Annotated in this window: 44 protein-coding genes and 1 pseudogene (2 of these 45 only partly in view); 26 read left to right on the top strand and 19 right to left on the bottom strand. The window is 74.2% G+C overall.

Annotated elements, in window-relative coordinates; all coding sequences use genetic code 11:
• From AC0682_RS09865 to AC0682_RS09840, 6 genes are all read left to right on the top strand, one after another.
• On the top strand, window positions 1–6213 hold the 3' end of the coding sequence (locus AC0682_RS09865) for an amino acid adenylation domain-containing protein (RefSeq protein ID WP_478532025.1). It extends 6315 nt beyond the left edge of the window; only the last 6213 of its 12528 coding nucleotides appear in the window; its start codon lies off the left edge, out of view; the stop codon is at window positions 6211–6213.
• Window positions 6214–6551: 338 nt separating this feature from the next.
• The gene (locus tag AC0682_RS09860; RefSeq protein WP_478532024.1) at window positions 6552–6743 is read left to right on the top strand and encodes a thiazolylpeptide-type bacteriocin; all 192 of its coding nucleotides are present in this window, start codon (window positions 6552–6554) and stop codon (window positions 6741–6743) included.
• A gap of 146 nt (window positions 6744–6889) precedes the next feature.
• Window positions 6890–9772, top strand: coding sequence for a lantibiotic dehydratase (locus AC0682_RS09855; RefSeq protein ID WP_478532023.1), 2883 nt, complete (start codon window positions 6890–6892; stop codon window positions 9770–9772).
• Entirely contained in the window at window positions 9769–11709 is a 1941-nt protein-coding gene (locus AC0682_RS09850) for a hypothetical protein (RefSeq protein WP_478532022.1), read from the top strand. Before AC0682_RS09855 ends, AC0682_RS09850 begins: the two co-directional genes overlap by 4 nt.
• A complete protein-coding gene (locus tag AC0682_RS09845) occupies window positions 11706–13649 on the top strand; it encodes a TOMM precursor leader peptide-binding protein (RefSeq protein ID WP_478532021.1) in 1944 nt (647 codons plus the stop codon). Before AC0682_RS09850 ends, AC0682_RS09845 begins: the two co-directional genes overlap by 4 nt.
• Window positions 13650–13699: 50 nt before the next feature.
• Window positions 13700–15382 carry a thiopeptide-type bacteriocin biosynthesis protein gene (locus tag AC0682_RS09840; protein ID WP_478532019.1) on the top strand — a complete coding sequence of 561 codons (1683 nt, stop codon included), beginning with the start codon at window positions 13700–13702 and terminating at the stop codon, window positions 15380–15382.
• A 47-nt stretch (window positions 15383–15429) separates the two neighbouring features.
• On the opposite strand, the gene bla is transcribed toward AC0682_RS09840, so the two are convergent.
• Window positions 15430–16401: a class A beta-lactamase gene (gene bla / locus AC0682_RS09835; RefSeq protein ID WP_478532018.1), complete on the bottom strand. Its 972-nt coding sequence runs from the start codon at window positions 16399–16401 to the stop codon at window positions 15430–15432.
• A 212-nt stretch (window positions 16402–16613) separates the two neighbouring features.
• Here bla and AC0682_RS09830 point away from each other — a divergent pair, with 212 nt between their 5' ends.
• The 3 genes from AC0682_RS09830 (at window position 16614) to AC0682_RS09820 (ending at window position 18944) form a co-directional block, all read left to right on the top strand.
• Window positions 16614–17528, top strand: coding sequence for a LysR family transcriptional regulator (locus tag AC0682_RS09830; RefSeq protein ID WP_478532017.1), 915 nt, complete (start codon window positions 16614–16616; stop codon window positions 17526–17528).
• Window positions 17525–18442 carry a serine hydrolase gene (locus tag AC0682_RS09825; RefSeq protein ID WP_478532016.1) on the top strand — a complete coding sequence of 306 codons (918 nt, stop codon included), beginning with the start codon at window positions 17525–17527 and terminating at the stop codon, window positions 18440–18442. Before AC0682_RS09830 ends, AC0682_RS09825 begins: the two co-directional genes overlap by 4 nt.
• A 73-nt stretch (window positions 18443–18515) precedes the next feature.
• On the top strand, window positions 18516–18944 hold the full coding sequence (locus AC0682_RS09820) for a pyridoxamine 5'-phosphate oxidase family protein (RefSeq protein ID WP_478532015.1): 429 nt from the start codon (window positions 18516–18518) through the stop codon (window positions 18942–18944).
• Window positions 18945–19024: 80 nt separating this feature from the next.
• On the opposite strand, the gene AC0682_RS09815 is transcribed toward AC0682_RS09820, so the two are convergent.
• A complete protein-coding gene (locus AC0682_RS09815) occupies window positions 19025–19276 on the bottom strand; it encodes a hypothetical protein (protein ID WP_478532014.1) in 252 nt (83 codons plus the stop codon).
• A gap of 355 nt (window positions 19277–19631) precedes the next feature.
• Here AC0682_RS09815 and AC0682_RS09810 point away from each other — a divergent pair, with 355 nt between their 5' ends.
• The 3 genes from AC0682_RS09810 to AC0682_RS09800 all read left to right on the top strand — a co-directional run bounded on the left by AC0682_RS09810 (window position 19632) and on the right by AC0682_RS09800 (window position 23848).
• On the top strand, window positions 19632–21842 hold the full coding sequence (locus AC0682_RS09810; RefSeq protein WP_478532064.1) for a HelD family protein: 2211 nt from the start codon (window positions 19632–19634) through the stop codon (window positions 21840–21842).
• A gap of 193 nt (window positions 21843–22035) precedes the next feature.
• Window positions 22036–22920 (top strand): SIS domain-containing protein, encoded by an 885-nt coding sequence (locus AC0682_RS09805; protein WP_478532012.1) that lies wholly within the window; start codon window positions 22036–22038, stop codon window positions 22918–22920.
• Between the two features lie 58 nt (window positions 22921–22978).
• Window positions 22979–23848, top strand: a complete 870-nt coding sequence (locus AC0682_RS09800; protein WP_478532011.1) for a class II fructose-bisphosphate aldolase — start codon at window positions 22979–22981, stop codon at window positions 23846–23848.
• Between the two features lie 175 nt (window positions 23849–24023).
• Here AC0682_RS09800 and AC0682_RS09795 read toward each other — a convergent pair.
• From AC0682_RS09795 to AC0682_RS09770, 6 genes and pseudogenes are all read right to left on the bottom strand, one after another.
• Window positions 24024–24884 (bottom strand): annotated as a pseudogene (locus tag AC0682_RS09795) (alkaline phosphatase family protein); the annotation flags it as partial.
• Between the two features lie 25 nt (window positions 24885–24909).
• Entirely contained in the window at window positions 24910–25956 is a 1047-nt protein-coding gene (locus AC0682_RS09790) for a hydroxyacid dehydrogenase (protein ID WP_478532010.1), read from the bottom strand.
• Entirely contained in the window at window positions 25953–26894 is a 942-nt protein-coding gene (locus tag AC0682_RS09785; protein WP_478532009.1) for a carbohydrate ABC transporter permease, read from the bottom strand. The genes AC0682_RS09790 and AC0682_RS09785 overlap by 4 nt, the downstream gene beginning before the upstream one ends.
• Window positions 26891–27877, bottom strand: a complete 987-nt coding sequence (locus AC0682_RS09780) for a carbohydrate ABC transporter permease (protein ID WP_478532008.1) — start codon at window positions 27875–27877, stop codon at window positions 26891–26893. Before AC0682_RS09780 ends, AC0682_RS09785 begins: the two co-directional genes overlap by 4 nt.
• 119 nt (window positions 27878–27996) lie before the next feature.
• Complete coding sequence (locus tag AC0682_RS09775; protein ID WP_478532007.1) at window positions 27997–29307, bottom strand: ABC transporter substrate-binding protein; 1311 nt, start codon at window positions 29305–29307, stop codon at window positions 27997–27999.
• 243 nt (window positions 29308–29550) lie between these two features.
• On the bottom strand, window positions 29551–30654 hold the full coding sequence (locus tag AC0682_RS09770; protein WP_478532006.1) for a substrate-binding domain-containing protein: 1104 nt from the start codon (window positions 30652–30654) through the stop codon (window positions 29551–29553).
• A 411-nt stretch (window positions 30655–31065) separates the two neighbouring features.
• Here AC0682_RS09770 and AC0682_RS09765 point away from each other — a divergent pair, with 411 nt between their 5' ends.
• Together AC0682_RS09765 and AC0682_RS09760 are read left to right on the top strand one after the other, a co-directional pair.
• On the top strand, window positions 31066–33483 hold the full coding sequence (locus AC0682_RS09765; RefSeq protein WP_478532005.1) for a polysaccharide lyase 8 family protein: 2418 nt from the start codon (window positions 31066–31068) through the stop codon (window positions 33481–33483).
• Window positions 33484–33526: 43 nt separating this feature from the next.
• Window positions 33527–34282 carry a transporter substrate-binding domain-containing protein gene (locus tag AC0682_RS09760; RefSeq protein WP_478532004.1) on the top strand — a complete coding sequence of 252 codons (756 nt, stop codon included), beginning with the start codon at window positions 33527–33529 and terminating at the stop codon, window positions 34280–34282.
• A 32-nt stretch (window positions 34283–34314) separates the two neighbouring features.
• Here the strand turns inward: AC0682_RS09760 and AC0682_RS09755 are convergent, their stop codons facing one another.
• From AC0682_RS09755 to AC0682_RS09740, 4 genes are all read right to left on the bottom strand, one after another.
• Window positions 34315–34482, bottom strand: coding sequence for a DUF6381 family protein (locus AC0682_RS09755; protein WP_478532003.1), 168 nt, complete (start codon window positions 34480–34482; stop codon window positions 34315–34317).
• Between the two features lie 181 nt (window positions 34483–34663).
• Window positions 34664–35674 (bottom strand): iron-containing redox enzyme family protein, encoded by a 1011-nt coding sequence (locus tag AC0682_RS09750; RefSeq protein WP_478532001.1) that lies wholly within the window; start codon window positions 35672–35674, stop codon window positions 34664–34666.
• The gene (locus AC0682_RS09745) at window positions 35674–35922 is read right to left on the bottom strand and encodes a CDGSH iron-sulfur domain-containing protein (RefSeq protein WP_478532000.1); all 249 of its coding nucleotides are present in this window, start codon (window positions 35920–35922) and stop codon (window positions 35674–35676) included. Before AC0682_RS09745 ends, AC0682_RS09750 begins: the two co-directional genes overlap by 1 nt.
• Window positions 35906–36628, bottom strand: coding sequence for a HemK2/MTQ2 family protein methyltransferase (locus AC0682_RS09740; RefSeq protein WP_478531999.1), 723 nt, complete (start codon window positions 36626–36628; stop codon window positions 35906–35908). The genes AC0682_RS09745 and AC0682_RS09740 overlap by 17 nt, the downstream gene beginning before the upstream one ends.
• Window positions 36629–36922: 294 nt before the next feature.
• On the opposite strand from AC0682_RS09740, the gene AC0682_RS09735 reads away from it, so the two are divergent.
• The 4 genes from AC0682_RS09735 to AC0682_RS09720 all read left to right on the top strand — a co-directional run bounded on the left by AC0682_RS09735 (window position 36923) and on the right by AC0682_RS09720 (window position 41250).
• Window positions 36923–37675, top strand: coding sequence for a (5-formylfuran-3-yl)methyl phosphate synthase (locus tag AC0682_RS09735; protein WP_478531998.1), 753 nt, complete (start codon window positions 36923–36925; stop codon window positions 37673–37675).
• 8 nt (window positions 37676–37683) lie between these two features.
• Window positions 37684–39126 carry an aldehyde dehydrogenase family protein gene (locus tag AC0682_RS09730; RefSeq protein WP_478531997.1) on the top strand — a complete coding sequence of 481 codons (1443 nt, stop codon included), beginning with the start codon at window positions 37684–37686 and terminating at the stop codon, window positions 39124–39126.
• Window positions 39123–40211, top strand: coding sequence for an NAD(P)-dependent alcohol dehydrogenase (locus tag AC0682_RS09725; protein ID WP_478531996.1), 1089 nt, complete (start codon window positions 39123–39125; stop codon window positions 40209–40211). Before AC0682_RS09730 ends, AC0682_RS09725 begins: the two co-directional genes overlap by 4 nt.
• Window positions 40212–40338: 127 nt before the next feature.
• Window positions 40339–41250, top strand: coding sequence for a class I SAM-dependent methyltransferase (locus AC0682_RS09720; RefSeq protein WP_478531995.1), 912 nt, complete (start codon window positions 40339–40341; stop codon window positions 41248–41250).
• Window positions 41251–41275: 25 nt separating this feature from the next.
• On the opposite strand, the gene AC0682_RS09715 is transcribed toward AC0682_RS09720, so the two are convergent.
• Window positions 41276–42280 (bottom strand): MerR family transcriptional regulator, encoded by a 1005-nt coding sequence (locus AC0682_RS09715; RefSeq protein WP_478531994.1) that lies wholly within the window; start codon window positions 42278–42280, stop codon window positions 41276–41278.
• 19 nt (window positions 42281–42299) lie between these two features.
• Window positions 42300–43010 (bottom strand): HEAT repeat domain-containing protein, encoded by a 711-nt coding sequence (locus AC0682_RS09710; protein ID WP_478532063.1) that lies wholly within the window; start codon window positions 43008–43010, stop codon window positions 42300–42302.
• 337 nt (window positions 43011–43347) lie between these two features.
• Here AC0682_RS09710 and AC0682_RS09705 point away from each other — a divergent pair, with 337 nt between their 5' ends.
• The 4 genes from AC0682_RS09705 to AC0682_RS09690 are packed head-to-tail and all read left to right on the top strand — an operon-like array spanning window position 43348 to window position 48147.
• Window positions 43348–44616, top strand: coding sequence for a polyprenyl synthetase family protein (locus AC0682_RS09705; RefSeq protein WP_478531993.1), 1269 nt, complete (start codon window positions 43348–43350; stop codon window positions 44614–44616).
• Window positions 44613–46130 carry a phytoene desaturase gene (locus AC0682_RS09700; RefSeq protein WP_478531992.1) on the top strand — a complete coding sequence of 506 codons (1518 nt, stop codon included), beginning with the start codon at window positions 44613–44615 and terminating at the stop codon, window positions 46128–46130. Before AC0682_RS09705 ends, AC0682_RS09700 begins: the two co-directional genes overlap by 4 nt.
• Window positions 46127–47140 (top strand): phytoene/squalene synthase family protein, encoded by a 1014-nt coding sequence (locus AC0682_RS09695; RefSeq protein WP_478531991.1) that lies wholly within the window; start codon window positions 46127–46129, stop codon window positions 47138–47140. The genes AC0682_RS09700 and AC0682_RS09695 overlap by 4 nt, the downstream gene beginning before the upstream one ends.
• Entirely contained in the window at window positions 47137–48147 is a 1011-nt protein-coding gene (locus AC0682_RS09690; RefSeq protein WP_478531990.1) for a Rieske (2Fe-2S) protein, read from the top strand. Before AC0682_RS09695 ends, AC0682_RS09690 begins: the two co-directional genes overlap by 4 nt.
• A gap of 133 nt (window positions 48148–48280) precedes the next feature.
• Here the strand turns inward: AC0682_RS09690 and AC0682_RS09685 are convergent, their stop codons facing one another.
• From AC0682_RS09685 to AC0682_RS09665, 5 genes are all read right to left on the bottom strand, one after another.
• Window positions 48281–49843 (bottom strand): FAD-dependent oxidoreductase, encoded by a 1563-nt coding sequence (locus AC0682_RS09685; protein WP_478531989.1) that lies wholly within the window; start codon window positions 49841–49843, stop codon window positions 48281–48283.
• Window positions 49840–50556: a class I SAM-dependent methyltransferase gene (locus AC0682_RS09680; RefSeq protein WP_478531988.1), complete on the bottom strand. Its 717-nt coding sequence runs from the start codon at window positions 50554–50556 to the stop codon at window positions 49840–49842. The genes AC0682_RS09685 and AC0682_RS09680 overlap by 4 nt, the downstream gene beginning before the upstream one ends.
• Window positions 50553–51779 carry a lycopene cyclase family protein gene (locus AC0682_RS09675; protein ID WP_478531987.1) on the bottom strand — a complete coding sequence of 409 codons (1227 nt, stop codon included), beginning with the start codon at window positions 51777–51779 and terminating at the stop codon, window positions 50553–50555. Before AC0682_RS09675 ends, AC0682_RS09680 begins: the two co-directional genes overlap by 4 nt.
• A gap of 240 nt (window positions 51780–52019) precedes the next feature.
• Entirely contained in the window at window positions 52020–52454 is a 435-nt protein-coding gene (locus AC0682_RS09670) for a hypothetical protein (RefSeq protein WP_478531986.1), read from the bottom strand.
• 410 nt (window positions 52455–52864) lie between these two features.
• Window positions 52865–53854 (bottom strand): sporulation protein, encoded by a 990-nt coding sequence (locus AC0682_RS09665; RefSeq protein ID WP_478532062.1) that lies wholly within the window; start codon window positions 53852–53854, stop codon window positions 52865–52867.
• A 263-nt stretch (window positions 53855–54117) separates the two neighbouring features.
• On the opposite strand from AC0682_RS09665, the gene AC0682_RS09660 reads away from it, so the two are divergent.
• The 4 genes from AC0682_RS09660 to AC0682_RS09645 form a co-directional block, all read left to right on the top strand.
• Window positions 54118–55455 (top strand): hemolysin family protein, encoded by a 1338-nt coding sequence (locus AC0682_RS09660; protein ID WP_478531984.1) that lies wholly within the window; start codon window positions 54118–54120, stop codon window positions 55453–55455.
• Window positions 55452–56468, top strand: a complete 1017-nt coding sequence (locus AC0682_RS09655; RefSeq protein WP_478531983.1) for a hemolysin family protein — start codon at window positions 55452–55454, stop codon at window positions 56466–56468. The genes AC0682_RS09660 and AC0682_RS09655 overlap by 4 nt, the downstream gene beginning before the upstream one ends.
• 252 nt (window positions 56469–56720) lie before the next feature.
• Entirely contained in the window at window positions 56721–57341 is a 621-nt protein-coding gene (locus AC0682_RS09650) for an L-threonylcarbamoyladenylate synthase (RefSeq protein ID WP_053557928.1), read from the top strand.
• A gap of 6 nt (window positions 57342–57347) precedes the next feature.
• Window positions 57348–57671, top strand: partial view of a hypothetical protein gene (locus AC0682_RS09645; RefSeq protein WP_478531982.1) — the 5' portion only. Its footprint extends 297 nt past the window's final position; only the first 324 of its 621 coding nucleotides appear in the window; the start codon lies at window positions 57348–57350; its stop codon lies beyond the right edge, outside the window.

The raw sequence follows: 57671 nt of genomic DNA, 5'->3' as shown, positions 1-57671 counted from the left end.
GCCGACGGCTCTGCGCGTACGGGTGCGGGTACCGCAGCGTTGCTGCGCCGGCTCCTGGGCGCGGCGTTGCGGCTGCCGCCCGCCGAGATCCCCGACGACGCCCCGTTCCTCTCCCTCGGCCTGGACTCCCTGGCCGCCGTCGACCTCGTACGGCAGCTCGAAGGGGAGTTGGGCACCGCCCTGCCCGCCACGCTCTTCTTCGAGTACCGGACCGTCCGCGAGCTGGCCGCTCATCTCGACGCCCCCGCCGGTCCGGCGCCGGTACCGTCCCCGGCCCCTTCCCCGGTCGCGGACGGGGTGCCCTTCCCGCTCACCCCGGTCCAGCTGGCCCTGCACACCGGCGGGCGGCTCCATCCGGACATCCCGGCCCACGGATATGTCCGCCAGACCATCCAGGGCCCTCTGGACACCGGACTCCTCGGCCGCGCCCTCACCGCGCTCGCCGACCGGCACTCCATGCTGCGGATCCGTGTCGAGAGCGGGGCGGGCGACGGGGTCGGCGGGGCGCCCCGGCAGTACGTCGCGCCCGCCACCCCCCTCTCCGACTGGTACGAGGTGCGCGAGCGGCCCGGTCCCGTCGAGGAGCTGGAGAACGCCCTGCGCAACCGGCCGTTCGACCTCTCCGCGGAGCCCCCCGTACGCGCGGTCCTCGCCCTCGAAGCCCCGGACCTGGCCCACCTTGTGCTGGTGATCCACCATGCGGCCGGTGACGGCTACAGCCTCAACGTCCTCTCCGGGGAGCTCTGGTCCCTCTACAGCGCCCTCGCTCGGGGGCAGGAGGCTCCTTCCGAACTGCCCGCCCTCTCCACCGACTTCGCGCGGTACTCCGCCGCTGCCGCCACGGAGCGGTCCTCCGCGGCCGGTGCCGAAGCCCTCGCGGCCGACCTCCGCTACTGGTCCGGGCGGCTGGCCCGCCGGGGCGAGGCGCTGCGGCTGCCGTACGACGGTGATCCGGGGGCCCTCCCGGCCGCCCCTCTGGCCACCCATCTCAGCGCCCTCGACGCGCCGTCGACGGCGGCGCTCAGGGAGCGGGCGGCCTCGCACGGGGTGAGCCTGTTCCAGCTGCTGCTCGCCGTCCATGTGCGGTGTCTGGGCCGGTGGAGCGGCGGGCAGCGCGAGATCGCGGTGAACGTCGCCCGTGCCCGGCGCGAGGCCCGGCTGCCGGGGGTGGACCGGCTGGTGGGGCCGCTGGCCGACACTCTCCCGCTGCTGTGCGAGAGCGATCCGGACGAGTCGGTGTGGGAGCTGGCCGAGCGGATCGGGCGGCTCTGGCTGGAGAGCGAGCGGCGTGCGACGCCCACCAGCCTCGACCTGGCCCGGCTGCTGGTGCCGGGGCGCCCGGCCGCGGCCGGGCCGGGGGCCGCCGGCCCGGCCGTCGGCGGGCCGAGGACGGTGAGCCCGGCCGGGTTCAGCTTCGCCCACTTCCCGGCCGCGCTCGACGCGCGGTGCCCGGTGACAGTGCGGCCGACCGCCGCCGGGACCGGGACGCCCGCGACCCGGCTCAGCCTGCTCTGCTGGCAGGACGACACGGTCCTGCGCTTCTCGTGGAACTTCCCCGTCCACCTCTTCGACCCGGCGACGGTGGCCCGCCTGGACCGCGACTTCCACGAGGAGCTGGCCGCCCTCGGCGGGGCGGACGGACCGACCGCCCCGGGCAGGGCCGAGGCCGCGCACCCGGCAGCCGGGTCCGCCACGATCGTGGAGCGGCTGCTCGCCCGGTTCCGGGCCGCTCCGGACGCGATCGCCGTCGACACGGGCGCCGGGCAGAGTGGCGACGGCGACCCCCAGGTCGGGCAGGTCACCGGCTCCACCCTCACGTACGCCGAACTCGACCGCGCCTCCTCTGCGCTCGCCGCCCGGCTGGTGGCCCACGGCGTCGCCCCGGGGAGCCTGGTCGGGCTGCTCACCGAGCCCGGGGCCGACGCCGTCGTCTCGGTCGTCGCCGTCCTGCGCGCGGGCGCCGGCTGGGTGCCACTGGACGCCGGCCATCCGACCGCGCGCCTCGCGGACCAGCTCCGCCGTTCAAACGCCCGTACGGTGCTCTGCCACGCCGCGACCCGTGCGGCTGCCGAGGCCCTCGGTGACGTCACCCTGGTCCCCGTCGACCTGCCGGAGCCCGCACCGCGGGAACACGGGAGCGTGCCGGAGGGTCCCGTCGACAGGGACGCCCCCGCCTATGTGATCTTCACCTCCGGGTCCACCGGGCGCCCCAAGGCCGTACCCATCACCTACCGTTCGATGGAGAACTACCTCTCCTGGGCCGTCCGCACCTTCGGCTACGACGAGCACGACCGCCTCGCCCAGACGGCTTCGCTCTGCTTCGACGCCTCCGTGCGCCAGCTCCTGGCCCCGCTGCTCGTCGGGGCGACCGTGGTGACGGTGGGCCGGGACCTCCTGCGCGATCCCGATCTCCTGCTCACCCACGTCGAACGCGCCCGGATCACCGTGTGGAGCTCCGTGCCGACTCTCTGGGAGCAGCTCCTGACCGCCTCGGAGGAGCGGGTACGGCGCGGAGGGCCGCGGCCCGGTCTCTCGGCCCTCCGCTGGATCCACGTCGGCGGCGAGGCCCTGCCGCCCGCCCACGTACGCCGCTGGTTCGATCTCTTCGGCGACGGCCAGCGCATCGCCAACCTGTACGGGCCGACGGAAGCGACCATCAACACGACCTGCCACATCATCCGCTCCCGGCCCGCCGATGAGGTGACGCAACTGCCCATCGGCCGTCCCGTGGCGGGTACGGAGGTGGCGGTCGTCGGCCCCGACGGGGAGGAGCGTCAGCCCGGCGAGGCCGGTGAACTCCTGATCTCCGGGGTCGGGTTGACGCCCGGCTACCTCGGTGAACCGGCTCTGACCGAGGCCGCCTTCACCACCCGGCGAGGGCGGCGCTGGTATCGCAGCGGCGACCGCGTGCGGGCGCGCGAGGACGGCACCCTGGACTTCCTCGGGCGCCTCGACGACCAGGTGAAGGTCCGCGGCAACCGGGTCGAGCCGGGCGAGATCGCAGCCGTGCTCCAGGCGCACCGGGACGTCGCCCAGGCCGTGGTCCTGCTCCGGGACGGCCGCCTCGTCGCGTTCGTGACGCCGAGGACGGGCGCATCGGGCGTGGACCCGGCGGCGCTGCGGGTCCATCTCGCGGCGACGCTGCCGCCGTACATGGTGCCGTCCCGCATCGTCCCGGTCGGCAGCATGCCGCTCACGGACAACGGGAAGATCGACCGGCGTCAGCTGCTCGCCCTGGGGACGGGGTCGGGAGCGGGGGCGGTCGCTGAGGATCGGACGGACGGCGCGGAAGGTGCGAACGCGCCGGTGCGGGCCGGGGATGTCCTCCGTACGCCGCCCTCGACGCCCACCGAAGTCCGGCTGGCGCGCATCTGGTCCGCACTGCTCCAGGCCGACGACGTCTGCCGTGAGGACGACTTCTTCGCCCTGGGCGGCGACTCCCTGCTCGTGCTGGAGGTGTTCGCCCGGCTGGAGAAACAGGGCGGTCCGCTCCCCCGGCCGACGGTGATCTACCGTCACCGGACCCTCGCCGCCCTGGCCACCGCCGTGGACACGGCCGCTCCGTCGGATGCTCCGATTCCCGCGGTCCAGGAGACCGGCGGGGAGGGGCCCACGCCTTTCCCGCTCACCCCCACGCAGCGGGGCTTCCTGCTGGCCGACGCCCTGGCGCCGGGTTCGACGTCGTCCTGGCTCACGCGGCTGCGCCTGCGCGGCCCGCTCGACACCGCCCGTTTCCAGGCTTCGGTGGACGCCCTCGTCGTGCGGCATCCCATGCTGCGTACGGTCTTCCCCGCCGGGGCGCGCCCGGCCGTCCAGCAGGAGCTGCCGCCGTCGCTGCGGCTGCCCGTCGACTTCGAGACCCTCACGGCCCCGCACCAGGTGGAGGACAGGGTCGCCGCCGAGCGGGAGCGCCGCTTCGAGCCCTGGGCGTGGCCGCTCCTGCGCCTGCGGGTGCTCACGGTGGCCCCCGACGACCACGTCCTCGTGGTACACGCGCACCACATCATCGGTGACGGCTACAGCGCGGCGCTCCTGATACGGGAGCTGACGACCGTGTACGACGCGCTGTCCAGTGGCGAGGAACCGGCCCTGGCCCCTCTGCGCGGCACCTTCCGCGACCACGCCGCCCGCCGCGCCGGCCGGGGCTCCGGCACAGCTGCCGTCACGTCGGCTCCCCCCTCGGCTCCGGCTCCGGCTCCGGCGCGGGACGAGGGCCGGTGGGCGCGGCTGAGCGCGCCCTACGATCCGCCGGTGCTCGGTGACGGCGAGGGCGGGGAGCGTCGTCAAGCGCCTTTTCTCACCCACTCGTTGACGATCGAGGCCGACCACGTGGAGAAGCTGCGCGACCTGGCCTCCCAGGTGGGCGCCACCCTCTACGCTCCCGTGCTCACCGCGTACTACCGGGCGCTCGTGGCGGAGACCGGGCGGGCGGACCTGGTGCTGGGTCTGGCCCTGAGCGGCCGGGACCACACGCTGGCCGACGCGCACCGGGTGTTCGGGCCGTACGCCACCGCCGTACCCCTGCGGCCGGTCCATCCGGGCGCCGGAGGGCCGTTCGACCACGCGGACTTCACCGGAGATCTCCGGCGTATCGTCGCGGAGTCCGTGGCGGCGCAGGTCCATGACGGTCCCGTGCCGTCGCTGCCCACCGGGCTGCCCCTGGCCTCCCAGTTCTTCTTCACCTTCCTGGACTTCTCCGCCCTCGGGCCGAAGAGCGGGCGCACCCTGGCGGTACACCGTGACGACAGCGGCGGCGAGAGCGGAAGCGGGTACACACCGCCTCCGGTCGGTACGGACGTGTTCCTGGCGGCGGGGTTGGACGCAGGGCGGCTGCGGCTCACCGTCCGCGCGTCGGCGGCGGCGTTCACCCCGGACGGCCTGGCCGTGTTCGGCCGCAGGATCCGGGACGGGCTGGCGCGCGCGGTGGCCGTGCCGCCGGTGCCGGAACAGCGGCATGGGGGGAGCCCGGTCGCACCGAGGGTGATCGCCGGTCCCGACCCGGTCGGGTCCGGGCCGAAGCCACGCATGGACGCGGCGCTGATCGGCTACCTGCCGTCCCCGGCCCACCTCGCGCGGCTGGCACGGCTGCCGCAGGCGGACCTGCCGCGCGAGCAGGTGCGCGCCCTGCTCTTCCCCGACGGGGGCCCCCGGCTCCTGGAGACGCTGGGCACGCCGCTGGGGCGGTCGGGCTTCGTCTGCGTCCCGCTCTTCGCGGACGAACTGGCGCCTGGCGACACGCTGCTCGGGCACACCGCACGCGGGGTGGACCTCGCCGCCTCCTTCGGCGCCCGGTCCGTCTCGCTCGCCGGGATGATCCCCTCGCTCACCGGATACGGATTCGACGTCGTGCGCGCCATCGGTGCGGGCGGGGGCGCCCCGGCCGTCACCACCGGCCATGCGGCGACCGTGGTCTCCGTCGTGAAGACCGTCCACGCCGCCCTCGAAGCCACCGGGCAGGAGTTGAGCACCCTCACCGTGGCGTTCGTAGGGCTCGGTTCCATCGGCTCCTCCTCCCTGGAGCTGCTCCTCGGCCGTGCCCCGGCCCCGCCCGCCCGGCTGCTGCTCTGCGACGCACCGGGGAGCGGTCCACGCCTCGACGAGTTCGCCGAACGGCTTCGCGCACGCCATCTCGCCGACGCCGTCGACGTCCTCGAATCGGACGGGGGGCTTCCCGATGCCGTGTACGGGGCGCACCTCATCGTCGCGGCGGTCAGCGGCGGCGGAACGCTGCTCGACGTGGACCGGCTCGAACCCGGGACGACGGTGGTCGACGACTCGTTCCCGCACTGCTTCGACACGGGGCGGGCCGTCAGCCGGATGGACCGGGCGAAGGACGTCCTGGTCGTCGGGGGCGGACTGCTGAGCGTCGGGACCGTCGAACGGCAGGTGGCCGAGGGGCTGCCGGCCGCCGCCGTGGCCGGCTATCTCGCGCAGCCCTCGATCCCGGACACCATCGCGTCCTGCCGGCTGGAGTCCCTGATCCACGCCTCCGGAACGACGGACCTCCCGCTGGTCCGGGGCCCGGTCGGCGCGGCCACCGGCCGCGCCTACTGGGCGGCGGCGGAAGCCACCGGAACGCGGGCAGCGCCGCTCCACCTGCTCATCCGCACCATCGACAGGGACATGGCCCGGCAGATCCCGAACCATCGGGGCCGACCGGAGCGCCCAGACCACCAGCGCCGCCCGGACCGGCGTTTCGGGAGCGAAACGTAAGAATTGTCTCTCCGTGCCCTCCGTCCCCTCCGTCCGGTCGGAAATCTTCCGGACGGACGGACTCCGGGAGGAGCGATTCACTTTCCGGTCGACCGTCTCCGGAGCGAAAGGCGACGGAGTCGCACATCCCGACCTCCGGATCTTCCCGGGAGCAAATGCGGGGGGATCGGGCGGGTCCCGGCCTCCGCATCGCCATCAGCCGGTCACCGCACTTTTTTGGACGCTCCCTTACCGTCGCCTTGGCCGGTTAAGGCGCTGCTCCAGGGGTCGTGGCGCGATCTACGCTGCCGAACCGGTGCACCGAAGCACCGGTCCCGCCCACGACTCCCGGAGCACACATGTCACGTCCCGAGATGTCCACCACCTTCGATCTCAGCACGCTGGATCTCGGCGAGATCACCGTCACCGCGATGCGCGACACGGCCGGAATAGGCGAGTCCACCTATTCGCTGTCGTCCTCCTCCTCGACGTCCTGTCAGGGCTGCAGCGGGTGCAGCGTCCAGCCGCCGCTGCCGCTCGACACCGCGTGACGCAGGAGCTGTGAGGGCTTCCGCGGCGCCGTCGGTCCCGTTCGCCGGGCCGACGCGGTGCCGCGGAGGCCCGTACGCGTGCGTACCCCGCGGCCCGCCCGAACCGTGTGTCGGCCCCTGTCCGACGCCCAGCCGACTGGATCGATGTGAACCCGCCCCTACCGGAACTCCGGCTGCCCGCGCCCTCCCCCCGCACGGGGCAGGCGGCGCCGCTCCCCCGGATCGCGCCCGGCGCGCTGGTCCGTACGACCCTGCTGAGCCTGCCCGCCGAACCCGGTCCCGTCGGCACGTTCCGGGTGGCGCTGGCCGAACTGGTGGCGCTGGAGGGGCGGCTCGCGGCCCTGGCCCCCGCCGTCGGTGACGCGCTGTACGCGAGCCGGGCGGGCCACACGGAGGACTTCCACCGCGAGGTGGTACTACCGCTGCGCCGCGCCGTGCACAACGGGCGCGATCCCCGGCCCGCCCTGCTCCACCGCCTGGACGACCTGCCCGACCGGGTGCCCGAACTGCGCGCCTGGCTCGCCGCGCGCGGGCGCAGGGAGGAATTGCTCACCGCCCTCCGGTCCGGGGCCGCCCCCGCCCTCACGGCCGGACGGTCGGTGCTCGCCGGCCTCTGCCGGGAGCCCGCGTTCCTGCGCGCGGTCTCGTTCACCAGCGCCGATCTGCTGCGGGCGGTGGTACGACTCGGCCAGGACGGGCCGGTGGACCGCAGGGCGCGGAAGGAGGAGGCGGGCGTCCTGCGTCATGTGACGCGGGCGGTCGCCCGGACGACGCCGCTGTCCGCGTTCACGGCCGTCGGCTGGGGGGTGCTGCCGGGGCTGCCGGGCGGGGAGGGAGCAGCGGCTGCGGGGGGCTGGAGCGGCGCGGAGCTGGGGGCCGCCCGGGCCGGGTGCGGGGCGGGTCCCGAAGCCGCCGGGGCCGGGGGCGTGGTGGATGCCGGGACCTCGGGGTCCAGGAGCGCGGTGGAGCCCGGAGCCTTCGAGGCCTGGAGTGCCGTGGATCTGCCGCTGCGGTCGGCCTCTGCCGTCGTCCGCGCCAACCGGACGCTGGTGGACACCCTGTTCGGGGCGCTCGCCGCCGACCCGCGCCGTCGCTCCACGCTGCCGCATCGCCTGTGCAGCAGTCCGCGTGTCTCCGACGGCCGTGTCTCCTTCGCCCGCTCCCGTACGGCCTTCACCGCCGCGCGCTTCCTCGCGGTGGAGGACGACGAGGTCACCCTCGGCGCGGTGGAGCCGCTGCTCCAGCTGGCCGAGCTGTGCGATCCCCCGGCCACGCCCGCCGCCCTGGCGGGCATGCTCGTCGCGGAAGGCGAGGACCGGCCGGGCGGGGCGGACACACCAGGAGCGCTCGACGCGGCCTCTGCCTTCATCCGACAGGTCTGTGACGCGGGGCTCCTCGTCCCCGTGGCGCCCTTCGGCCCGCAGGACCCGGACCCTCTCCCCGCGCTGGCCCGCTGGCTGCGGGACACCGGTGCGCCGCAGGACGGCGAACCGGCCCTCCGCATCGAGGAAATCACCTCCCTCACCGACGAGTTCGGCACCGCGGAACCCGGCCGTCGGGCCGCCCTCCTCGCCACCCTCAGGGACCGCTGGGCAACGCTCCTCGACGAAGTGGGCCGACCGGTGGGCGCTGCCGTCGGCCGCCTCACTGTGCTCAGCGAGGACGTCGTCCTGCGCAAGCCCGTACGGCTGGACGGTCTGCTCGGCGGCAGGGACCACCGGGCGATAGCCGAACTGGCCTCCCTGGCCGAGGTGTTCGACCTCGGTCCGGTGGTGCGCCGACAGGTGCGGGACAGCTTCGTCCAGCGGTACGGACCCGGCGGGGTCTGCCCGCACGTGTGGGACTTCGGCGCGGCTGCCGACGAGGCGTGGCAGCGGGCCGCACGGGCCGTCGACAGTGCTGACGGGGATACGGCGGGTACGGACGGGGGCGACGGGTCCACCGCCGCCGACGGCGTGCGCCGGCTCGCCGCACTCCGGGCCGAGCTGGTGGCGGCCGTGCACCGGGCCCATGCCGACAGCGGCGAGGGGCCCGACGACGACGTCGTCCTCCCGCCCGGCCTGGTGACCGGGCTCCGCACCCGGATGCCGTCGTGGGCGACGCGGCGCCCGGTCTCGTACACCGGGTTCCTCCAGCGGGCGCCCGGCGGGCTGTTGTGCGTGAACCACGTGTACGGGGGGTGGGGGCGCTTCATCAGCCGGTTCCTGGACTCCGTGGATCCCCGGGCCGTGCGCGAGACCGCCGCCGCCGTCTCCGGCGCGCTCGGGCCGGGTGCCGGAGCGGCCCAGGTGCGGCCGGTCAGCGGGTTCAACGCCAACCTGCACCCCCGGTTCGCGCGGGACGAGATCGGGGCGGACCGCTCGTACGCCTCACTCGGCATGGACGACGTCGAACTCGTCCACGACCTGGGCGGGGATGAGGTACGGGTCCGGGTCAAGGAGACGGGTGCGTGGGCCGATGTGCTCTACGCCGGGGTGTTCGCACCGCTCCTGCTGCAACCGCGGCTCGCACCCCTGCTGTTGGACCACCCGCACGGCATCACCGACTTCGGCCCGCTGGTGCCCCGTCACCTCACCGCTGTGCCCGGCGGGGACCTGGTGCGCACGCCCCGCCTGCGCCACCGCCACCTCGTTCTGCGCCGACGCCGGTGGGAGCTGGCGGGCGGCACGGTGGCCGCGCTGCTCGGGGAGCTGGCGGACGAGGGCGAGGTGCCGGTGGCGACGGTGGCACGGTGGCGGGCCCTGCTCGGCGTGCCCGACCAGCTCTATCTGCGTGCCGCGCCGCCGGGCCGGGGCGAGCGGGCGGACGAGGATCTGCTGCGCGCCCTCGACCGCCCCAAGCCGCAGTACGTCGACCTCGGTGACGCGCTGCATCTGCGCTGCCTGGGCAAGTGGCTGGCCCGCCATCCGGACGGGGTGGTCCTGGAGGAGGCGCTGCCCCCACCGGCCCGGGGCGAGCGGCACACGGCGGTGGAGCTGGTGGTGGAGACCTACCGGGCCGGGCAGACGCATCGAAGGAGCGAGCGGTGAGCGTCGACCGGGCCGCCGAGGGCGTCGCCCAGGCCACGCCGGACGCACAGGACGTCCTCGATGCGCTGGACTCGTTGGGACGGTGGAGGCTACGGCCCGGAGTATCGGTGACCGTGCTCCACAACGGCGTACATCTGCGGGGCTGGATCACCAGCCTCACGCTGGAGGGCGGGGACGGTCTGCCGGTGCTCTGGGGCCGTCTGGCCGGGGCGCTGGCAGCGGACGAGGAGCGGAGCCGGGCCGCCTGCGCGGAGCTGGCGCGCGCGGCTCCGGCGGAGTCGCCGCTCCGGGCCGCGCTGCTCACGGTCGTCGGCCGGTTGCTCGACCATGACCTGCTGATCGAGCGTTCGGGCGAAGAGGCCCGGGGCGATGCCGGGCAGTGGCTCGGGGCGGTGGCGGACCGGCCGGCCGCTGCGGGTGCCGCGCTCGCCCGCAGCCGGGCGCGGGTCCTCGGCGCGCACCCTGACGGCCCGCTCGCCCGTGCCGCCGCGCGGGCGTTGAACCGCGCCGGTCTCCGTGCAAAGACCGTGGAGGCGGCCGAACTGCCGGACGGACAGGTGCTGTTGGTCGCCTCCAACCCTGGCGGTCCCCCGGGTTCGGGCCGGGGGCGGGAGGCGGCGGAGCAGGCCGTGGCGGTCGGCGTGCGGGCGGGTCTCGGCTTCGTCACCCCCGTGGGCAGCACCGGGCAGGCTCGCGCCGACGCCTGGGCGCTGGCGGGCCGGCTGCGTCGGCGGGAAGCCCCCGCCACGGCTCCCGTGCATCCCGCGTTGCCCGTGCTCCTGGCCTCCTCCGCCGCGCAGCGGCTGATGTGCGTGGTGGCCGGGTTGCGCGATCCGTCCGCGGAGGCGGGCGACGCCCGGCTGCTCCCCGACCTGCCGACGGTGCTGATCGCGGAGCAGGGGCCCTCAGGGGCCTTGCGTGGCGAGTACCGGAGCTGGCCGGGCCCCGTGCTCGTGGACGCCGACCGGGTCCGCGCGCGTGCTGCCGTGCGTACGTTGTCCGAGGCCCTGGCCCGTATCCCGGTGCTCGGCGACCGCTGGACCGGGGTGCTGGACGAACCGGACCCCGGGTCGCTCCCCCAGCTGCCCGCGGCCCTGGTCCGCTGTGCGGTGACGGGCGGTGATCTGGTGTCCGGTGGCGCGCGGGCCGACCTGGCGCGGCTGGAGGCGGTCTGCCGTGCGGCCGAACTCGCCCTGGGAGGCGACGGATCGGGTCCGGTGGTGGTCGGGGCGGGCATGGAGCACGCGCGCGGGCTGGCGCTGCGGCGGGCGGCGGGCCGGAAGGCCGCAGGGCGGCGGGATGCCGTGGGCGGCGACACCTACCACCCCATGCCCTGGAGCCCGGAGATCGCACACCACCCGCAGGCGCTGCACTGGTGGTCCGTCCTGGTCGGGCGCCTGGGCGTCGACGCGGAGGTCGCCGTGGAGCGCCTGGGCACAGGCAGTACGGGCGTGTTCGGCGCCCGGGTCGTCCGCAGGCATCGCCGTACGACGGCGGGTACGCCACCCGAGCTGCTCGGCTCGGCCGTCGAGGCCACGGTCGACGACGCCGTCGCCTACGCCGCGCTCTGTGCCGTCGTCGGGGTCCAGGCCGCCGCCGACGCGCCGCACGCCCGGCAGTCGGCGCGCCCCAGTGGTGCCGCGGCGGCGCTCGCCCGGTCCGCGGAGGCGGCTCCCTGGGAGGACGCCGGGTGGACCACCGCATGGCTGGCGGAGTCGGCCGACCGGGAGCCCGGTCTTCAGGAGGCCCTGACCTCCCTGACCGGGTGGTCCCCGCGGCCGTGGGAGCCGTCGGCCGGTGCGGACGCCGACGTCCATGCGCTGTGGTCGGCTCTGCGGCAGTGCGGCTTCACCCTGCTGTCCGCCCGGGCCGACGCTCCGACCGCCCACCCCGGCCCCGGCAGGCACCCCACCACCCCCGCGGAAGGACCCCGGTGACCGTCACAGACCCGCTCCGGCACGCGCTGTCGCAGGAGACGCCCGCGGTCGCCGTCCTCGACACCGCCGACGCCCTGCGCCTCACCGAGGGCAGCGCGGTCGTGGTCCTGAACTCCTGGACCCTGGGGGAGGCCGAGGACCTGTCCCGGCATGCGCTGAACCATCCGGTGACGCTCGTCCCCGTCCGGGGCGACGGGGCGCTGACCGTCGTGGGGCCCGTGCTGCGGCCCGGCGCGCGGGGGTGTCTGGCGTGCGGCGAGTACCGACGGCTGGCGACGATCGGTGGCCGGGTGCCGTGGCACAGCCCCGGGCTGCGACTGGCGGGCCGCCCCTCCCCCGCGTTCGCCGACGCGATCGCCGTCCTGGCCGCAGCGCTCCCCGACGGCGACGGGGCACTCGTCCACGTGGTCCACAACGGCCGCGGCACCTGGTCGACCCACCGTCTGGAGCCCGTCGGCGGGTGCGCGGTCTGCCTGCCGCTGCCGCCGGACGGGCCCGGGGCCGCCGAGGCGGACTTCGGCCCGAGGACGCGTCGGCCACCGGGGGTTCCCTGCGACCCGGAGTCGCTGCGCGAGCCCAACTCCCGTACGGACGTGGCGGGTCTGCGGGAGGTGCTGTTCGACGAGCGGTTCGGGCCGGTCCACCGGATCCTGCGCACCGAGGAGTCCGTACACAGCCTGACCAGTGCGTACGTGACGTACGGCCGCCACCTCCGGGACGGCGGCTACGGCCGGTCCATCGACTTCCTGGGCAGCGAGCGGGTCGCGCTCTTCGAGGGAGCGGAGCGCCTGGCGTCGATGAGCCCCACCGGCCAACGGACGGTGCTGCGCGCCTCGTTCGCGGAGCTGGGCCCCGGGCGGGCAGTCGATCCGGCGCGGCTCGGGCTGCCCGACCCCGCCCACCACCATCACCCCGCCTCCGCGACCGTCCCCTACACACCGGATCTCGAACTCGACTGGGTGCACGGCTGGTCCCTCACCCGGGACCGTACGACGGCGGTGCCCGAGCATGTGGCGTACTGGGACGCGAGCCCGGGGCGGCCCCGCGTGGTGTACGAGTGCTCCAGCGGCTGCGGGCTGGGCAACAGCCCCGCCGAGGCGGCGTTGTACGGGCTGTTCGAGGTGGCCGAGCGGGACGCGTTTCTGATGGCCTGGTACGCGCGCACCCCGCTGCGGCGGGTCTCCGTTCCGGCGGACGACCCGGAGGTGGCGCATCTCGTGGACCGTGCGGCGCTCGCCGGATACCGGGTGTCCCTGTTCGACGCGACGAACGACTTCCGGGTGCCCGCCGTCATCGCCGTCGCCCGGCACCGGGGCGAGCCCGCTTCCGCGCCCCGGGCGTTCGTCGCCGCCGGGAGCCACCACCATCCGCGTACGGCGATCCGGTCGGCCGTCGCGGAGGTGGTGACCAATGTGGTCAACGCCGTCCACCGGCACCGGGCCGAACCGGACATGTTCGACCGGCGGCGGCTGCTGCCGATGCTGGAGCGGCCCGAGCTGGTGCGGACGCTCACGGACCATGTGGCCGTCAACACCCTCCCCGAGGCCCTCCCCCGGCTGGACTTCCTCCTCCCGGGCGGCCCGGACGGGCTCGACGGCCCGGACGGGCCGGGGGCGGACTGGCGGGACGTCTGGCCCGGGGCGTCCGCGCCGCGGCCCGTCACGGATGTGCGGACCGTGCTGGAGCAGACCGTGACCCGGCTGGCCGGTCTCGGCCTGGAGGTCGTCGCCGTACCTCTGAGCGAGTCCGTCGTACGGGACCGGCTGGGGCTGCACACGGCGAAGGTCGTGGTCCCCGGGTCGCTGCCGATGACCTTCGGGCACGTCAACCGGCGCACGCTCGGCCTCGACCGGCTGCTGGAGGTGCCGTTCCGGCTGGGGCGTGCGCCCCGCGTGGCGCGCCACGACGAACTCGCCCTCCACCCGCACCCTTTCCCGTGACTCCCGCCATGCCCGCCACCGACCACCTCACCGGAGCAGGAACTCATCCCGTGACCCACGGCCCCGACGACCACACCTGGCTCGGCCTCCACTGCTTTCTCCGCTCCGCACCCGAGGACGTCGACGCCTTCCTCACCGAGGAGGTGGCCCCGCTCCTGGACGGACTCGTCGCCGGGGGCGAGGCAGGCGGGTGGTTCTTCGTCCGGTACGACGAGGGCGGCCACCATCTGCGGATCCGGGTGCGCGGGGCGTCGAAGCCGACGGCCGTTCTTCTGGCGGACGCTCTCGCGGACGCGGCCGGGCAGCTGCCGGACGCCGGAACCGGGCAGGCGGAACACGCCGAGGTCCGCGTGGTGCCCTACGTCCCCGAGACCTCGCGCTACGGAGGGCCGGCGGCCCTGCCGGTGGCGGAGGAGGTGTTCCAGCGCTCCAGCCGGGTGGCCGTGCGGGCGGTCCGGGAGACCCCGCGCGGCAGCGCCCGGCTCGCCCTGGCCATCGACCTCGCGCACACCACCGCCCTCGCCTGCGGCATGGACCGACTGGCGGCGGCCCAGTGGCTGCGGCGCCACGCCGCGGGCTGGCGGTGGGCCGAGGACGTGCCGCTACTGAGCCCCCGGTACGTCCACGCGAAGGTCAACAGCGTCTACGCGCTCCAGCGGGACGGTCTCGTGAGTCGTGCGCGGGGCGTGCGGCGGGCGCTGAACGACGGTAGTGCCCCGGCTGTGCTCACCGACTGGTACGACGCCGTCCGCGAGGCCGACCTGGCGCTGCGCTCGGCCTGCCCGCAGCCAGGCCGCCCGCACGTCTGGGCGTCCCAACTGCACATGCTCTGCAACCGGCTGGGCCTGGCGCCCGACGAGGAGCGGGCGGTATGCCGGCTGGCCGCGCGGACACTGCTGGACCGGGGTGAGGATCCGTCGTACTTCCCGGACGATCACACCTCACCCGACCGGCACTATCTGGAGCGGAGCAAGTTCCACCTGGGGCGGGAGGAGGACTCGGCACCCCGTAACGTACCGGTCCATGAGCCGGACGGCGGGCCCGCCGTCCGGCGCGGTCTCGAACTTCCTCTGCCCGCAGGCCCGTTCCCGGCGGCGGAGCTGCGCAAGGTGATGAACAGCCGGGTCTCCCGGCGGGGTTCGCTTACCGGGCCGCTGGACGCGGCGACGCTCGGGACCCTGCTGTGGGGCGCGCACGCGTCCGGGCACGAATCGGTCCTCCGGTTCGCCGACGGCGGTGAACGGCTCATGCGCCACCGGCCGTATCCGAGCGCGGGCGCCCTCTACACCGCCGGCCTCCGGCTCATCGCGCTGGATGTGCGGGGGCTGGCCCCGGGCACCTACCAGTGCGTCCCGCACCGGCGCACACTGCGGTACGTCGGTCCGGCCCCCGCCATGGACGACATCGCGTCGCTCTCCTCGTACCTCTCGCGCTCCGAGGACGACCCCGACGGCATCGCCCCGGACGCGCTGCCGGTGGTGCTGGGCCTCTACGTCGACCTCGGGCGGCTCCGGGAGCGTTACGGTCTGCGAGCCCTGCGGCTGGGGCTCCTGGAGGCGGGCCATCTGGCGCAGTCGCTGCTGCTCACCGCCACGGCGCTCCGGCTGGGCAGCACACCGCTCGGCGGGTTCCGGGACGATCTGGCGCACGAGGTCTTCGGTCTCGACGACCTCGACCAGCCCCTCCAGTACCTGCTGCCGGTGGGCCGCCACCGGGAGTTGGCCGCCACCTAGAGCCGTCGCCCCGTGGAGTCCTCGGCACATGGAGAGCCGCCGGCCCGTCAGGCGAACGCTTCGAGGGCGGCCTTCGCCGCTCCGGCGATCAGGGCGTCGTCGCGTTCGGCGTCCTTGGTGGAGCGGCGGGAGAGGACGGCGATCGCGATCGGGGCGGCGCGCGGGGGCCAGACGACGGCGATGTCGTTACGGGTCCCGTAGCCGCCGGTGCCGGTCTTGTCACCGACCTCCCAGCCGCGGGGCGTGCCCGCGCGGATGGTGTGGTCGCCGGTGGTGTTGCGCTTGAGCCAGTCGGTGAGGAGGGCCCGCTTCTCCTCCGGGAGGGCGGGGCCGAGCGCGTACGCACGCAGGTCCGCGGCCAGGGCGCGGGGCGTGCTGGTGTCCCGCAGGTCGCCGGGGGCGGCCTCGCTGAGGGCGACCTCGTAGCGGTCGCAGCGGGTGGCCTCGTCCCCGAGCCCGCGCAGGGCGTCCTGGAGGCCGCGGGGGCCACCCAGTTCGCGGAAGAGCAGGTTGGCGGCGGCGTTGTCGCTGTAGCGGATGGTGGCGTCGCAGAGTTCGCGGAGGGTCATGCCGGTGGCGACGTGCTTCTCGGTGATGGGCGAGTGGCTGATGATCTCCTCCTGGCCGTAGCGCACGAGGCGTTCCATCTGCGGGAGGCTCTTCCTGGCCAGCACGGCACCGGCGAGCAGGGCCTTGCAGGTGGAGGCGTACGCGAACCGTTCGTCGGGGCGGTGGGCGACGGTCCGTCCGTCTCCGGTGTCGACCGCGTACACGCCGAGCCGGGCGTCGAACCTCCGCTCCAGCTCGGCGAAGGCGCGGTCCGTGCGGGGCGGGTTCTCGCGGGGTGTGGGCGAGGCCGAGGGGGTGGGGCCCGGGCTCCGGCCGTCCGGGCCGTTCACCGCGTCGGACGCGGTGCCCGGTGCGGCCGTGGAGCAACCGGTCAGCGGGAGCAGCGCGGCACCGGCCAGCGCGGCGAGCACGGAACGACGGGAGGCGGGGGCTGCGGGGGTGGAGGGCACGGCGGAGGTCCTCTCTCGACGGTGATCGTGCGGCCGACGGTCGGCGTGCGACCGGCCGACGGTGCCCGTGGCGCCCGTGGCGCCGGTCGCGGACGGGGTCCGGCCGCTGGGTCGGCTTCCCGGAGTCAAACCCGCCGCCGGTCGGTATGTCGAATACGATCTCGGCATCGGAGTGATTCATCAGCCATATCACCGCATGCCAGGGAGGCGGAGTGCTCACGGAACGGCACCTGGAAATCTTCGTCGCGCTGGCGGAGGAGGAGCACTTCGGTGCCGCCGCCCAGCGGGTGGGGATCACTCAGCCGCCGCTCTCCCAGGGGCTGCGGCGGCTGGAGGCGCTGCTCGGTGTCCGGCTGTTCGAGCGGGAGCGCGGAGTCTTCCTCACCGAGGAGGGCGCGCTCCTGCTCCCGCACGCCCGCCGGGCCCTCGCCGCGCTGGCCGAGCTGCGGGAGACCGGGGCCCGTGAGCACGCGGACGGACGCAGGTTGCGGCTGGGGCTGGCGCCCGAGGTCCCGGCGCCGCTCGCGGCCGATGTGGCGGCCGCGCCCGTCCGGGCCGGTGACCGGGCCCGGATCAGCACGGTGACGGCTCCGACCGCGTCGCTGCTCTCCGATGTCGCATCGGGCCGTCTGGACCTCGCGGTGGTCCGTCATCCCTCGGTGCTGCACGGTCTCGCCGCCGGGCAGGTGGTCCTCCTGCCGACATGGATCCTCACCCCGGCCGGCACGGCGCGCCCCGACCGGTCGGCGGGGACCGGCGACGCCGCGGCGGCCGGTGCTGCGGCGGTTGGGCGACTGCCCGTGGCCGTACGCCCCCGGGGCGAGGCGCCCGCCGCGCACGACCTGTTCGTGGACACGCTGGCGAGCCGCGGCCGACCGGTGGAGACGGTGGTGGTCGCGGACGAGCGGGCCGGGCTGGCGCTGGTGGCGGCGGGCCAGGCCGTCCTGGTCACGGCGGACGAGACGCTGACGGCCTCCCGGGTCGAGCGGCGGCGGGCGACCGATCCGCCCCTCCCCCTGCGGCTGCGGGTGGTGTGGAACCCCCGTCGCTCCGGTGCGGCCGGTGAGGATCCGGCCGCGACCGCCCGGCTGCTGGAGGACGCTCTGGCCGGGGGGACGGCCCGATGAGCGGCACGAGGCACGGCGGTGGCGGCGCGGATCGCACCATCCGCTCCCTGTTCGACGACGCGGGCGTGCGGGGCTGGCTCCATGTGGCGGAGCTGGACCGGCCGTCGGCCCGTGTGGTCCTCGACCCGGACGAGCAGGTGCCGATGGGCTCCGTCTACAAGGTCGCGCTGATGGCCGCCTTCTGCCGGCTGGCCGACGCGGGGCGGGTCGACGCGCGCCGACGGGTCACGCTGGAGGCCGCCGACCGGGTGGCGGGGCCCACGGGCCTGTCCATCCTCCGTGATCCCGTCACCATGTCGCTGCGGGATCTGGTGGTGCAGATGATGAGCATCTCCGACAACACCGCGGCCCATGCCGTGCTGCGGGCGGTCGGTGCCGATGCCGTCGACGGGATGTGTGCCGATCTCGGTCTGCCGCGCACCCGGATCCACGGCGGGGTGGTCGGCACGTACGACCGGCTGCTCGCCGATACGGGCGCCGGGTCGTTGGACGCCGCCATGGCCCGGGTCGCGGACAACGACACGGTCGCCCCGCCGGACGTCTACGACCCCGCGTACAAGGCGTCCTCCACCCCGGCCGAGACCGCGCGGCTGCTCCGGGCGATCTGGACGGACCGGGCCGCCTCCCCGCAGAGCTGCGCCTTCATGCGCGCGGCGATGCGCACCCAGCCGTGGACCCACCGGCTCGCCTCCGGATTCCCGTACGACGAGGTGACCGTCTACGGCAAGACCGGCACGTTCGGCTCCATGCGCCACGAGGCAGGAGTGGTGGAGCTGGCGGACGGCAGCCGCTACACGGCCGTGGTCTTCACCCAGGCCGCCCGCGCCGACCGGAAGCTCCCGCGCGCGGACGCGGTGATCGGTGCGGTGGCCCGGGTCGCAGTGGAGGAACTGCGCCGGGGCCAAGGCGTCTGACCGTCGGTCGGGGGCGTGTGGGGCATCCTGGGCGCAGGACATCCCGTTCGGTGGATTCGTTGGAGGAGTACCTGTGGCACTGACCCGTGACGAGCGTGAACAGTTCCTGGCCGAGCCTCATGTCGCCGCGCTGGCGGTGGACTCGACGGAGGAGGGGCGGGCTCCGCTCACCGTGCCGATCTGGTACCAGTACGAGCCCGGCGGGGACGTCTGGATCATGACGGGGCGCGATTCCCGCAAGGGCCGGCTGATCGGTGCGGCGGGGCGGTTCTCCCTGATGGCCGACCGGGTGACCCCGACCGTCCGCTATGTGTCCGTCGAGGGCCCGGTCGTCTCCACGCTCCCCGCCACCCGTGAGCAGCTGGTGGAGATCTCGTCGCGCTATCTGCCCGCGGAGAAGGTGGAGGCGTACGTCGACTTCGCCTGGAAGGAGCACGGTGAGCAGGTGGTCGTCCACATGCGGCCGCAGCGCTGGCTGAGCTCGGACCTCGGCGAGGCCTGAGCGGCGGGCGACCTGCCCCACGACGGAGCCAGGGCCCGCCCCCGAGGGGGTGGGCCCTGGTCACCGCGGGCGCGGGAGGATCAACGGCCCTGGAGGTACTGGGCGTAGAAGTAGCCGTGCTCGGCCGCGATGTGCTCGCGGCTCTCCTTGGCGTGGGTGATCCCGTACGGGCCACCGAGGTTGGTGTACTCGGCGTATCCGCGGTGCCCTTCGACCGCCTTGTAGTCCGCGCCGGCCTTTCCGCCCTCCCAGCCGTCGGCGACGGCGGGCGTGGCGGCGACGAGGCCGGCCGCGGCGACGGCCGCGAGGGTGACGGCGATACGACGAAGCATGGGTGCTCCTTCTCAGCAACGGTGTAACGGATGGGGTGGAGTCCCAACTGTTACGCAGAAGCAGAGCGAGCCGGGGGCCAACACGCTCGGGTCCGGGGCATTACACCTGGACGGGCGCAACGCCCCGAACCGTGCCCGGCCCAGCCGCAACGACATCGCGCCCGGTACTCCCCACGGCAGGACCGGCCCGATCGGCCCGGGCACAGGAAATCCCTGGTGCGCAATTGCGCACCAGGGATTTCGCCACGTATATTTGATTCTTCTGCGCCCATGCAGAAAGGCCCCACATGGAGGCCTCACTAAGAAGAAACATATCCGGGCAGGAGCTGTTTTGTCAAACCGGGAAGCCGCCGAATTGCGGGAAGAGCAGGAATTCATCGACCGTGTCCATGCGCGCGTCGACGAGCTGCGCGGGGTCACGGCTGGGCACGTCGAGGAGGCGTTGACACCGGTGGGGACCGGGTTGCAGGCCCGGCTGGAGCGGGACGTGCTGGTGGCGGAGCGATCGGGGCTGCTCGCCGCACTGAACGCGGTGGACGGCTCGCTCTGTTTCGGGCGCATCGATCTTTCCGACGGCGTCGCGCACCATATCGGGCGCATCGGGATCCGCGAGGACGATGCCGATCACACGCCTCTTCTCATCGATTGGCGGGCACCGGTCGCGCGGCCTTTCTATCTCGCGACCGGGCATGTGCCGATGGGGCTGCGGCGGCGTCGGCACATCACCACCGAGGGGCGCACGGTCACCGAGCTGCACGACGAGATCCTGGATCTGGGGGACGAGGACCGGACCGGTTTCGAGGACCCGAACGGTGACGCCGTCCTGCTGGCCGCGCTGAGTTCCGCCCGCACCGGCCGCATGGGCGACATCGTGCGGACGATCCAGGCGGAGCAGGACCGCATCATCCGCGCCCCGCACCGGGGTGTGCTCGTCGTCGAGGGCGGGCCCGGCACCGGGAAGACGGCGGTGGCGCTGCACCGGGCCGCCTTCCTGCTGTACGAGCACCGCGAGGTGCTGGCCAAGCGGGCGGTGCTGATCGTGGGGCCCAACCCGGCCTTCCTGCGGTACATCGCGGAGGTGCTGCCCGCGCTCGGGGAGACCGGGGTCCTGCTCGCCACACAGGCCGAACTCTTCCCGGGTGTCCACGCCACCGGCACCGACACACCCCGCGCGGCGGCCGTGAAGGGCGGGGCGCCCATGGCGGAGGCGCTCGCCCTCGCCGTACGCGACCGGCAGCAACTTCCGGAGCCCGGTGCGCCGTTGGTCATCCCGCACGACGACGGGGAGCTGATTCTGGACTGGGAGATCGCGTACGAGGCGCGGCAGGCGGCCCGTGACACCCTGCTGCCGCACAACCTGGCCCGCCCGCACTTCGCCTTCCGCATCGTCGACGCGCTGACCGAGCAGCTCACCGAGCGCATCGGCGCCGACCCGTACGGGGGGCCCAACTTCCTCGGGCCGGACGACATCGCGCAGCTCGGCAAGGCCGTCGCCATGAGCCCCGAGGTGCACGAGGCGATCGAGGCACTGTGGCCCGACCTCACCCCGCAGGAGTTCCTCGCCGGCTATCTGGCCGAGCCGGTGTACGTGCCGGAGGCGGACGCCGAGGCGCTGCGGCGGGAGCCGGGTGAGGGGCGGTGGACGCCCGCCGACGTTCCGCTGCTCGACGAGGCGGCCGAGCTGCTGGGGTTCGACGACAGTGCGGAGCGGGCCGCTGCCGAGGCCGGGCGGCAGGAGCGGATCGCCTACGCGCAGGGGCTGTTGGAGCTGTCGCGGGGTTCGGAGACGTACGAGTTCGAGGACGAGGAGTCCGAGGTCCTCGCCGCCCACGACATCATCGACGCCGAGCGGATGGCGGAGCGGCACGAGGAGGTCGACCACCGCAGCGCGGCCGAGCGGGCGGCCGCCGACCGGACCTGGGCGTTCGGGCACATCATCGTGGACGAGGCGCAGGAGCTGTCGCCGATGGCGTGGCGGCTGCTGATGCGGCGCTCCCCGACCCGTTCGCTGACGCTGGTGGGCGACCCGGCCCAGACGTCCGAGGAGGCGGGTGTCGGTTCGTGGGACAAGATCCTCGATCCGTACGTGGGTGACCGCTTCGAGCATGCCACGCTCGGGGTCAACTACCGGACGCCCGCCGAGATCATGGAGCTGGCCGCCCGGGTCGTCCGGGAGCGGAACCCCTCCTTCGTCGCGCCCGGTTCGGTGCGGTCCACCGGTGAGGAGCCGTGGGTGCGGGAGGCCGGTGAGGATCTGGCGGGCGCGGTGGCGAAGGCCGTGGCGGAACTGACGCCCGGCGAGGGGCGGCTGGCGGTGATCGCGCCGCGTGAGCTGCACGAGGAGGTCGCCGGGTCGGTGGAGGGGGTGGTGGCGGGCGCCGAGCCCGATCTCACCCGGTCGGTGGTGCTGCTCGATCCGCGGCAGGCGAAGGGGCTGGAGTTCGACCATGTGCTGGTCGTGGAGCCCGGGCGCTACGGGACGAGCGATCTGTACGTGGCGTTGACCCGGGCCACGCAGCGGCTGGGGATCGTCCACCGGGAGGAGCTGCCCTCCGCACTGCGCTGACCCCCGTCCGCCTTCCCCGGCCTGTCCCACCCGGCCGCGTCCTGGCCCGCACTGTCTCGCCCCCCGGTCCGACCGGGGGGCGTTTCTGCGTCCTGGATGCACGGAACGCGCTACCCACTGCTTGTTCTTGCTCGAAAGTCGCGCCTAATATGCAGCTTCAAACATTACGCGCGCAGGGATGGGGAGATGTCTGATGACGCATGCGGCACAGGAGCTGGCCAGTCAGCCCGACTGCTGGCAGCGGGCGGCGGACCTGGCGGACGGGGTCGCGGGGCAGCTCCCGGCAGCCGGTGAGCGCATCGCCGTCGTCGGCTGCGGTACCTCGTACTTCATGGCCCAGGCCTACGCGGCGCTCCGCGAGGGCAGCGGCCAGGGCGAGACGGACGCCTTCGCCGCGTCGGAGTTCCCCCTCGGCCGCCGCTACGACCGGATCGTGGCGCTGAGCCGCTCCGGCACCACGACCGAGGTACGCGAACTGCTCGCGCGGCTCCGGGGCACCACCCGGCGGACCGTGGTCGTCGGGGACCCCGACAGCCCCATGGCGACGACGGCCGAGGACACGGTGGTCCTCGGCTTCGCGGACGAGAAGTCCGTCGTGCAGACGCGCTTCGCGACCACGGCGCTGACCCTGCTCCGCGCCCACCTGGGCCTGCACACCGACGCGGTGGTGGAGGACGCGCAGGTCGCGCTGGCCGAACCGCTCCCGGCCGGGCTGGTCGAGTGCACCCAGTTCACCTTTCTCGGGCGGGGCTGGAGCGTGGGGCTCGCCAACGAGGCCGCGCTGAAGATGCGGGAGGCGGCGCTCGCCTGGAGCGAGGCGTATCCGGCGATGGAGTACCGGCACGGCCCGATCAGCGTCTCCACCCACTCCACAGCCACCTGGATGCTCGGCGACGCGCCGACCGGGCTCAAAGACGAGGTCCACGCGACGGGCGCCCGATGGGTGGCCGGCGGGCTGGACCCGCTGGCGGAGCTGGTCCGGGTGCAGCGGCTCGCACTGGCCATCGCGGCAAGCCGCGGGCTCGACCCGGACCGGCCGCGCCATCTCACGCGCTCGGTCATCCTCAGCACGCCCTGACGGCCCCTCACCGCCGTCCCACATCCTCCGCCTGACGGCCTCTCATCCCGGAGTTGCCATGCCCATCGCCGCCACCGGCGAGCTGATCGCCGAAGCCGCAGCCCGGCGCGGCGCGGTCGCCGCGTTCAACGTCATCACCCTGGAGCACGCGGAAGCCGTCGTGGAGGGGGCCGAGGCGGCCCGGGCGCCGGTGATCCTCCAGATCAGCGAGAACGCGGTCAAGTACCACGGCGGCAGGCTGCGCCCACTGGCCCGCGCCGCGCACGAGACGGCCCGGGCCGCCGCCGTACCGGTCGCCCTCCATCTCGACCATGTCCACTCCCCCGAGCTGCTGCACCAGGCGGCGGAGTGCGGGTTCAGCTCCGCGATGTTCGACGCGGCCCGGCTGCCGTACGCGGAGAACCTGGCGGCCACCCGCGCCGCCGCCGTCTGGGCGCACGGAGAAGGCCTACGGCTGGAGGCCGAGCTCGGCCAGGTCGGCGGCAAGAACGGGGAGCCCCCGCTGGACGCGCACGCGCCCGGCGCCCGTACGGATCCGGACGAGGCCCTCGCCTTCGTCACCGCCACCGGGGTCGACGCGCTGGCCGTGGCCGTCGGCACCTCGCACGCCATGACCTCGCGCGACGCCCGCATCGACCACGGCCTGCTGGCCCGACTCCGGGACGCGGTGCCGGTCCCGCTGGTGCTGCACGGCTCGTCCGGCGCCTCCGACGAGGAGCTGGCCCGGGCCGTCGCCGGAGGGATCGCCAAGGTGAACATCGGGACCGCCCTCAACATCGCCATGACCGGCGCGATACGGGAGCGGCTCGCCCGGGACGAGCGGGGCGTCGACCCCCGCCCCTACCTCACGCAGGGGCGGGACGCGATGGCCCGGACGGTGACCCGGCTGATGGCGGTGCTGTCCTCGGCAGCGGTGAAGCCCGCCTAAGGGCTGCCCCGCAATCGCTGGTGGATCAGCGTGCGGCGTCGGATGCGGCGCATCGCAAGGCGGAGGGACGTCCGCATACTGGATGTACTCGGGCGTTCCGACAACGCGGCGAGGCGCCGTAGCTGTCGTCGTGCGCCCGCCAGGGATCGCGGGACAGCCCTCAGGGCGCGGCATCGAGGACGGCCTGCGGCAGGATCGGTACGGCGGTGCCGTCGAGGGCCCAGTGCGAGTCGGGGGTCCGGTCGAGCGCCGCGTACACCTGGGCGGCGACGTCCTCGTGCCGGACCGGGCGTACGGGGGTGGCGCCCGCGGTGATGTCGGGGCCCGCGCAGGCCAGCCAGGCGGTGCGCTCGGCCTCGCTGTCTCCGCCGTGTCCGCCTTCGTCCCGGTGCCCGTGGTCGGTGACCACGAGGACCGTCCAGGCCTCGCCCTCGTACGCCGGACGTTCGCGCAGGGCGGTGAGGAGACGGCCGAGACGGCGGTCGGCCGCAGCGACGGACCTCTCGTACGACGTTCCGCAGCCGAGGTGGTGGGCGGTCTCGTCGGGGGCACCGAGGTAGACGAAGGAAGCCTCGGGGTCCTCGTGGGTGAGGACGGCGACGGCGTCCCGGACGGTGGCCTCGTCGGCGTCCTCCCAGGCCTGCGGGGTGTCGGCGGCCGGGGCGTGGTGGGTGAGCCGGGTGGGGCGGCGGAACATCGGGCCGCCGTCGGCCACCGTGACCAGGGGCTCCCAGGCCGCCGCGACATAGGTGCGACGGCCGTCCTGGCGGGCCAGGCGGGTGGTGAAGTCCGGGAAGACGCCGAGGCGGTGGCCGCTGAAGTCGTTGGACCACACGGCGTGCTTGGTGACTCGGACGCCGGTGACGATCGTCGCCCAGCAGGGACCGGACATGGTGGGGGTGGACTCCGCGACCGTCACGGGGGCCAGGAATCCGGAGCCGGCGACCGTGTCGAGGTGCGGGGTGGGGACGCGGACGAGGGTGTCGAGGCGTACGCCGTCGATGCCGACGACGAGCACCCGGCGGGCGCGGGGCACGGGTGCCTCCCTGGGCTGTCGGGGGTCAGGCCTGCTGGTGGAGGGTGCGGGGGTCCACCGCGTGGGCGAACGGCAGGCCCTGGGCGTACCGTTCCAGCTCGTCGACCGCCGCGTCGGCCAGCCGGTGCAGCTCGCCGCCCTGGGAGCCGGCGATGTGCGGGGTGAGCAGCACGTTCGGCAGGTCGTACAACGGCGATTCGGCGGGCAGCACTTCGGGCTCGGTGTGGTCGAGCACGGCGTTCAGGCGGCCGGTGACCACCTCCTTGACCAGGGATTCGGTGTCGACCAGGGAGCCGCGCGCCGTGTTGACGAGCGTTGCGCCGTCCCGCATGAGGGCGAGCCGTCCGGCGTCGAACAGGTGGCGCGTCTGGAGGAGTTCGGGGGCGTGGATCGTGACGACGTCGCTCTGCCGGGCGAGGCTGTCCAGGTCGGTGCGCTCCACGCCGAGGGCCTGGGCGCCCTCCTCGTCGAGATACGGGTCGTGGGCGAGGAGGCGGAGGTCGAAGGGGCGCAGCAGCTCCGCGACCCGGCGGCCGATGCGGGAAAGACCGACGATCCCCACCGTACGGCGGTAGTTGCCGATGGAGGGGAAGGTGGTGAGCAGGTTGACGCGGCTGCGGGATTCGCGGTAGACGCGGGCGCTCTCCAGGACGTTCTTGTTGGCGAAGAGGATCGCCGCGACCGTGTACTCCGCGACCGGGAGGGCGTTGGCGGTGGCGGCCGTGGAGACGGTGATGCCCCGGTCCCAGACGTCCTGGGTGACGTGGTGCTTGACCGAGCCCGCCGCGTGGACGACGGTCCGCAGGCGGGGCATGGCGCTCAGCGCGGAGGCGTCCAGGGGCGGGCAGCCCCAGCCGGTGAAGAGGGCCTCGGCGTCCCGCAGGGCGGCGCGCTGGGCCGGGTCGTCGGCTCCGAAGTCCGTTACCAGCAGGGCGGGTTGGAGGTCCGCCACCCGGGCCAGACGCTCCAGGGCCGTCGGGCGGAGGATCGCGTCGCGGGTCTCCCCGCTCATCGCCAGGACGGTGCGGGGGCGGCTGCGGGGCCGGGCGGACGGCGTGGCGGGGGGGCTCACTTGACGGCTCCTGCGGTGAGGCCCGAGCGCCAGAAGCGCTGCAGGCAGAGGAAGGCGACGATCAGCGGGACGACGGCGACCAGCGACCCGATGATGACCAGGGGGTACAGCTCCGGCTGCTGGTGGACGTTCTGGTTCCACATGAACAGGCCGAGGTTGACGGGGTAGAGGCGCTCGTCGTTGAGCATCATCAACGCACCGTAGAAGTTGTTCCAGTTGGCGGTGAACGAGAACAGGAAGATGGTCACGAAGCCGGGCGCGAGCATCGGCAGGGCGACCTCGGTGAAGGTCCTGATCTCCCCCGCCCCGTCGACCCGGGCGGCTTCCAGGACCTCGTCCGGTACGTACCCCTCGGAGAAGACGCGGGCCAGGTAGACGCCGAACGGGTTGGCGAGGCTGGGGATCAGCACGGCCCAGTAGGTGTCGACGAGGCCGAGCCGCGAGGCCATCAGGTACAGCGGGAGCTGAACGACGGTGGAGGGGATCAGGACGCCGACGAGGACGACGCCGAACAGCTTCTCCTTCCCTCGGAAGGCGTACTTGTCGAAGGCGTAGCCGCAGGCGACGGAGACCAGCGTGGAGAGGACGGCCGCGACCAGGGTGTAGAGCAGGCTGTTGAGGAGCCAGCGACCGTACAGCCCGTCGTTGTACGCGAACAGGGCCTCCAGGTTGGACAGGAGGTGGAAGTCGCCGAGGCTGAAGGGGTTGGTGGCGAACAGGTCGCGGTAGTTCTTGGTGGCGGCGATGAACAGCCAGGTCAGCGGCGCGAGGGTGTAGACGGCGACGGCGGCCAGGACGGCGTTGACCGCGACCTTCGAGGTGAGCCCCTGGGTGCGCCGAGGGCGCCGGGGCGGAGGCGGCCGGCGTACGGCCCCGGTGCGGCCGCTGCGGGGCTCGTGGGCGGGGCATGCGTCGGGGGCGGCTGTCTGGGTGCTCATGAGGCCTTCCACCGGTTGCCGAGCTTGGTGACGACGAAGGACAGCAGGCCGGCGACGAGGGCGAGGATCAGGGAACTCGCGGCGGCCAGGCCGTAGTCGTGGCCCTTGAAGGCCGCGGTGTAGATGAACATGGTCGGTGACCAGTCCTCGCCCATGGTGTTGGCGCGGAGCTGGACGAGTTTGGGGGCGTCGAAGAGCTGGATGGCGCCGACGCAGGTGAAGAGCAGGGTCAGCACGACGGTGGGCCGGATCATGGGGACCTTGACCTGGAGGGCCGTGCGCAGGGCGCCGGAGCCGTCGACGGTCGCGGCCTCCAGGACCTCGCGCGGGACGGCCTGGAGCCCCGCGTAGAAAATGATCATGTTGTAGCCGGTCCACTGCCAGGCGGAGATGTTGACGACGGAGTAGATCGCCTCGTCCTGGCCGAAGAAGTCCCAGTGCGCGCCGAACGCGTCGAGCACGTCGACGACCGGGCTGAGCCCCGGCGTGTAGAGGTAGAGCCAGATGAGCGAGGCGATCAGGCCGGGAACCGCGTGCGGCAGGAAGTAGGCGACCTGGAAGAAGCGGCGGGCCCGGGCCATGGCCGAGTCGACGAGCAGGGCGAGAATGAGCGCGCCGCCGACCATGGCGGGGATGTAGAGGACGCAGTAGAAGGCGATGTGGCCGAAGGAGCGGAGGAAGGCTTCGTTGCCGAGGGCCTCGGCGAAGTTGCCGAATCCCGCGAAGACGCGTTCGGTGCCGCCGAATCCGAGTCCGGAGGACTCCTCGCGGAAGAGGCTCATCCAGGCCGCGTAGAGCATCGGCAGGAGGGTGACGGTGGTGAAGAGGGCGAAGAACGGCACCATGAACAGGGCCGCGGCCCGGCGCTGTCCACGCCGTGCGCCGGGGCCGCCGTTCGCTGGGGCGGGCCGGGCGGGCCGCTTCGCCGGCGGTGCGGGCCGCGGCGACGTGGGCTCGGCCGGCCGGGTGAGTGGGGCTGCCACCTGGTGCTCCTTCGGTGGAATGAGCGGGAACGGGCGGGGCTGGGCGGGAGAAGGGGCGCCGGGGGCGGGTCCGGACGGGTGCCGGACTCCGTGGCACGCCCCGCCGGTTGGGGCGCGGGCTACTGGGCGAGCTTGAGGCCGCGGTCCTTGACCGCGCTCTCGCCCTTCGCCTGTCCGGCGCTCAGCATCCTGGTGTGGTCCCCGCCCGCGGCCAGCTGAGCCGAGGTCACCTGCTGCTGGACCGGGCCCCAGGTCCAGCCGGGCACGATGGTGGGGGCGGCCTCACCGGCGAGCCGGTAGACGTCCTGGCCGCCGAAGTACGAGCCGTCGAACTCCTTGGCCGCAGCGGCGCGCATCCCCTCGTTGGCGGGCAGCGCGCTGCTGGGGGTCCTGAGGGAGGAGAGGCGGGCGGTCATGGCCTCGGGCTCGGTGGTGACCCACGTGATGAACCGGGCGGCGGCCTCGGTGTGCTTGCTGCCCTTGGGGACGATGTAGGAGGTGCCGCCGTACATGCCGGTGCTCGGTGTGCCGTCCCAGGTGGGGAGCGGGGCTACGCCCCACTTGCCCTTGCTGTCCGGGTAGCTGACGGGGAAGTTCCCCGCGCTCCAGGCGGCGCCGATGACGGTGGCGACCTTGCCGGTGGCACGTTCCTTGGTCTCGCCCTCGCCCCACAGGGGGGTCTTGGAGGCGAGGCCGTCCGCGAGGAGGCCGTCCCAGTAGGCGGCGACCTTGCGCGAGGCGGGATCGTCGATGTTCACCTTCCAGGCATCGCCCTCCGTGCCGTACCACTGGGCACCGGCCTGCCAGGCGAGGCCCGAGAGGAGGGCGGGGTCGCCGCCGCCGAAGTTGGTGATGGTGAGGCCGGGGTCGGCCCGGTGGATCTTCTCCGCGGCCGTGCGGTACTCGGCCCAGGTGGTGGGGACCTCGACGCCGTGCTCGGCGAAGAGGTCCTTGCGGTAGTAGAGCTGGATGGGCGTCACGTCGAAGGGGACGGCCCAGGTGGAGCCGCCGAGGGTGACCAGGGACTGGACGGCCTCGGGGAACTCCTTGGCCACCAGTTCGCCGGAGCTGGCCGTGAGGTTCTCCAGGTTGCCTTCGCTGGCGTACTCGGGGAGGGCGGAGTAGTCCATCGTGGCGATGTCGGGGGCGTTGCCGCCCTTGACCGCGTTGGAGAGCTTGGTGACGCCTTCGGGGCCCGCCGGGACGAGCGAGAACCGCACCTTGATGTCGGACTGCGTCCTGTTGAACGCCTCGGCCGTCTCTTTGGCGCCCGCGGTGGCCGACCAGAACGTGAGCGTGACGGGCTTGCCGTCGCCGGGGCCCGAGGCGTCCGAGTCCGAGCCGCCGCCACCGCAGGCGGTGGCGAGCAGGGCCAGTGAGGCGGCGGACGCCGCGAGGGCGAGGCGGGCGGTGCGGTGCGTACGGGACATGGGCCGGCTCCTACGGGACCTCGAACTGCGGGAGATGAGGCGAACGGCACACATCATTTTGCGCCGAACCGATCACCGTCAAGAGCAAATGACCAATTCAATCGAATCGATCATCAGGTAACACAGAGGCAAACCGGGGGCGCGTACCCCTGCGGCGTACGCGAAAAGCCGTACCCCCAGGGCCTGTCGGCCCGGGGCACGGCTGTCGGAATGTCACGTCTCGTCGGTGCCGACCGGCTCATGTCATGAGTCGGCTCCCGCCGCTCCGCAGGAGCCCCGGACCCGGAGGACTGGCAAGATGTCGAGGTGCCGGCGGGCCGCCGAGTGCTCGTCGGGCGCGCCCAGCCGGGAGAGCAGGAGCCTGGCCGCCGCCGCGCCGACCGCGTGCTTGTCCGGCGCCACGGCGGTGAGCGGCAGATCGGCCAGGGCCGCCACCTCGTCGTCGTACGTGATCACCGCGAGGTCTTCCGGAACCCGCACACCGCGGGCCTGGAGGCGCGGGATCAGCACGATCGCGTCCGCGTCGCTGTGCACGATCGCGGCCGTGACGTTGCCGCTCGCCACCCCCTCGCACAGATACTCCAGGGTCCGCTCGAAGCGGTCGGCCTCCGAGCGCGAGGGCACGTCCTCCAACGGCGAGGCGGGGACCGGGCTGAGCCCCAGCGCCGCCACGGCCGCGGCGTGACCGGCCCTGAGCCGGGGAGCGGTGGGGCTCTCCTGCACAGCGAGCGCGATGGAGCGGTGGCCGAGTCCGGCCAGGTGCGCGACCGCCTCCGCGGCTCCGTGGGCGTGATCCGAGCACACCCGGTCCAGCCGCGCCGCCGGGTGGCCGATCGGGGCCCAGCGCTCCACCAGGACGACCGGCGCCTCCTGCTCGGCCGCCCAGAGCCCCTCGCCCGCCTCGGGGAGGCCGCGCTCCCAGGTCGGGGTGAGGAGGAGGCCGTCGGCGCCGGTGGAGAGCAGGCGGCGGGCCTGGGCGGCGTCCTCGTCGGGGAGGTAGCGGGAGAGCCCGATGGTCAGGCGCGCGCCCGCCGCCTCGACCGTCTCGCGGGCGCCGCGCACGACCTCCGCGTAGTAGTACTCGGTGGTCGGGACGACCATGCCCACCACCAGCCCCTCGGCAGAGGGCACGGCGGGGGCGGGAGCCGGGCCGGGCGCGCCCGAGGGCCAGACCACGGCGCCGTGCATCCGCTCCACCAGACCTCGCGCCGCGAGCGCCTCCACGTCCCTGCGCAAGGTGACCGCGGACATGCCGAGTTCCTCGGCCAGTTCGGCGACACGGAGGCTGCCGCGTTCGCGGACGAGCTGGAGCACCCGCTCGTGGCGCTGGTCGACATGGAGTCGCATGGATCCCCTCGGTCTCTTCGGTCTGGCCGGTCTCGGACGAGCGCCGTGGTGGTGGCCGCGGCTGTGGCTGCGGGGCCGGTGACTCAAGGGACCGGGCCCCGTCCCACCTCCACCCCGCACCCCCCACCATATCGATCGCATCCGCTCGAAACGATCCCGCCGGCGGTTCCGCGCCTGCCCGCAGCGGAGCGCGGAGACACGGCTGTTGTCGCCGGGGCAGCACCCCGTGCCGCCACCGAATCGATCGACACGATCAATTCGGCCCATGTTATTGAGCGGGTTGCCGGGCGGCTGTTAGAAAGTGCCCTGCCCGCTCTGAACCGTTCAGAACAGTCGGACCCAGGGGCCTGGTCAGCGCCCCGCGCACCGGTTCCGCCGCGACGAGCCACCCCGACACGGAGCTGATCCCCCATGACGTCCGCCTGGTCCCGTCGTACCTTCCTCGCCACTTCCGCCGTCCTCACCGCCGCAGGCGGCGGCGCCCTCGCGCTCGCCACCCCCCGCACCTCCGCCGCGGCCGCCTCCTCCGACGACGCTTACGCCGCCCTGCGCTCCACCTGGACCGCCCTGATCCTCGGCGAGGGGTTCAGCCCGACCGCCGAGCCCTTCACGAGCCGGCTGACCGCGCTGGGCACCCAGGCCCGGGGGTGGCGGGACACCATGGCCCCGGCGGACGGGGCGCTCTGGCCGGACGCCGTGTACGCCGACCCCGACCCGGACACCGACCCCGAGTCGTACGGCTTCTCCGCGAGGATGGCCGAGAGCTTCGTCCGGCTCAACACGATGGCGCAGGCCTACCGGCAGCAGGGCACCGGCCTGACCGGCGACTCCGCGCTGCGCACCGCCATCGTGACCGGCCTCGAACACCTCAACAGCCAGGTCTACAAGGCCGGGCAGGTGCGTTACGGGAACTGGTACAGCTGGCAGATCGGCGCGCCCCAGGCCCTGCTGGACGTCTGCGTGCTGATGTACGACGCCCTCACCCCGGCGCAGCTCGGGCGGTACTGCGCCGCCGTCGACCACTTCGTACCGGCCTCCGCCGTCGCCTCGTACACGGGCACGAGCACCGGGGCGAACCGGGTCGACCTGTGCCGGGTGCTCGCCCTGCGCGGGGCCGTCGGCGGGACCGCCGCCAAGATCGCGCTCGCCCGGGACGCCCTCTCCCCGGTCTTCCCCCTGGTCACCAAGGGCGACGGGCTCTACGCCGACGGCTCGTTCATCCAGCACACCACCGTTCCCTACACCGGCAGCTACGGATCGGTGATGCTCGGCGGGCTCGGGCTGCTGTTCGCGCTGCTCAAGGGGACGACGTGGGAGGTGACCGACCCGAAGCGGCAGGTGGTGTTCGACGCGGTGGAGAACGCCTGGGCGCCGTTCCTCTACAACGGGCTCGTGATGGACTCCGTGGCGGGGCGTGCCATCAGCCGGGGCGAGGGCGACGACCACCGGCGCGGCCATCCGGTCCTCGCCTCGATCGTGCTGCTCGGGCGCGGCGCGTCGGCGGCCGAGAACGCCCGGTGGCGCTCGCTCGTCAAGGGGTGGGTCCAGCGCGACTACTACAGCCCGCCGCTGAGCAACCCCTCCCTCAGCCTCACCGGCCTGGCCCGCCTGAAGTCCGTCCTGGACGACACCTCGCTCACCCCGCTCCCCGAACCGGAGGGCCACCGCCTCTTCCCCGACATGGCCCGCGCCACCCACCGCCGCCCCGGCTGGGCCGCCGCCCTCTCCATGGCGGACCGGCGGATCACGTACTACGAGACCGGCAACGGCGAGAACCTGCGCGGCTGGCACACCGGGTCGGGGATGCTCTACTGGTGGGGCGACACCTTCGCCAACGGCCAGTACAGCGACGCGTTCTGGCCCACCGCCGACCCGTACCGGCTTCCCGGCACCACCGTGTCGCGCAAGGTGCTGGCGAACGGGGCGGGCGGCGACTGGGGTGCGGCGCTGCCCGATGTGAACTGGGTGGGCGGGGTCACCGACAAGAAGCGGGCGGCGGTGGGGCAGTACCTCAAAGGGCTCTCCAGCACGCTGCTGGCGAAGAAGTCCTGGTTCTTCCTGGACGACACCGTGGTCTGCCTGGGCGCGCGCATCCGCTGCCAGGACGGTACGGCGGTGGAGACCACGGTCGACAACCGCAACCTGGGCCCGGTGGGGAACGCCCCCTTCACCGTCGACGGTTCGACCGAACCCGTCACCCGGCCGTGGTCGGCCACGCTGACGGGCGCCTCCTGGGCCCATCTCGGCGGTCACGGCGGCTATGTCCTCCCCGGCGGGGCGACCGTCAAGGCGCTGCGCGAGAACCGGTCCGGGCGGTGGCGCGACATCAACACCGGCGGCTCCACTCGGACGCTGACCCGCACCTACCTCACGCTCTGGGTCGACCACGGCCAGAACCCGACGGACGCCTCGTACGCCTACCAGCTGATGCCCGGCGCATCCGAGCAGCGGACCGCCGCCCGGGCCGCCGACGCCGACTGGTTGCGGGTGCTCGCCAACACCGGTGACCAGCAGGGGGTTTCGGTGCCCTCGCTCGGACTGACCGCCGTCAACTTCTGGTTCGGCGGGGCCGCGGGGCCTCTGGTGGCGGACGCCCCCTGCTCCGTGATGGTCACCGAGCACACCGACGGCACGGCAACCCTCTGCGTCAGCGACCCCATGCGGGCCCGGACGAGCCTGACCCTCACCTGGAACCGGGCCGTCTCCTCGGTCCTCGCCAAGCCCCCGACCGTGACAGGGGCGGCCACCGGCGCCTCGCTGCGGCTCGTGTTCGGTGATCTCTCCGGTACGCGGGGGGCGACGCAGACGGTGAGGGTACGGCTGGCCTGAGGGGGCCGCGGGGGCCGGGACGTCGGCTCGTAGACTCGCCGGCATGACCCAGCAGCAGATGGCTCCGGCCCTGGTCCCCGCGTTCGCGCCCGACGGCACGCTGCGCGCCTCCATCAACCTCGGCAACCCGATCCTGGCCAACCGGAACCCGGAGGGCGGCGACCCGGTCGGGGTCTCGGTCGACCTCGCGTACGAGTTCGGGCGGCGGCTCGGGGTCCCCGTCGAGCTGGTGGTCTTCGAGAAGGCGGTCGCCTCGGTGGAAGCGGTGAAGGCGGAGGACGCGGACCTCGGTTTCTTCGCCGTGGACCCGGCGCGGAGTGAGGGGCTGCTGTTCACCGCCCCCTATGTGCTGATCGAGGGCAGTTATCTGGTCCCCGAGGCGTCGGCGCTGACCGGCAACGGGCAGGTGGACCGGGAGGGGACCCGGATCTCGGTCGGTTCGGGCAGCGCCTACGACCTCTTCCTCACCCGGGCGATCGAGCACGCGGAGATCGTACGGCTGCAGGGCGCCCCCGCCGCGCTCGCCGCCCTGCGGGAGGGGGAGGTCGAAGTGGCCGCCGGGATCCGCCAGTTGCTGGAGGGCGAGGCCCGGCGCGCTCCCGGGGTACGGGTGCTGCCGGGGCGGTTCATGGTGATCCAGCAGGCCATGGGCATCCCGGCCGCCCGGGGCGCGGCGGCCCAGGAGGTGCTGGCGTCGTTCGTGGAGGAGATGAAGGCGAGCGGGTTCGTCACGGATGCGCTGGAGCGGCACGGCATCGAGGGGGCGCTCGTGGCCCCGGCCGGTCAACTCCCCGCCTGAGCCCCGGCCAACCTCCCGCGCCGCGCCGCCCCTCAGCGTTCCTCCCCGGCCTCCGGCTGCTCGCCGAGGAGGCGCCGGGCCTTCTCCCGCAGGCGCTGCCGGTGCTCGGGGTCGGTCGCCCGGTCGGCGGCCCGGCCCAGTTCCTCGGCCCGCTCTCGGGTGCGGCGGGTACGTTCCAGCGGGGTGTCGGGCAGGTCCATGGGGGGTGTCCTCCATCGTGGGGTCCGCGCGGGTCGCGGAGGCGGGACGCGCTGCGGTCCGGGCCCCCGGCAACGGACGTTGCGTGCGCGACCGGAGCCCCAGCGTCACCGGAGTCCGGCCTCGCCGCATCTCGTGCGATCACGTACGGTGACATCGCGCAGGTGGGGGCGGTGGAGGCCCTCAGGCCGACGGGGCGGCGCGCAGCGCCGTGGAACCGCTCCGCCAGGCGGCGAGGAGACGGGCGGCGAGGCGGTCCTCCAGCAGTCCGGTGGCCTCGATACCGAAGGCGATGTCGGCCTCCAGCTCCGGCTCCTGGGCGAGCAGTCCACCGATGACGTCGCGGCGCACCACCTGTTCGTGGACGGCGTCGGCCTCCACATGCTCGTCGTAGAACCGCTGGGCGGCCGGCCCCGCGCCGACGCGTTTCAGAGCGGCGGCCAGTCGGCGCGAGCCCGGCGAGGAGGTGACCTCCACGGCGGCGAAGTGGCCGACGAGAGCACCCCGGAGGGAGCGGTGCAGCCCGAACAGGGACATCAGGTTGACCGTGGCGAGCACCTCGGCGGGCGCGGCGTCGAGGTAGTGCCCGTACGCCGTCTCCAGGGACAGGTCGGCCATCAGCTCGGCGTACAGACGGGCGTGGATGTCCGCCTCCCGTCCGGCGCCGAACTCGTCGAACTCCACCGCCACCATCGCGGCCTTGGCACGTCCGTACAGCCTCGGGATCACCCAGGCGTGCGGGTCGGCCTCCTTGAGGTGGTAGAGCGAGCGCAGGGCGGCGTACTCGCGCAGCTGCCACAGTTCGCCGTCGTCCCGCAGGAAGTGACTCACGCTGTGGCCGTCGTCCCCGACGGGTTCGACCAGGAGTGCGGCGAGGGCGGCGTCCACGGTTCCGCCCGCGGGTGTGCCCGTCCGGAGCGCGGCGAGGAAGGGGCGCTCCAGGGAGCGGCGCAGTGCGAGCAGGGCGGGGTTCCACTCGTGGTCCTCGTCCACGTCCGCGAAGCCCTGGTAGTGCAGCTCGTAGAGGGTGTAGAGGGCGAGGTGGAGGTCGTCCCCGAAGGGATCCCCGTCAGGGGTCGCGGGGGTCCGCGGGTCCCTGCCGGTGCGCAGGGCGGTGACGACCTCGTTGGAGAGCGGGCCGCGCGGGGTGGGGAGCGGGGGGCTCCGGCGCCTGGGTTCACGGGGGGCGGGCATCAGAGGGCTCCTTCGGTGCGGTCTCCCCCGGCGCGCTGCTCCCGTTCTGCGGGCTTGACGCGGCGGCGGTGGCTGGTGTCGCACCACGGGTACGTGCGGGTCCTGCGGCAGGTGCAGATCGCGGCGGTGAAGCGGCGCGAGGTGTACAGGGTGCCGTCGTCACCGACCACCTCGACGGGCCCTTCCACCAGCAGGGGTCCGTCCGGCCCGAGGGTGACGCGGGTGGGTCGGTCAGGGCTGTTCGGCACGGATGACCACCAGCTTCTCCTTGTCGGTGTGCTCGTCCAGGAGGCCCCGGCCGCGCAGCCAGGAGAGCCGGGAGAGCAGGACGGGCCCGAACGGCACGTCGGCCGTGTCGGTGACCGCGGCCTTCAGCCCGCCACGGGACAGGCGGCGCAGGGTCTCCTCCGTACCGGTCAGTTCGGAGTGGACCATGAGCAGGACGCCCGGCCTGCGCAGGAGGCGGGGGGCCGCGTCGCAGATCCGGTCCACCACGGCCCGCCCGTCGTGCCCCGCGTCCCAGGCACGGGTGTTCCCCCGTCGGGGCGGCGGGCCGAGGGGCGAGGGAACGTAGGGCGGGTTGCTCAGGACCAGGTCGTACGTCCGTCCCGGCACCGGGTCCGCCAGGTCGCCCCGGTGGACGGTGACCCGCTGCCGGGCGAGCCGGGCGTTCAGGCGGGCGGTGAGCACGGCGCGGCGGCCGACGTCGACGGCGGTCACACGGGCCCCCCGGCGTGCGGCGGCCACGGCGAGGAGGCCGCTGCCGGTACCGAGGTCGATCACGTCGGAGCCGGGTGGGACGGTCTCCCGGGCCAGGGCCCTCAGCAACAGCAGCGTGTCGTGCTGGGGCGCGTAGACCCCGGGCAGGGTGCGGACTCCCGGCCCTCCGGGAGCTGTCAGCGTGGGCACGGCAGCGGACACGGGCACCTCCAGCGCGCGTGAATCGTGGGTCATGCCACCCGTCAAGGCTCCGCTCCTTCCGTTCGGGGCGCCAGTCGTGAGGGCGTCCGGCGTGACCGCCCTCGGCTGTGCCGTGCGGTGAACACCGTGTTCCCACGAATCCCGGAGTCAGACAGGCTGCAGAAGCACCGCGGGGGCGTGAGGACGTCACGGCAGTGCCCCGTTCGCCATCCCTCGCGCCCTGCCGGGGGCCACGGGCTGGGGCAAGGATGAGCCGGACCGCACAAGATCCCGGCGAATCCGCGCACCCGCCCCGGGCGGGTGGACCCGCGGTGGAAGGAATCCACGTTGCTGCTTCTCATCTCCCCCGACGGTGTCGAAGAGGCCCTCGATTGTGCGAAGGCGGCGGAGCACCTTGACATCGTCGATGTCAAGAAGCCGGACGAGGGCTCGCTCGGCGCGAACTTCCCGTGGGTCATCAGGGAGATCCGCGGGGCGGTCCCCGCGGACAAGCCGGTCTCGGCCACCGTGGGGGACGTGCCGTACAAGCCCGGGACGGTGGCTCAGGCCGCGCTGGGCGCGGCGGTCTCCGGGGCCACGTACATCAAGGTCGGCCTCTACGGGTGCTCGACGCCCGAGCAGGCCATCGAGGTCATGAGCGGGGTGGTGCGGGCGGTCAAGGACTTCCGGCCGGACGCGTTCGTCGTCGCGTCGGGCTATGCCGACGCCCACCGGATCGGCTCGGTCAACCCGCTCGCGCTGCCCGACATCGCCCGCCGTTCGGGGTCCGACGCGGCCATGCTGGACACCGCGGTCAAGGACGGGACGCGGCTGTTCGACCATGTTCCGCCCGCCGCGTGCGAGGAGTTCGTCCGCCGGGCCCACGAGGCCGGTCTGCTGGCCGCGCTGGCGGGGAGCGTGAAGGTGGAGGACCTGGGGACGCTGACCCGGATCGGGACGGACATCGTGGGCGTGCGCGGGGCGGTCTGCGAGGGGGGCGACCGCAACGCCGGCCGGATCCAGCCACGGTCGGTGGCCGCCTTCCGGGCGGAGATGGACCGGCACGCCCGGGAGCACGCGACGACCGCGGCCGCCCGCTGAACGCCCAGATGGAGCCGCAGCGGCCACCATCCGGCATATCAGCGCGCCCGCCCCGTCGGACCCCCTTGCCGCACCTCCGGCACCAGCGCTTCGCGGTCCTCGATCCGGCCTCCGGTGAGGCCTTCGACGAGGCTCCTGACCAGCGGCCCGACGAACTGGACGCCGTCGTCGGACGGGCCAGGGAGGCCTGGGCGGGCTGGCGGGCCGACCCGGCCGCCCGTGCCGCCGCCCTGCTGGCGTCGGCCGATGCCGTGGAGGCGGCGGGCGGGGAGCTGGCGCCGCTGCTCACCCGGGAGCAGGGCAAGCCGCTGGCCGAGTCGCACGCGGAGATCGCCCGTACGGCGGCCCGGCTGCGCCACTTCGCCGCGATGGCGCCCGAGACCCGGACGATCGCCGACGGCAGAGCGGTGCACAGCGAGATCCGCTGGCGGTCGCTGGGACCGGTCGCCGCCATCGTCCCGTGGAACTTCCCCCTTCAGCTGGCGTCCGCGAAGTTCGCGCCGGCGCTCGCCGCGGGCAACACGGTCGTGCTCAAGCCCTCGCCCTTCACCCCGCTCGCCACCCGGCTGCTGGGTGCGGTGCTGTCCGACGCGCTCCCGGAGGGCGTGCTGACCGTCGTCACCGGCCGGGAGCCGCTCGGCGCGCTGCTGGCGTCGCATCCGGGGATCCGGCATGTGACGTTCACCGGTTCGGTGGCCACCGGGCGGGCCGTGGCGGCGGGGGCGGCGCCCGGTCTCGCCCGGGTCACGCTGGAGTTGGGCGGGAACGACGCCGCCGTGCTGCTGGACGACGTGGAGGTGGAGGCGGTCGTGGACCGGCTGTTCCGGGCCGCGTTCCGCAACTGCGGGCAGGTGTGCATGGCGGTCAAGCGCGTGTACGCCCCGGCCCGGCTCCACGCCCGGGTGGTGGAGGCGCTGGCGGAGCGGGCGAAGACCGTCGTCGTCGGGTCCGGTCTCGACCCGGATACCGAGCTGGGGCCGGTCAACAACGCCGCCCAACTGGCCCGGGTGGAGCGGTGTGCGGCCCGCGCCCTGGAGGAGGGGGCGCGTGCCGTGGCCGGTGGGCACCGGCTGGACCGGCCGGGGTACTTCTACGCCCCGACCATCCTGACCGATGTCCCGCCGGACAGCGCGGTGGTGACGGAGGAGCAGTTCGGTCCGGTGCTGCCGGTGCTGCCGTACGGGGACCTCGACGAGGCCGTCGAGGCGGCCAACGCCACGCGGTACGGCCTGGGCGGCTCGGTGTGGGGCACCGATCTGGACCGGGCGGAGGAGGTGGCCGGACGGCTGGAGTGCGGGACGGTGTGGATCAACCACCACGCCGAACTCTCGCTCGACCAGCCCTTCGCGGGCATCAAGGACAGCGGTGTCGGCGTCGCGGGCGGGCCGTGGGGGTTCTACGGAAATCTCCGGCCGTTCGTCGTGCACCGTCCGCGGGAGGGAGACCGATGAGGTTCGGTGCGGCGGTACTGCGCTCGTACGAGGGCCCGTTCGCCGTCGAGGAGGTGGTGCTGGACGGAGGGCCGGCCGGGGGCGAGGTCCTGGTGAGGATCGCGGGCTGCGGGATGTGCCGGACCGATCTGGCCGTCCGCCGCTCGGCGGGCCGCTCACCGCTGCCGGCGGTGCTCGGCCATGAGGGGGCAGGGGTGGTGGTCGAGACGGGCGGCCCGGACACGGGGCTGCGCCCCGGCGACCATGTGGTGATCGGCTTCGACTCCTGCGGGCACTGCCGCGGCTGTCTGGGCGGGGCCCCCGCCTACTGCGACCGGTTCGCCGCGCTCAACCTCTTCGGCGGGCGCCCGGAGCGCGCGGGGCGGTTCACCGACGCGGCCGGGGGCGCACTGGCCCCCCGGTGGTTCGGCCAGTCCTCTTTCGCCGCGTACGCGCTGGTCCCGGCCCGCAACGCCGTACGGGTCGATCCCTCGCTCCCCCTGGAGCTGCTGGGGCCGCTCGGCTGCGGCTTCCTCACCGGCGCCGGAGCGGTCCTCAACTCCTTCGGTGTCGGGCCCGGCGACACCCTCGCGGTCTTCGGCGCCGGGGCGGTGGGCCTGGCCGCGGTCATGGCGGCCACCGCCGCCGGGGCGGTGGCCGTGGCGGTGGACCGGCACCCCGAACGGCTGGCCCTCGCCGAGAAGCTCAACGCGGTCCCGGTGCACGCGGCTTCGGCCGGTCTGCCGGAACGCATCCGGCGGCTGACGGACGGCGGCGCGCGGTACGCGCTGGACACCACGGGTTCCGGCCGGCTGATCAACGACGCGCTCCGGGCGCTGCGTCCGCAGGGCCATCTCGGCCTGGTGGCCCGGCTGCACGGCGCGCTGGCGCTGGAGCCGGGCACCCTGGACCAGGGGCGAGGGGTCTCCCACATCTGCGAGGGGGACGCGGTGCCGGGGCTGCTGGTCCCCCGGCTGACCGCGCTGTGGCGGGCCGGGCTGTTCCCCTTCGACCAGTTGATCCGTACGTATCCGCTCGCCGACATCAACGAGGCCGAACGCGACTGCGAGGCGGGGCTCGTGGTGAAGCCGGTCCTGATCCCGTGAGGCCGAGGCCTCCCGCGAGGGCGGCGCGTTCCGCGCGGCCACGGCGTTCCACGCCGCCCGCACATCCGTAGCGCCTGCGCGTTTCGCGTACCACTGGCGCATTTCGACGTACCGAGGGAGCACCTGCATGGTCGAGACAGCGCACCGGAACACCGGTGTGGAGGGCGTGGCCGGAGGGGTCGGGGTGACGGCTCTGCTGGTCGCTGCGGCGCGGGCGATCGAGACCCACCGCCCCGACAGCCTGGCGCAGGACGTCTTCGCCGAGCACTTCGTGCTCGCCGCCCCGGCGTCGAAGGGGTGGCCGGTCCGCCCGGAGGATGTCGCGGACGGGGACGCCAACCCGCTGTGGGGGCGGTTCGCGCGGTACTTCGGGCTGCGGACGCGGATCCTCGACGACTTCCTGCTCCAGTCGGCGCACGCCGGGGGCGTCCGGCAGGTGGTGCTGGTCGGCGCGGGGCTGGACTCGCGGGCGTACCGGCTGGAGTGGCCTGCCGGGTGTGTGGTCTTCGAGATCGACCGGGAGGATGTGCTGGCCTTCAAGCACCAGGTGCTCGACGGTGCTTCGGCCGTCCCGAAGGCGGCACGCGTACCGGTCCCGATGGATCTGCGGGACGATTGGGCCGGTGCCCTGCCCGGCGCGGGCTTCGATCCGGCGGCGCCGAGCGTGTGGCTGATCGAGGGGCTGCTGTTCTATCTGCCCCCGGCGGCCGAGACGTATCTGATCGACACAGTGGACCGGCTGAGCGCCGGGGGCAGCGCGCTGGCCTTCGAGGCCAAGCTGGAGGAGGACCTGCTGGCCTACCGCGACAGCGCGCTCTACACGGCGACGAGGGAGCAGATCGGCATCGATCTGCTGGGCCTGTTCGATCTCTCCCCCCGCCCCGACTCCGCGGGCCGGCTGGCGGACCGGGGGTGGTCCACCGCGGTGCACACCCCGTTCGACTTCACCCGGCTGCACGGGCGCGGGCCGCTGCCGGAGTCGAACGACGCGCTGGCGGGCAACCGGTGGGTGTTTGCGGACAAGCCCCGGGGGGCGTAGCCGGCGCGCCCGGGCGGAGGGCCCGTCACGGTTCATCACGCAGGCGGAGGAGGTACGTGGCGGTGAGCGCGACGGCCCGGTCGGCGTCGTGCGCCAGCTCGGTGAGGGCGCGGGCCGCCGCCGTCCCCGGGATGCCCGCCAGCGCCTGGGTCAGCCGTCCGCGTGCGGGCGCCCCGGTGGTGTCCCGGGCGAGGCGGTCGACGAGCCGGGCGGTGATCCGGTCCGCCGTCGCGGTGTCGTCCGCCAGCACGCCGAGTGCGTCGGCCGCGTCGGTGTCGTTCCTGCCTGCCACGATCATGTCGAGGAGGGCGGGGACGGCGTCGGCGTCGCCCCGGGCCCCGAGCGCCAGGGCCGCCTGGCCCCGCACCACGGGGTCGGGGTGGGCCAGGGCTTCGCGCAGCTCTGCGGCGGCCTGGTCGGCGGGCAGTTCGGTGAGGGAGCGCACGGCGCGTTCCCGTACGGCGGCCTCCGGCGAGCTGATGCCCGCCGCCAGCAGGGCGGGGGCGCCGTCGCCGGAGCGTGCCAGAGCCCAGCGCAGAGCCCCGGCGACATGGGGATCGCTCTCGGCGAGTACGGCCTCGACCAGCGCCTCGACCGGCACCGGGACGTCGTCGGCCGAGGAGAGGGCCGCCCGCTGGCGGGCGCCGGCGCTCTGCGACCCGAGTGCCTGGAGGAGCGTGACGACCTGGAGGGCGTCCTCCCAGTCGGCGGGTCCGGCGGCACGGATCCCGCGCAGCCGGGCCAGCAGCTCGGTCTCCGCCTCGATGCGTGTCCGCGTCCGGTTGATCAGGTCCTCGACGAGTGCCGACGGGGTGAAGTCACGGTCGTCGAGAGCCCGTTTGACCTCACGCAGCGACAGCCCCAGCGCCCGCAGGCTCTCGATGTGGAAGATCCGCCGGATGTCCTGCGGGGCGTACTCCCGGTAGCCGGACCCGGTGCGGCCCGAAGGGCTGACCAGGCCGAGCGACTCGTAGTGCCGGAGCATGCGGGCACTGACGCCGGACCGCCGCGCCACCTCACCGATCAACACCCTGGGCCTCTCGTCTGGATCATGCCGGGCTCGCGTGCCCCGGCGCGCACCTCTGCGGCAGGGTCGTCGATGACCCGGGGCCGCCGAGGGCCACGACGCGCTTCGCCTCCTCGAGGGCGAACGCGAGCCCCGTGTCCGGGTCGCGCAGCAGCTTCTCGGTGGCGAGCGCGTGGACGCGTACGGCCGGATCGGCGGCCGTACGGGCGGGGAGCAGGGCCGCCACGATCGTCTCCCCCAGGCCGACCAGCGCCCGGCTCAGGCTCAGTCGGGTCTCATGGCCGCCGCGCCCGAGCTGGGTGGCCAGCACCGTGGCCAGGGCGGGTTCCCCGCCCTCCGGCACGAGCACGGCGGCGGCCCGCCAGGCGCTCCGTGCCACCTCGTCGTCGGGATCGGTCAGCAGCGCCCGGGTGATGGCGGGCCAGGCCCTCCGGTCCGCGATCTTGGACAGGGTGTGGAGCGCCTGGCTCCGTGCCTGCGTACGCTCCGAGAGGAGTTCGTGGAGCAGCGCGGGGAGCGTCAGGGTCACCGGGTGCCGGTTCAGCGCCCAGGTCAGCATGTCTCGGACGAAGAACTCGGGCTCGATCGCGCACCGCTCGACGAGCGGGCCGACGTAGCGCGGGTCGGGTGCCGAGCCGATCGCCAGCGCGGCCCGCAGCCGTACGGACGCGCGGTCGTCCGCCAGTCCTCCGATCGCCCGTGCCGCGTCCCTGTCCCGTCCCGTGACCGTCATCAGGACCACCTCCTGGTCCACAGTGAAGACCTTGTCACCGTGTCAGGGTCAAGCGGGGCGGGCGCCGACCACTCTGCGGCGACCCCCGGGCTCCGGTGTCCTGACCGTTCCCGCCTCCGCCGCCCGGCCGCTGCCGTGGACCGGCAGCCGGTGTCGCGCACCGCCCGCTCGGGCGCCACCACCGGGCCGGGCCGGGAAGTGTGCCGTACGCCCCCCCCCGCCCGGCACACTTCCGCCTGATCGGCCCCGTCGCATCGCATCCGTACGGGGTACGAGTGCTGAAGGAACAGGAGTGACGAACGGTTCGCCACCGCCCTGACCGGAGGAAGGACGTGGGATGGCCAGTACCCCGGCCGCGGAACACTCCTTCGCCGCCGCCTGCCCGCTCCCCGCGGGCCCAGGGCCCGCACCCTGCGGGGCCGGGGCCGTGGACGCGGACGTGGTCGGTGCCGTCCTGGGTACCGCCCGGGCCGTGCTCGCCGAGCGGGTCGCCCAGGCGTCGGAGCTCGACGCCTCGTTCGCGGAGGAGCTGGCGGGGCGGGTCGCCGAATTCACCCTGGAGGGCGGCAAGCGGCTGCGCCCCCGGCTCCTGTGGTGGGCGATGCGGGCCTGCGGTGCGGGGGACGCCACCGCCACGGCCGCCGCGCTGCGGCTGGGCGTCGCACTGGAGCTGATCCAGACCTGCGCGCTGATCCACGACGACGTGATGGACCGCTCGCGGCTGCGCCGGGGGAGGCCCGCCGTCCATATCGGCCTCGCCACCTCGGCGGGCCTCTCCCCGGAGTCGGGACAGGGCTCGGCGTTCGGCACCTCGGCGGCCGTACTGGCCGGGGATCTCGCCCTGGTCTGGGCCGACGACACCGTGGCGGAGACGGTGCTGTCCGCCCCCGTACGGCGGCGGGTCGGGGCCATCTGGCGGTCCATGCGGACGGAGATGGTGGCCGGACAGTTCCTGGATCTGCACGGCCAGGTTGCGGGGGACTCCTCGGCTGCGCGGGCGTTGCGGACCGCCTGTCTCAAGAGCGCCCTGTACTCGGTGGAACGACCCCTGCTCCTCGGAGCCGCCCTGGCCGGTGCCGACGAGCGCACCACGGCCGCACTGCGCCTGGCCGGCCGGAGCGCTGGCACCGCCTTCCAGCTCCGCGACGACCTGCTCGGCGTCTTCGGGGACCCCCAGCTGACCGGGAAGCCGTCCGGCGACGACATCCGCGAGGGGAAGCCGACCTGTCTCCTGGCCGTCGCCCGGGAGCGGGCCGGAGCGGCGGGCGACGAGGCGGCGCTGGACGTGCTCGGCCGCGCGGTGGGGAACCCGGACGTCACCGAGGACGACCTCGGGAACGTACGCGATGTCCTGGAGGCGACCGGGGCACGCGCCCATGTGGAGCGGGAGGCGGAGCACTTGGGCGAGGAGGCCGTGCGCCGTCTGGGTGAGGCCGTCGACATCGGTTCGTACGGTGGCCGCCAACTGCTCGGCCTGGTGCGGGCTGTCTCCGGGGGCCGGTCCGGCCACTCCCCCACGGGCTCCGCAGCCGACGACGGCCCGCACGGCCACGACGGCCGGACGGACCAGATCCTGACCACGGCCGACGGAGGACGCAACAAATGATCACGGTGAAGGGGCCGACCGACCATGTGGTGGTGGTCGGTGCCGGGCTGGCGGGGCTCTCCGCCACGCTGCACCTGCTCGGCGCGGGCCGCCGGGTGACGGTGGTCGAGCGGGAGGCGGTGCCGGGGGGCCGGGCGGGGCTGCTGGAGGCGGGCGGCTTCCGCATCGACACCGGGCCCACCGTGCTGACCATGCCGGAGCTGGTGGAGGAGGCGTTCGCGGCGGTCGGGGACCGACTGGCCGACCGGTTGGAACTGATCCGGCTGGACCCCGCCTACCGGGCCCGGTTCGCGGACGGCTCCCAGCTCGACGTGCACACCGACGGGGCCGCGATGGAGGCGGCGGTCGAGCAGTTCGCGGGTGCCCGGCAGGCGGCCGGCTACCGGCGGCTGCGCGGGTGGCTGGAGCGTCTGTACCGGGTGCAGATGCGCCGCTTCATCGACGCCAACTTCGACTCCCCGCTCCAGCTCGCCCACCCCGACCTCGTGCGGCTCGCCGCGCTCGGCGGTTTCGGCCGGCTCGACGCGCGGATCGGGCACTTCGTCTCGGACGAACGGCTGCGCCGGGTCTTCTCCTTCCAGGCGCTGTACGCGGGTGTCCCTCCAGCCCGTGCGCTCGCCGCATACGCCGTCATCGCCTACATGGACACAATCGCCGGGGTGTACTTCCCCAAGGGCGGCATGCACGCGCTCCCCCGCGCGCTGGCGGCCTCGGCCGCCGAGGCGGGCGCCGACCTCCGCTACGGGCGGACCGTGACCCGGCTGGAGCGTTCGGGTGACCGGGTCACCGCCGTCGTCACCGACCAGGAGCGCATCCCCTGCGACGCCGTGGTGCTCACCCCCGACCTGCCCGTCGCCTACCGGCTGCTCGGCCGCGCCCCGCACCGGCCGCTCCGCCTCCGGCATTCGCCCTCCGCGGTGATCCTGCACGCGGGCACGGACCGCACCTGGCCGGAGCTGGCCCACCACACCATCTCGTTCGGCGCGGCCTGGAAGAGCACGTTCCGGGAGCTGACCCGCACCGGCCGGCTGATGTCGGACCCCTCGCTCCTCATCACCCGCCCCACCGCGACCGACCCCGCCCTGGCCCCGCCCGGCAAGCACCTCCACTACGTGCTGGCGCCCTGTCCCAACACCGAGGTGGGGCCGGGGGTACAGGAGTGGCGGGAGCTGGGGCCCCGGTACCGGGACACACTGCTGACGGAGCTGGAGCGGCGCGAGATGCCCGGACTCGGTGCGTCGATCGAGCAGGAAGGGCTGGTCACACCGGTCGACTGGACCGCCCAGGGGCACGCGGCCGGCACCCCGTTCGCGGTCGCCCACACGTTCCCGCAGACCGGCCCGTTCCGCCCGCGCAACCTCCTACGCTCCACGGCCAACGCCGTCCTCGCCGGGTGCGGCACCACGCCGGGAGTCGGCGTGCCGACCGTCCTGATCTCCGGAAAGCTGGCGGCGGAGAGGATCACCGGCCCCCGTACCGTTCCCCGGCCCGCCCGGAAAGGCACCTCCGCATGACCGTCCGTGAACTCGACGCCGCAGCCGTCCACGACCCCGATCTCCGCGCCGCGTACGCCCGCTGCCGCGCGCTCAACGCGCGCCACGGCAGGACGTACTTCCTGGCCACCCGGCTGCTCCCCGTCGACCGGCGCCCGGCCGTCCACGCCCTGTACGGCTTCGCCCGCCACGCCGACGACATCGTGGACGACCTCGACAGCACGGCGAGCCCCGGGGAGCGCGCCCGTGCTCTGCTCGCCCTGGAGGCCCAGTTGGAGTCAGGGCTGCGGGGCACCGGGACCGTCACCGAGCCGGTGATCCTCGCGCTCTCGGACACCGTGCGGCGGTACGGCATCGACCACCGGCACTTCACCGACTTCCTGGCCTCCATGCGCAGCGATCTCACCGTCGGCGGCTACGCCTCCTACGAGGAGCTGGGCCGGTACATGCACGGGTCCGCGGCGGTGATCGGCCTTCAGATGCTGCCGGTGCTGGGGACGGTGGGGCCGCGCGAGGAGGCCGCTCCGCACGCGGCCGCGCTCGGCGTCGCCTTCCAGCTGACCAACTTCCTGCGGGACGTGGGCGAGGACCTGGACCGGGGCCGGCTCTATCTCCCGGCCGAACTGCTGGGCGCCCACGGGGTGGACCGGGAGCGGTTCGAGTGGAGCCGGCGCACGGGGGCGCGGGATGCGCGGATCACCGATGTGCTGCGGGCCGCCGCCGCCCGCAACCGGGCCGTCTACCGGGACGCCCTGCCCGGGATCGCGAAGCTCGACCCGGTGTCACGGCCCTGCATCCGCACGGCGTTCGTGCTCTACAGCGGCATTCTCGACGCGATCGAGGCCGACGGCTACGCGGTCCTGCACCGCCGGTCGGTCGTGCCGCGCCGACGGCGGGCGGTCGTGGCGCTGGACGGACTGGTACGGGCGGTCGCCGCGCGCAGGGCGTGCCGGCGCGCCCCGGGCCCGCTCGCGCAGGCCCGCCCCTCCCGGCCCCGGGTGACCGCCCCCGTACAGAAGGAGCCGGTGTGAGCCCCGCGCCCGGGCGCCGCGGCCGCATCCCGCTGAGGTTGCGGCGGGCGCCCGTGCCCTGGGACCGGCAGGCGCCGACGTGGCGGGATGCGAAGCCGGGGCTCATCGCCGATGCGCTGAAGCGGGCGCAGAGCCGGCCGTCCGGCAACTGGTACGTCGTCGGCGCCTCGCGCGACCTGCCGCCCGGGCGGCCCCTCGGGATCACCCTCGCCGCCACCGAGGTGGTCGCCTGGCGGGACGGCGAGGGGCGGCTCCGGGCGGGTCCGGGGGCGTGCCCACACCTCGGAGCACCGCTGCGCGACAGCCCGGTGCGCTGCGGCACGCTGGTCTGCCACTGGCACGGACTGGCCCTGGACGGGGGGCCGTTCGCCGGGTGGGAGCCCTTCCCGGCCTTCGACGACGGGGTCCTGCTCTGGGTGCGGCTCGACGCGGTGGGCGGCGAGGCGCCTTCGGAGCGGCCGTACGTGCCGGTCCGACCGCGCATCCGGGACGCGGTGGAGGCGGTGTACTCAGGCGTCGGCCGCTGCGAGCCGGAGGACGTGGTGGCCAACCGGCTCGATCCGTGGCACGGGGCATGGTTCCACCCGTACTCCTTCGTGGACCTGACGGTGACGGGAACGCCCGGCGACGGCGGGGCGGAGGACGACGGGTTTCTGGTCGACGTGTCGTTCAAGGTGGCCGGGCGGCTGGTGGTACCGGTTCGGGCACGGTTCACGGCACCCGAACCCCGTACGGTCGTCATGCACATCGTGGCGGGCGAGGGCGCGGGGTCCGTGGTGGAGACCCACGCCACGCCGCTCGCGCCGGACGAGCGGGGGCAGCCCCGGACCGCTGTCACGGAAGCGGTGGTGGCGGCGTCGGACCGGCGCGGGTTCGCGCTGGCCCGGGCAGCCGCGCCGCTGCTGCGCCCGCTGATGCGTGCCTCGGCCGGGCGGTTGTGGCGGGACGATCTGGCGTACGCGGAGAGGCGCTGGGAGCTCCGGGACAGCGGACGCTTCCCGGGCTGACCCACGCGCCGCTCCGTCGGCGGGCGCTTCCCGAGCTGACCCACGCGCCCCTCCCGTCACCGGGCGCCTCGCGCGCTGAGGCGCGCCCGTCCCGTCAGGAGGGGCCTCGAACGCTGCCCCCGCGCCCCTCCCGTCAGGGGGCGCCCAGCGACGCGAGCCCCCTCAGCAGCGCCGAGCGTCCCGCGCGCGGAACCGTCCATAGCGTCTGCCCGCGTACGCCCCACCGCTCCAGCAGGGCGTTGGCGGCGAGGAAGCCGCTGGTGGCCGCGCGCTCCATCAGCGCCACCGGCAGCCCGGTGCGGACCATGTCCCCGGCCACCGTGACGGCGGGGTCGGGGGTGCGGATGCCCGGCCGGTCCTCGTAGCCGCCCACGGGGAACAGCGGGCAGTCCGCCCGCCACTCGTGGCGCTCGTCGACGATGCGGGCGCTCCGCGTCTCGGGGTAGATCCGGTGCAGTTGGTGCAGCACCTCGCTCTGGACGGCGCCCCGGTCGGCGTCGGGTGCGACGGCGTACGCGTGCAGTTCGACGACCGAGCCCTGGGTGCGCCGGGCCCAGCGCGCGGCCTCGCCCTCCCAGCGTTCCAGGACGCTCACGTTGTCCAGGGGCCCGTAGCCGCTGGTGCCGAGGAAGCCGGGCCGGTCGTAGCCCACCGGCCGGTCGAGCCAGAGCCGGGAGACCAGGAACGGCGGGGCGGTCCGCAGCCGCTCGATCCGGGCCCGCCATTCGGCGTCGCCCAGCTCCGGGGAGGCGGCGACGACCCGGCGCAGCCCGCCGCTGTCCAGCGCGAGGACGACGGCGTCGTACCGCGCGGTGCCCTGATCGGTGGTGAGGTCCAGCCCGCCGTCCGGGAGGGGCCGCACCTGCCGGACCGTCGCGCGCGTCCGTACGTCGGCGCCGTGGCCTTCGAGGTAGTGGTGGAGCGGGTCCCAGAGGGCGGTGGGGAACGGTTCGTCGGGCACGTCGAAGAGCAGGCCCTCGCTGGAGCCGAGGAAGTAGATGTGGAACATCAGGACCAGCTCCGCCGCCGAGAGTTCGCGCGGGTCGGCGAAGAAGCTGCGCGAGAACACCTCGAACGCCAGGTGGTGGGCGGCCTCGGGGAAGCGGATGCGGGTGAGGAAGTCGTGGGCGCTGGTCGAGTCGAGGTGTTCGTAGACCTCGGGCACGCGGACGTCGAGCAGGGGCAGGGCGGCGCAGGGGTTCATCCGGACCAGGTCGCGCGGGCCGAAGGTGGGGCTGAGGGCGACGAATCCCAGGGCGCTGAGGGGCGGGGTGCGCGGCACCCGGGCGAAGCTGTCGTGGAGGCCGGAGCTGTGGCGCAGCGGGTAGTCGGGCAGCCGGGTCAGCGAGTCCAGGCCCGGGTCGACCCGGCGGAGCAGGCCGCGCAGGTTGTAGTACTGCCGGAAGAAGGCGTGGAAGCCGCGGCTCATGGTGACGGTGGTGCCGTCGGCCAGCTCGGTGGACCAGCCCGACAGCCGTCCGCCCAGGGCCGGTTCGCGCTCGTGGAGGGTGACGCGGACGCCGCGTTCGGCCAGCAGGGTGGCCGCCGCGATCCCGGCGATTCCGCCGCCGACGACCGCTGCGGCGGGGGCGTTTGGCCCGGTGAAGCGGGGGCGGCCCTCGGGGGCGGGGAGTACCGCAGCCCGGCGGTCCCGGCCGCGTCGGCGTGCTGGGCCGCTGTCGCGTAGGAGCGTCACGCCTCCTCCCCCCTGCGGCCGGTGAACGTGTGGGTGATCCCGGTCTGCCAGCCGGGCAGCGGCAGGACGCGTACGTCGGTGAACCCGGCCCGCCGCAGCCGCCCGGCGAAGGCGGGAGCCGTGTCGAACTCGATGACGCTGCGCCGGAGATGGCGGTAGAGCCCGGCGTCCCCGGCGAGCCGCCCGGCGGACTGGACGATCGCTGCGCAGACGGCGTTCCACACCGCCCGGTGGGCGGGCGATCCGCCGAGCGTGTACTCGTGCACGGCCAGACGGCCGCCCGGGGCGAGCAGTCCCCGTACGAGATCGAGCGCCTTGTCGGGGTCGGTGAGGTTGCGGAAGAGGTAGCCCGCGAACACCGCGTCGTAGGAGCCGGGGCGCAGCCGGCCCGCCAGCTCCTCGACCGGCGCGTGGACGAAGTCGACGCCCTCCGGCCAGGTCTTCGCGGCGGCCCGCGCCAGCATGCCCGCCGACGCGTCGACTCCGGTGATGCGCGCGTACGGGGCCGCGGTGAGGAGCGCCGCCGTGGAGGCGCCCGTACCGCACCCCAGGTCGAGCACGCGCACCCCGCGCCCGCCGTCCGGCAGCCCCAACCGGCGGGCGGAGCGGCGCAGATGGGCGTGGTAGCCGGGGCTGGCCGCGACGAGACGGTCGTAGGCGGCGGAGCCGTGGTCGAAGGCCGCGGACAGGGCGTCGCCGCGCAGCACGGTCATGGGGTGTTCTCCTCGGGGGCGGTGGGTGGAGGGGGCGGGGACAGGAGCGCGGGTGGTTCGGTTCTTGCCCGGAAGGGGAGTTCGAGGACGGTCCGCAGCATGGGGACGACGGGGGTCCGCAGGCCGATCAGCAGGTCCTCGTGGAGCCGCGAGCGGCCGTCCAGGAAGCGCAGGAGCCGTTCGCCGGGGACCTCCCGGAAGAGGCGGGTGAAGAAGTCGGCGCCGCCCACCCGCCCGCTGTCCAGGGCCCGCAGCAGGACGGCGTCCATCGCCCGGGGCCACGCCCCGTACGGCGCGGGTATCCGCAGCCCGTGTCCGGCGCGGAGCCGGTCGGCGACGGCCCGGCTCTGGCGCTGGACGGCCGCGAAGGTGTAGCCGGTGGAGGGGCGGGTCGCGCCTCCGGCGGTGCCGATGCGGTACACCGACCGCCCCGCACGGGACGGAAGGTGGCCGTCCGTCATGGGGATGACCCCGCGCTCCTGCGCGGTGACGTGGAACGCGCCGAGCTTGAGGACCTGTCGGGTGTAGTGGTGCAGGGCGCGCCGGTAGTCGTCGGCGGTGAGGGGGGCGGGCGAGAACTCGGTGTACTCGACCAGGGCGGTGTGCGGGTCGAGGGGCAGGACGTAGCCGAAGGAGAGCCCGCGCGGCGGCTGCGGAGTGCGGAAGTCCATCAGGTCGGCGGTCGTCGGGTCGAAGGCGGGGCGCTCGGTGCGGACGAACCAGCCCGTGAAGTGCTGGAGCAGGGTGGTCCGGGCGGGCGGCAGGCGGCGGGGCGGACGGGAGTCGAAGACCCGGCGGCCCCGGGCGAGCACCCGTCCGCCGTCGGTGAGGACTTCGCCGCCGCCGGGTGTGTCCCGTACGGCGGTCACCGTGGCCTCGCTCCGGCGGAAGGCCGGTGTGCCGGAGAGGCGTTTGCCGACCAGGGCCTCGAAGGCGTCCGAGCGCAGCATCTTGTAGCGGAAGGGGGACGGGTCGATCACCGTGGGGGCCCCGTCGACCGCCCGGACCCGCAGCCGCGGCCAGGAGGCGGCGAGGGCGGAGTCATAGGGTCCGCCGGGCGGCTCCCAGTAGCACCAGGTGCGCGGCGGCGGCCTCAGGGGGCCTGGCGGGGCGTCGACGAGGAGGACCGTCAGCGGTACGGCGCCGCCCGGCGCGCAGAGATGGTGTGCCAGGCTCAGCCCGGCCGCACCGGCGCCCACGATGACGACGTCGGGGTCGGGCACGGCTTCCCTCTCGGTCGATCCTGCGGGCGGGCGCGGGTCTTTCGGACTGGACCGGCACCGAATCCTTCCGCACCGGAGGGCCGGACGGATGCGTGCGACGCGCCGCGGGGGGGACCTGAGGGCTGTCCCGCAACCCCCGGCGGGCGCACGACGACGGCTACGGCGCCTCGCCGCGTTGTCGGAACGCCCGAATACCTCCCGTATGCGGACGTCCCTCCGCCTTGCGACGCGCCGCGGGGCCTAGCTAGCGGTGTGGTCCGGGTGCCCGCGTGTGCGGCGGGCCTCCTTCATCTCGGCCTCGTACAGGTGGTCGAGGCCCCCGGCCAGTTCGCCCCGGATCTCCCGCTCGACCGTCCGGAACACCTCGTAGTACGTGGCGTTGTACTCCTCGACGATCTGGAAGGTCCAGTGGCCGGGGATGACGTTGCGGCCCAGGATCTCCCGCTCGACCCGGTCGGCCAGGTCGCCGTGCCCCGCCTCGCGGAGGAGGCGCACGGCGTCGTCGAGGCCGAGGTCGGCGCTGCCGGTGAGCTGGTGGAAGGCGTAGAGCGCGCCGCGGGCCCGTTCGGTGGTCTCCAGTGCCTTCGAGAGGGCGCCGAGCGCCTCGACGGTGGTGTCGGTGACCCCTTCGGGGCGCTGGTGGCGCGGGTCGGGAGGCCGGGTTTCGGCGTTCATGGGTCTCCTGGTCGGCGTCGGCGTCAGGACAGCGTTTCCACTCCCCCACCTTCCACGTCGCGGGCTCACCACACCTGCCGTGAGCGCCACCCGGACCAAGACCGGACCACGAGCTGTCCCGCTCCGTTCCCCGCACGGGAACACGACGGCCCCGGGGGGGGGGGGGGGGGGGGGGGGGGGGGGGGGGGGGGGGGGGGGGGGGGGGGGGGGGGGGGGGGGGGCGGGGGGCGGGGGGGGGAGGGGGGGGCCGCCCCCCCCCCCCCCCACCCCCCCCCCCCCCCCCCCCCCCCCCCCCCCCCCCAACCCACCCCCCCCCCCCCCCCCCCCCCCCCCCGCCCCCCCCCCCCCCCCTCCCCGCTCCGGCGGGGGTCGTTCCGCCGGGATCATGCCTGGGGGATCACTCCGAGGGATCACTCCCCCTCGTCGCCCTCCCCGTCGTCGGTGCCCTCCAAGGCGTCGCCGATCTCGTCGATCACCTCGGCGGCGACCATGCCGCCGACGATCCCGACGGCGGCCCCCGCCGCCACCCCGGCCACCACCGCCCCCGTGCCGGGGCCGGAGCGGTGGTGCCCGTCGTGGTGGTGGGCGTCGTGATGGCCGCCGCCCTGGGCGTACGGGTACGGGGCCGCGTGGGCGCCGATCACCTGCCTCAGCCAGCCGTCGACCTCCGCGTTGCGGTCGGCCTGGGGGGCGGGGTGGTGCGAGGTGACGAAGCGGTGCACGGTGTCGTGGCCCTCGAAGGAGGCCCCGGCCCGCTTGTCGGCCTCGATGACGACCTCCAGACCGCCCGGGGATGCGAGGAACGTCACCTCGATCTCGTTCACCGCGTGCGCGTGCTCGGCGGGCGGCACGATCTCGATCTCCTGGTAGCAGGGCAGCTGCTGGCCGGTGCCCCGGATGCGGCCGACCTCCAGGTCCGCCGACCTGAAGCCGTAGCCGAGCTGTCCGAACGCCTCCAGGACCGCTTCCTGGGCGGGCAGCGGGGACACCGTCAGCGCGTCCAGGTCGCCCTTGTCGCGGGCTCGGGCCACCTCCAGCTCCGTACGGATGCCGAGGACGGGCCCCAGGTGCTGGCCGTGGAGGTGGGTGACCGGGGTCTCCCAGGGCAGGGTGACGGTGAACGGCACGGAGTGATCGGCGCCCTCCGCGAGCCGGAAGCCGCCACCGACGGTGAACCGTTCGAGCACGACCGTGCCCTCGTGCTCCCCGTCCTGGCCCTCCGTCTCGGCGCGGGCGACCAGCAGGAGGGTGATCCCCTCGACCGTCACGTCGCGCCCGCCGCCCCGCAGCCGGACCTCACCCGAAAGGGACCCGCCCGGAAGCGCGCGGCCGGGCTGGAGGACGGTGTCGACGGAGGGGCCGTCCACCCCGAGGGCTCCCAGTAACTTCTTGAACACCATGTCGGCCGACCACTCCTTGGACTCCGGCTCCGGAGGGCTCGGCACCTGCTCGGAGCCCGCCGAAAAGCCGACCCGCGCTGTGGTGCCCGCCACTCCCCTTTGATTTGCGGTCCCTTTACTATCATCAAGGCGGGTTTTCCCCGCCCCCGACGTCGAGTACGACGACCCGAACAGAGAAGGAGCTGCGGTACCGCAATGGGTGAGCCTCCCAGTACGAGCCGTGTCATTTCTGCCCCTGCACACCGAGGGACGGAGGTGACACGGTGAGCGAAGTACTTCTGCTCCTCCTCGCCCTGGCGCTGACGCTGGCGTGCGCGGTGTTCGTCGCGGCCGAGTTCTCGTTGACCACCATCGAGCGCGGCGAACTCGAACGGGCCGCGGCTGCCGGTGAGCACGGCGCCGAGAGCGCGCTCAAGGCCGCCAAGCGGCTCACGTTCCAGCTGTCCGGCGCCCAGCTCGGCATCACCGTGACCTCCCTGGTCATCGGCATGCTGGCCGAGCCGTCCCTGGCCGTGCTCCTGCGCCCCTCCCTGGAGTCCGTGGGGCTCCCGGCGGGCGCCGTCTCCACGGTCGCGACGCTGCTGGGTGTCGCGCTGTCCACCGTCGTCCTCATGGTCGTCGGTGAACTCGTCCCCAAGAACTGGGCGATCTCCAGCCCGCTCGCCGTCGCCAAGGTCGTCTCCGGCCCGCAGCGCGCGTTCACGGCCTGCTTCGCCCCGCTGATCCGCCACCTCAACAACACCGCCAACCGCGCCGTGCGCCGGTTCGGCCTGGAGCCGGCCGAGGAGCTGGCCTCGGCCCGTACCCCGCAGGAGCTGATCGCCCTCGCTCGGCACTCGGCCCGCGAGGGCGCCATCGAGGAGGATTCGGCGGAGCTGTTCGTGCGGACCCTGCACCTGGCGGAGCTGTCCGCCGAGAACGTGATGACGCCCCGCGTGGACGTACGGGCCCTGGAGGCCCACGCCACCGCGGCCGACGCCGCCAACCTCACGCTGGCCACCGGCCTCTCCCGGTTCCCGGTCTACCGCGACAGCCTGGACCACGTCATCGGCACGGTCCACATCCGTGACGTCCTGGCCCTGGACGAGTCCGAGCGGGCCCGGACCCCGGTCACCGCGCTGGCCACCGAGCCCCTGCTCGTACCGGACTCGCTGCCCGTGGACCGGCTGCTGGCGCAGATGCGGCGGCACCGGACCATGGCCGTCGTCATCGACGAGTACGGCGGTACGGCCGGGGTCGCCACGGTGGAGGACATCGTGGAGGAGGTCGTGGGCGAGGTCCGCGACGAGCACGACCCGCACGAGCGCCCCGACCTGGCACCGGCCGAGCCGCTCGGTGACGGCCGCCAGGTCTGGGAGGCCGAGGGCAGCATCCGGCTGGACCAGCTCGACCGGATCGGCTTCACCGCGCCGGAGGGCCCGTACGAGACGCTCGCCGGGCTCCTGGCCAACCAGCTCGCCCGCATCCCGGTCCGCGCGGACCGGCTGGAGGTCGACGGCTGGCAGTTCGACGTGCTCGACATCGAGCACCACCGCGCCGACCGGGTGCGCGTCACCGCGCCCCTCCCGGCCCTGAGCCTGGTGGAGGAGGACGCCCGATGACCACCGTTCAGCTTCTCATCGGCGCGCTCACCCTCGTCACGAACGCGTTCTTCGTCGGCGCGGAGTTCGCCCTGATCTCCGTGCGCCGCAGCCAGATCGAGCCGGAGGCCCTGCGCGGCAGCCGCCGGGCCAAGAGCACCCTGTGGGGCATCGAGCACCTGTCGGCCGTGATGGCCACCGCCCAGCTCGGGATCACCATCTCCTCGCTGGTGCTGGGCGCCGTCGCGGAGCCGGCCATCGCCCATCTGCTGGAGCCGCCGTTCGACGCGATCGGCGTGCCGGGGCCGCTGGTCCACCCGATCGCCTTCGTGATCGCGCTGACCCTGGCGACCTACCTGCACATGCTCATCGGGGAGATGATCCCGAAAAACATCGCACTGGCCGCGCCCGTCGCCACCTCCCTGGCCCTGGGCCCGTCCCTGGTGTGGCTGACCCGGGCGCTGCGCCCGGTCATCTTCGGTATCAACGGCCTCGCCAACACGCTGCTGCGGCTGCTGAAGGTCGAGCCCAAGGACGAGGTCGCCTCGGTCTTCACCGACGACGAGCTGGTCCGTCTGGTGAAGGACTCCAGCGAGGCGGGTCTGCTCGCCCCGGCCGACGGCGAGCGGCTGCGGGACGCCCTGGAGCTGGGCACCCGGCCGGTGGGCGAGGTCATGGTCCCGCTGAACCGGACCGTCACCGTCGACCTGGGCATCACCCCGCAGCAGCTGGAGCGGGCGGCGGTCGCCTCGGGCTTCTCCCGGCTGCCGGTCACCGGGCCGGACGACGGAGTGCTGGGCTATCTGCACATCAAGGACGCCCTGGGGGTCGCCGAGCGCACCAAGCCGCTGCCCACGAGCGCGATCCACCCGGTCATCCGGGTGGAGATCGACACCCCCCTCGACGACACCCTCACGGCGATGCGCGCCGCCGGGACGCACCTGGCCGCCGTCGCCGGTGACAAGGGCACGGTCATCGGCTTCGTGACGATGGAGGACGTCCTGGAGGAGCTGGTCGGCGCCGCCACGGTCTGACCGTACGGAAGCGTGCAGGGGAGGCGGTCCGGGGTTCCGGGCCGCCTCCCAGGCCGTGGGGGCGAGTTCCCCGGCCGGGCGGGCGGGCTCCTCGGCTGCCGGGGAGCCCGCCCCCCAGGGCTGCCGAAGCAGCCCGCCTCCCCTGCGGTCGGGGCCGTGTCCCCCGCCCCCGTGGCCGCCGCCCGGACCGGCCGCTTCCGGATATCCGTGAGGTCGCCGGACGGGCCGCTGGTGAGCACGTAAGCTCGCTGGATGGCCAAGTACTTCGACGTGCACCCCGAGAATCCCCAGCCGCGCACCATCAGCACGGTGGTCGACAGCATCCGCTCCGGTGCGCTCGTCGCGTATCCGACCGACTCCTGTTACGCGCTGGGCTGTCAGCTGGGCAACCGCGAGGGCATCGCCCGGATCCGGACCATCCGCAACCTGGACGACCGCCACCACTTCACGCTGGTCTGCCACGACTTCGCGCAGCTGGCGCAGTTCGTCCGGGTCGACAACGACGTGTTCCGCGCGATCAAGGCGGCCACGCCCGGCAGCTACACCTTCATCCTCCCGGCGACGAAGGAGGTGCCGCGCCAGCTGCTGCACCCGAAGAAGAAGACGGTCGGCGTCCGCATCCCCGACCATGTGGTGACCCAGGCGCTGGTGGCCGAGCTGGGTGAGCCGCTGCTCTCCAGCACCCTGCTCCTGCCGGACGAGGAGGAGCCGCTGACGCAGGGCTGGGAGATCAAGGAGCGCCTCGACCACGAGGTGGAGGCGGTGATCGACTCGGGCGACTGCGGCACCGAGCCGACGACGGTCATCGACTTCTCCGGTGACGAGCCGGAGATCGTACGGCGGGGCGCCGGCGACCCGTCCCGCTTCGAGTAGGCGGCCGTGGCGGGTGAGCGGCTGCGGTTCGACGGCTGGATCGCCGGGGTGGGCACCGCCTCGGGCACCCGGCTGGTGGTCGGGCACTGGCCGCGTTCGCCGTTCGGGGCGTTCAGCGATGTGATGGTCGAGCATCCCGACGGCATGCGGGTGCTGCTCGCGCCCTCGGGCCGGATCGCGGAGTTCGTCGCCGCCACGTACCGGTTCGACCGGATCGAGGTGGTCCCGGTGGCCGTCACCGGGACCAGGACGCTCTGGCGTGTGGAGGCGGGGCCGCTGTCGCTGCGGCTGCGGGCCGGGCGCCCGTCCGCCCTCGGGCGGCTGCTCTCC

Source organism: Streptomyces sp. NPDC043746 (genome assembly GCF_056436485.1).
The sequence above is the reverse complement of the archived record's forward strand: the minus strand, read 5'-3'. Positions and strand labels throughout refer to the sequence as shown.

What these genes read in the sequence shown, in the direction of transcription:
- AC0682_RS09860 (WP_478532024.1), top strand. Translation starts at nt 6,552, where the DNA reads ATGTCACGTCCCGAGATGTCCACCACCTTCGATCTCAGCACGCTGGAT.
- AC0682_RS09650 (WP_053557928.1), top strand. Translation starts at nt 56,721, where the DNA reads ATGGCCAAGTACTTCGACGTGCACCCCGAGAATCCCCAGCCGCGCACC.
- AC0682_RS09670 (WP_478531986.1), bottom strand. Translation starts at nt 52,454, where the DNA reads ATGAACGCCGAAACCCGGCCTCCCGACCCGCGCCACCAGCGCCCCGAA.
- AC0682_RS09700 (WP_478531992.1), top strand. Translation starts at nt 44,613, where the DNA reads ATGATCACGGTGAAGGGGCCGACCGACCATGTGGTGGTGGTCGGTGCC.
- AC0682_RS09800 (WP_478532011.1), top strand. Translation starts at nt 22,979, where the DNA reads ATGCCCATCGCCGCCACCGGCGAGCTGATCGCCGAAGCCGCAGCCCGG.
- AC0682_RS09720 (WP_478531995.1), top strand. Translation starts at nt 40,339, where the DNA reads ATGGTCGAGACAGCGCACCGGAACACCGGTGTGGAGGGCGTGGCCGGA.
- AC0682_RS09750 (WP_478532001.1), bottom strand. Translation starts at nt 35,674, where the DNA reads ATGCCCGCCCCCCGTGAACCCAGGCGCCGGAGCCCCCCGCTCCCCACC.
- AC0682_RS09725 (WP_478531996.1), top strand. Translation starts at nt 39,123, where the DNA reads ATGAGGTTCGGTGCGGCGGTACTGCGCTCGTACGAGGGCCCGTTCGCC.
- AC0682_RS09825 (WP_478532016.1), top strand. Translation starts at nt 17,525, where the DNA reads ATGAGCGGCACGAGGCACGGCGGTGGCGGCGCGGATCGCACCATCCGC.
- AC0682_RS09760 (WP_478532004.1), top strand. Translation starts at nt 33,527, where the DNA reads ATGACCCAGCAGCAGATGGCTCCGGCCCTGGTCCCCGCGTTCGCGCCC.
- AC0682_RS09730 (WP_478531997.1), top strand. Translation starts at nt 37,684, where the DNA reads ATGGAGCCGCAGCGGCCACCATCCGGCATATCAGCGCGCCCGCCCCGT.
- AC0682_RS09710 (WP_478532063.1), bottom strand. Translation starts at nt 43,010, where the DNA reads ATGACGGTCACGGGACGGGACAGGGACGCGGCACGGGCGATCGGAGGA.
- AC0682_RS09815 (WP_478532014.1), bottom strand. Translation starts at nt 19,276, where the DNA reads ATGCTTCGTCGTATCGCCGTCACCCTCGCGGCCGTCGCCGCGGCCGGC.
- AC0682_RS09665 (WP_478532062.1), bottom strand. Translation starts at nt 53,854, where the DNA reads ATGGTGTTCAAGAAGTTACTGGGAGCCCTCGGGGTGGACGGCCCCTCC.
- AC0682_RS09705 (WP_478531993.1), top strand. Translation starts at nt 43,348, where the DNA reads ATGGCCAGTACCCCGGCCGCGGAACACTCCTTCGCCGCCGCCTGCCCG.
- AC0682_RS09695 (WP_478531991.1), top strand. Translation starts at nt 46,127, where the DNA reads ATGACCGTCCGTGAACTCGACGCCGCAGCCGTCCACGACCCCGATCTC.
- AC0682_RS09785 (WP_478532009.1), bottom strand. Translation starts at nt 26,894, where the DNA reads ATGAGCACCCAGACAGCCGCCCCCGACGCATGCCCCGCCCACGAGCCC.
- AC0682_RS09740 (WP_478531999.1), bottom strand. Translation starts at nt 36,628, where the DNA reads ATGACCCACGATTCACGCGCGCTGGAGGTGCCCGTGTCCGCTGCCGTG.
- AC0682_RS09770 (WP_478532006.1), bottom strand. Translation starts at nt 30,654, where the DNA reads ATGCGACTCCATGTCGACCAGCGCCACGAGCGGGTGCTCCAGCTCGTC.
- AC0682_RS09755 (WP_478532003.1), bottom strand. Translation starts at nt 34,482, where the DNA reads ATGGACCTGCCCGACACCCCGCTGGAACGTACCCGCCGCACCCGAGAG.
- AC0682_RS09680 (WP_478531988.1), bottom strand. Translation starts at nt 50,556, where the DNA reads ATGACCGTGCTGCGCGGCGACGCCCTGTCCGCGGCCTTCGACCACGGC.
- AC0682_RS09805 (WP_478532012.1), top strand. Translation starts at nt 22,036, where the DNA reads ATGACGCATGCGGCACAGGAGCTGGCCAGTCAGCCCGACTGCTGGCAG.
- AC0682_RS09765 (WP_478532005.1), top strand. Translation starts at nt 31,066, where the DNA reads ATGACGTCCGCCTGGTCCCGTCGTACCTTCCTCGCCACTTCCGCCGTC.
- AC0682_RS09775 (WP_478532007.1), bottom strand. Translation starts at nt 29,307, where the DNA reads ATGTCCCGTACGCACCGCACCGCCCGCCTCGCCCTCGCGGCGTCCGCC.
- AC0682_RS09655 (WP_478531983.1), top strand. Translation starts at nt 55,452, where the DNA reads ATGACCACCGTTCAGCTTCTCATCGGCGCGCTCACCCTCGTCACGAAC.